Consider the following 56,214-nt stretch of genomic DNA (forward strand, 5'->3'; position numbering starts at 1 on the left):
CGTACAGTTCACGCGTTGGATCGTACGATACGTTAAGTAACTGAATGTCCTTTGCCAGAACGCTGGTCGATGCCAGCAATAATGTTAACCCTACGCCCCATTTGTTCATCGCCCAGCTCTCTTATGTGGTGTTGTGATGAGCAAAGCGTGCCAGAAAGCGATCCAAACATTAAAGAATAAAAAAAGATTTGCTATAACTTCGAGGAATAAATCTGAGGGATTGCCGGATGGCGGCTAGCGCCTAATCCGGCCTGCAAGTCTCAGCAACCTGAAGGCCGGATAAGCGTAGCGCCATCAGGCGCGCAAAAAACAATCAGTACAGTTTTTTCGCGCAGTCCAGCCAGTCACCTTTGAACGGACGCTTCATGTTTTCGATAGCGTCGATGATGTCATGGTGAACCAGTTTTTCGTTCTGAATACCTACGCAACGGCCACCGTGACCTTCGAGCAGCAATTCAATGGCATACGCGCCCATACGGGACGCCAGAATACGGTCATAAGGAACCGGAGAACCACCACGCTGGATGTGACCCAGTACGGTTGAACGCGTTTCACGGCCCGTTTCTTTCTCGATGTAATGCGCCAGTTCGTCAACATCACACATGTGCTCAGTGATCGCTACAATCGCGTGCTTTTTACCTTTCGCGATACCGGCTTTGATTTCAGCAACCAGATCATCACGGCTGAATTCTACTTCCGGAACCACTACGAACTCACAACCGCCGGCAATCGCTGCCGCCAGGGTCAGATCGCCACAGTAGCGGCCCATCACTTCAACGATAGAGATACGCTGGTGAGAAGAAGAGGTATCACGCAGACGGTCAATCGCTTCGACGACAGTACCCAGCGCGGTGAAATAACCGATGGTGTAGTCGGTGCCCTTGATATCGTTGTCGATAGTACCCGGCAGACCGATGCACGGGAAGCCCATTTCAGTCAGGCGTTTCGCACCCATGTAAGAACCGTCACCGCCGATAACAACCAGGGCGTCGATGCCACGCTTCTTCAGGTTTTCGATAGCCACCGCACGCACGTTTTCGTCGCGGAATTCCGGGAAGCGGGCAGAACCGAGGAAGGTACCGCCACGGTTGATCATGTCGGACACGCTATAGCGGTCAAGCTGGACCATACGGTCTTCATACAAACCCAGGTAGCCATCATGGATCCCCATGACTTCCAGCCCTTCCGTCAACGCTGCACGCACAACACCACGGATTGCTGCGTTCATGCCCGGCGCATCACCGCCGCTTGTCAACACACCGATTTTCTTAATCATGACTACCTCTGAACTTTGGAATGCAAAATGAAATCTGCTGCCGGAAGTCGATTCCGCATATCGAAACGATCCAACGAATATGCAGATAGTATAACAATCACTTCCTGCTGAATTGATTCAGGTCAGGCCAAATGGTGGTAATTTATACACAAAATGCTGGCCTGGTTCACTTTTTTTACAACGAATTATGAAAGCTCAAACATCTTGCCTTCCTTGGGTACGACCGAACAGGGATCCTGATGAATGATGACATCCGATCCCGGGAAACGTCGCAAAATTGCCTGCTCGACCTGCTCAGCCACTACATGCGCCTGAACGAGCGGCAGATTATCTTCCATTTCCAAATGAATCTGAATAAAGCGGGTCGGCCCTGACTGCCGCGTACGAAGATCGTGAGCGCCGCTGACTCCCGGCCATGACGTCACGATATCAATAATTTCCTGACGTTCTTCATCGGGTAAGGCGCGATCCAACAATGACTGTACCGCCTCATACCCCATGCGTAATGCGCTATATAAAATATAGATGCCAATCCCGAGCGCAAACAAGGCATCTGCGCGATGCCAGCCGTACCATGCCAGCCCAAGCGCAATGAGAATCGCACCGTTCATCATAACATCAGACTGATAATGAAGCATATCCGCCCGAACTGCCTGACTTTGCGTACGCTTTACCACCCAGCGCTGAAACGAGACCAGTATGATTGTGCACACTAACGCAATGATGGTGACAATCACCCCGACACCGGGATCTTTCATCGGCGTGGGTTGGATAAGATGCTGAATCCCGGTCAGGAATAAAAACAGCGCCGAACCGGAAATAAACATGCTTTGCGCCAGCGCCGCCAGCGATTCCGCTTTACCATGTCCGAAGGTATGTTCATCATCGGCCGGCTGCAAAGAATAGCGCACCACCAACAGGTTGGTTAACGACGCCGCGATATCCACCAAAGAATCCACCAGTGCAGCCAGAATACTGACCGATCCGGTGTACCACCACGCAAAAATTTTGATCAAAAGTAACAGCGATGCCATCACGGTCGCCGCGATTGCCGCCCGACTAACCAGCCGCCCATAGGTTTGATTCATAAACACTCCTGCCATCATCTTGGCGTAGTATAACTCATAGCGATGATCGTCTGACGACAGCGAAGTGTAGAAAATGAGATATAACCGTTTAGCACCAGCCTGAGTAAACAATTATCAACAAAGTGAATAATAGAAAACATTTTATATATATATCATTTAGCATCAATTAAAAATCAAACGACCTAAATAATAATAAAAATCGGCACAGCCTCTGAATTACTCATAATTAATATTGCCTTTACTACTCTTTTTTAATTATATTTTCCTTGCAGGTCACTTATTCACTCTGTAATAGATAAGTCAAGCGAATATAAAGGAAAAAATAATGAAACATAGTATATGTACTGCGCTTACGCTCGCCCTGCTTTCAGGCTCTGCGGCAGCCGCGACGCAAAGCATGCAATGCCCAGCGCCAGAAAACATCACTTATGAAAACCATATTTATACCTCTCCCGTTACCTTATCCGGATGGGAAGGGAGCTGGAATTCTCAAGTACACCAACAGAAGGACATTAAACGCTTCGTCACTGCACTTTATTTTGCAAAAAATAAACTGGCTGAAGGCGTATTAGTCAACTGCACTTACGAACTGGCAAACGGCCAGGAAATTGACCTGACGTATAGCCGTAAAGGGAAAGAGAATATACTCAGCAATCTGATTGTGTCGATTGAAGGAAACGATAACTGGTATCCTGAATCGGCCGCGAAAACCGAACGTTTTTATGATTGCGACAAGTCAGCAGACGCCTGCGGATTCGAACCACTGCAGACAGTCTATAACTGATCCCTTCTCCCTTCGCCTGCCACCCAAGCACGCCCCATCAGAGACCGTTTTTTGGGCAAAAAAAACCCCCACATCATGTGGGGGAAGACAGGGATGGTGTCTATGGCAAGGAAAACAGGGTTACTACTGGGAACGTGAGTTGCTACTACTCAATAAATTCAACGATGAGCTTTTTTGCCAGTGCGCGACGTCGCGCAGTTGCTCCATTCGTTGTTCATGTTTCTCATTTAAAACCGCTTGCTGCTCGGGCGTTAACAGGCGATACATCTGGTTGCGAATCCTGGCTATTTCAACCTGGCGGGCAACCTGTTCTTGCGCCATTCTTTCTGCCTGAGCGCGCACAGCGCCTTCATCAAATTTCTCTGCGGTGACAAGGCGATGCATTGTCTCCATTTCGCTAACATTAACAGGAGGCTGTTCGTGTCTTGCCTGCTGCATTAAATCTCGCATCTGTTGACGTTGATGTTCGGTTAAACTGATACCGTCAAACATGTGGCTCTGTACGCTGCGTTGCGCGGAGCCTTCACCCAGGTGCCAGTGATCGCCTGTGACGACTTCAGCTGCATGGCTTAAGGTACTGAATGCCAGCGTTGAGGCCATGACGGCAGCGGTAACTTTGCCCATCACTTGCTCCCAAAATCTTTTCTGTCGCGATTCAACGAGAGACAGTTTACGATTCGGGCTGCAAACATGCGTCAGGGGGTGTAAAACAACGTAAAGTCATAGATTAGCGACGCCTGATGACGTAATTTCTGCCTCGGAGGTACGTAAACAATGAATAAAATCCTGTTAGTTGATGATGACCGAGAGCTGACTTCCCTGTTAAAGGAGTTGCTCGAAATGGAAGGTTTCGATGTGCTGGTTGCCCATGATGGGGAACAGGCGCTCGAGCTTCTGGATGACAGCATCGATTTACTTTTGCTCGACGTCATGATGCCGAAGAAAAACGGCATCGATACACTGAAAGCGCTTCGCCAGACACACCAGACCCCCGTAATCATGCTGACCGCTCGCGGCAGCGAATTGGATCGCGTTCTCGGCCTTGAACTGGGCGCGGACGACTATTTACCGAAACCGTTTAACGACCGCGAACTGGTCGCGCGCATCCGCGCTATTCTGCGTCGCTCGCACTGGAGCGAACAGCAGCAGAGCAGCGACAACGGTTCGCCGACTCTGGAAGTGGATGCGTTAAGCCTCAACCCTGGTCGCCAGGAAGCCAGCTTCGACGGGCAAACTCTGGAGCTAACCGGCACCGAATTCACCCTGCTCTATTTGCTGGCGCAGCATCTCGGCCAGGTGGTTTCGCGTGAACATCTAAGCCAGGAAGTGCTGGGCAAACGCCTGACGCCTTTCGATCGCGCGATCGACATGCATATCTCGAACCTGCGTCGTAAGCTGCCAGAGCGTAAAGATGGGCATCCGTGGTTTAAAACGCTGCGTGGTCGCGGCTACCTGATGGTCTCCGCTTCATGATAGGGAGTTTAACCGCACGCATCTTTGCCATCTTCTGGTTGACGCTGGCACTGGTGTTGATGTTGGTACTGATGCTACCCAAGCTCGACTCACGTCAGATGACCGAGCTACTGGACAGCGAGCAGCGCCAGGGGTTGATGATTGAGCAACACGTTGAAGCTGAACTGGCGAACGATCCACCCAACGATTTGATGTGGTGGCGTCGCTTGTTTCGGGCGATAGACAAGTGGGCGCCGCCAGGACAGCGGTTATTACTTGTTACCACGGAAGGACGCGTGATCGGCGCAGAACGCAACGAAATGCAGATCATTCGTAACTTTATTGGTCAGGCCGATAACGCCGACCATCCGCAAAAGAAAAAATACGGTCGCGTTGAGATGGTCGGGCCTTTTTCCGTCAGAGACGGTGAAGATAACTACCAGTTGTATCTCATTCGACCTGCCAGCAGCTCGCAATCTGACTTTATCAACCTGCTGTTCGACCGACCGCTGTTGTTGCTGATCGTCACCATGTTAGTCAGCTCTCCGTTATTGCTCTGGCTTGCCTGGAGTCTGGCGAAACCGGCGCGTAAGTTGAAAAACGCGGCAGATGAAGTGGCCCAGGGCAACCTGCGCCAGCATCCGGAACTGGAAGCCGGTCCGCAGGAGTTTCTGGCGGCGGGCGCCAGCTTTAACCAGATGGTGACGGCGCTGGAGCGGATGATGACCACGCAGCAACGCCTGCTGTCGGACATCTCTCACGAGTTGAGAACGCCGTTGACGCGTCTGCAACTGGGCACTGCCCTGCTGCGTCGTCGTAGTGGCGAGAGCAAGGAGCTGGAGCGCATTGAAACAGAAGCGCATCGGCTGGACAGCATGATCAACGACCTGCTGGTGATGTCACGTAATCAGCAGAAAAACGCGCTGGTCAGTGAAACGGTGAAAGCCAATCAGCTATGGGGCGAAGTGCTGGATAACGCCGCCTTTGAAGCCGAGCAAATGGGTAAATCGCTCACGGTGAATTTCCCGCCGGGTCCGTGGCCGCTGTACGGTAACCCAAATGCGCTGGAAAGCGCGCTGGAAAATATTGTGCGCAACGCCCTACGCTATTCACACACGCAGATTGAAGTGGGCTTCGCGGTGGATAAAGACGGGATCACCATCACCGTGGACGACGATGGTCCGGGCGTCAGCCCTGAGGACCGGGAGCAGATTTTCCGTCCGTTCTATCGTACCGATGAGGCGCGCGATCGCGAGTCTGGCGGAACGGGTCTGGGTCTGGCGATTGTGGAAACCGCGATCCAGCAGCATCGTGGCTGGGTGAAGGCCGAAGACAGCCCGCTGGGTGGTTTACGGCTGGTGATTTGGTTACCGCTGTACAAACGCGCTTAACAGGCTTCCCCGGTCACGTATTGCCGGGGAAGCACTCACATTATGCAGTTGCGGTCGCAGCCGCTAGCTTTTGCTTTTTAATCCGCTTCACCAGGATTGTCGAACAGATAAAGCCCATTAAGCTGAACGCAATCATCACGCTAAAGACATAGTTGTAGCCCGTGATGCCGCTATTGGTGTCCAGCAAATAGCCGTATAACGTGTACGCAAACATGGCTGGCATATAACCGATGATGCAACCAAACGCCATTGCCGAACCGGCATACTCACGTGGCGTACCAATCTCATCCATTGGCGCGAAGAAAATCGCACGCTGTGAGAAGATAATCGCCCCGAATCCTAATGTTGCGGCCATACCGATATACACGTTCATTGTTTGATGCGGCAACTGCATGAAAACAAGCATCGCAACGGCAGAGATCAGAAAGGTCCATTTCAGGTACACCGTCGGCGATTTAGCAACCTTATCCGCCAGCAGCCCACCAATCGGCCCTCCTACCATTTTTAACGCATACTGGTTGATGATGCCGTACGCGCCGACCAGTGCTACCGGCAACATGTAGATGTCTTTTAAGAAGGGGATAAAGTAAGTCAGCCCACAATATGCGGCGTAAACGAAGAAAATCCCTAAAGAAGCCAACCAGACGTTAGGGCAGGACAAAACATGTTTAATACCCTTTAACACTTCCATATTGGCACTGGTATTCTCGCCGCCTTTCACTTTGTCGTCATCGACAATAAAGTACGTCACAATACCTGCCGCAAGCGTAATGACCGTATAAAACAACAGACCCGCCTGCATTCCCGCTTTGCCTTCACCAAACTGAACAAAAACAAACAGGGCGCCAGAAGCGACGATGACATCCACCACGCCGCGTCCGGCTTCTAAAAAGCCAAACATGCGACCTTGTTCTTCTTTCGTACCCAGCAGACGTACGGCTTTCAGCAATACCGGCCAATACACCACATCGGCAAAGAACGCCATTGCGGCAAAGCAAATGAGATAACCGGTAAATGACGGTAGCGTTGCCAGATATAAACCGCAAAGCCCTACGCCGATCAGACCAAAGGGTAATAATATTTTCTTAGAATAACGGTCTGCAATATAGAGCGAAAGAAACAGTCCGGTTGTCTGAACAATCGTATAAACCGTAAAGCTTAAGCCAATCTGCGTATTGGTTAAACCCCAGTCATTTTGCATTGGCACATAGAAAACATCTTTCATACTTGAAAGTTTGAATATTGTGCCGCCGCCTAAAATCAAAAAACAAAGCCTTGCCCATTTATTCATGAACATGAGTAAACCCTCATTGCTTGTTGAGAGAAATATCCAGATTAAATTATATAATTAATAAAATTGTAGAGTTATTTTCATAACCCTTTTCGCATTTAGTAAAATTTTAAAAAGTTATTGATTACCTATAAATTTATTACACAAGTCACGAATATATTTTATTTGAGCCAGAGCATGTTCTTTTTCCTGCGCCAGTCGCGCATCAATCATGTCAGCATCAGGTAGCGGCGTATAACTTGCATCGCGCCATGGGATCCAGGGATTATCACCTTCATCATCGAAACGAAATGCCGGTGCATAATATTCAACCTCTTCTTCCAGACCAAAAGCATGTACTTGCGGTTTATCTTCACCTAAGAGTAATAATGCTTTGAGCATCTCTTCCATGGGTAAGTCGCCGTATCCAGAACGACAAGCCTCATGCCCCCAGCCTTTACCTTCTTTAATAATTTTAGCGTCTTTGATATGTACCTGAGTGATCAGAGGAGACATAACCTCTAACGCAGAAAGCGGCTGCTCATTGGCATTAATCATGTTGCCAAAATCAAACAGAATAGAGAGATTCTTCATTCCACTATTCTTAACCAGCGTCACCAGCTCATGGCCTTGCAGATCTTCATGCTGTTCGATGGTAAAGCTTAGGCCGCAATCATCATACTGAGACAACCACGCAATATCATTGGCGATCTTCGCCATAACATCGTTGAGATGCCCTTCATAGCGCGGGTAGAAACGAACTGACGTTGCGCCAGTTGCCACGGCAATACGGATCGCATCCGTCAACGTCGCCTTGTCCGATGCGCTCGTTTCGATATGCACATCCAAATTATATTTTTTGGCCTTTTCTTTAAAATCGTGTAACTGTCGATCGTTTAGTTTCTGCAGTGACTGGGATTCACCATCCTCAACATGTATTTTTACACCTTTTAATTTTTGCTGATATGCAATATCCAGAAGATCGCCAGGAAGGACTCTCTCATAGCGCATATTCAGATGAAAGGCATAAGCATGTAGGTACAGCGGTATATTTCTCGCGCGTTCAGCGAGAAGTTCCTGGTTATATTTTCCCATAGTTTTCTCATTCATCACGAATAACAAGTTCCACTGATTCAAGTCGCCAGTATTCAAAATCAACCTGAACCACTTTTTTATCTCGGGTTGCCCGATGTTTTTCTACTAAAATTCCATAAGTATTTGGCGCAACACCCAGTTCTTTACAGGCCACTTCCGGCATGTTGACCGGTTTAAAAATCATTTCTTTGATATTTAATACATGACCAAACGCATCTTCCCAAACGCTGGCAAAAGACTGATTGCCAAGTTTGTTTATGAATCCTGGCGCAACATCGGCATCAATATAGGATTCATGATAAAACACTTTATGCGAATCAAGACCACACCAGCCGGTAACTAAATAGCGATCGCCGGAGGAGAGAAAAACATCCTCAACATGGTGCGGAACCGTCTCAATCGTTTCCTTGGTCAAATAATCCCAAAAAGGTTTACGCCCCTGGGCACAGGCCTCGGCATTGAAGCTGGAAAGTGATTTCGGGTTATAAATGAATCGCTTCGATGAAATAAACCACCCGCTACGGTTCTTGCGGAAAATACGTGCATCAATCTCCAGCTCGATCAGAACCTGACGTAAGGTCATGCGCTTTGCATCCAGCAGCTCACATAGCTCTCTCTCCGAAGGCAATTTGGAGCCCGCTGGCAAATTATTCTCGTTTAACCAGCTTTCAAAGCGCTCTCTGAGCACATCAACATTGTTTTTCTTTTTCATCTCACTCAATCTGGTTTAAACCAATTTGAAGCTAAGATATTTGAGTGCACGAAATACTCAAGTTTTTTTTCAACGCATCGTTTCTTTTTGTGGGCCAGGTATCAAGAATGGCCTGGACACATGGCGCGACAGGCAGGTTTTAGTACGTGAGGAGATGAACCATGAGGACGATAAATCAGGTGTCGCCACCTGATTTAATGGCAAGCTAAAGGTGAGCGTTATTTCCCCCACAAACGGCGGGAATTATCTTCGATCTTGCCGCTTAAACGGCGCTTTTGCATCGTTCTGGTCCAGCTCTTCGATAACCCGGCAGCCGACAGTAAACGGTGATACTGCGAGTCATCAAACGGCATATGCCAGGCAATGGCAATCGCCTCGCGCACGCTGACGTCGCTGACGCGTGACGCCAGGATCAACGGCGCGTCCGTCGAAACCTGACCGGGAGCGATGACGCTGCATAGCCAGCCCGTCTTGCCCGCACTCTGCATCTGGCTGGCCATATCACTAATACCAAAATGGAAATTCAGCTTAAAGCACGGCGAGCGCGGCTGTGTGACCTGAATCAGCGCGTCTCCCCACTGGAAAATGTCGCCAATATACACATTCTCTTCCGTCAGCCCCTCAGTGGAGAGGTTTTCGCCAAAAGCGGGCGCGACAAATAACTCCGCCTGCTCCGGAAACTCTTGTCTCCAGTGCTGATAGTGTTCACGCGGATAGTGGCACAGCGCGCGATCCGGCCCGCCGTGAATTTTCGTTTCCGCCTGTTCATCCCCCGTCAGGCCCAGTTCGGTCAGCATCAGCTCACCATCGACCTGAACTTTAGCAATCGCGCTGGGACGGCTTCCCGTGTAGTCCCGAATCTTGCCTGTAAAAACATCGACCGGATATCGCATCTGTTCCCTCTCCCGATAAATTTCCCCCATTACACCATATTTATTTTATCCCAGTCGCTCAAAATGAGAGCACGGTTCACATGAAGCTTAGGGACACATGCTATCAATGTAAGCTGGTTTTGAAACATCATTTCAAATAAGGAGTCGACTACGTGACTGGTCAATCGCAATTTGCTGGCGTCTGGTGCCCTTCCATTACGCCAATGGATAATGACGGCAAGATCGATCTCAACGGTCTGAGCCAGCATCTCAAACGTTTAACCGAGGCCAAAATCGACGTGATTTTGCTGATGGGCAGCATCGGGGAGTTTGCTTCTTTTACGCTCGAAGAACGACTGCTGCTGATCCGTGAAGCCCGGGCTATGAGCTCGCTGAAGATGGTCGCCAACGTCTCATCCACCTGCCAGAATGATGTTCTGTTGATGGCGCAGGAAGCGTATCGCGCAGGTTATGATGCCGTGATGATCCTGCCGCCTTACTACTACGGACAAACGGCGAAACAGCTGCTGAGCTACTTCCGCCAGTTGGGACAGAAACTCAGCGGTAAATGGTTTGCCTATAATTTCCCGGCGCGTACCGGCTGTGATTTAACGCCGGAGCTGGTTGCCACTCTCGCTGCCGAGTTCCCAAATTTCGCCGGCATCAAAGATACCGTCGACTGTCAGTCACATACCCGCAGTATGATTCAGACAACGCGCGCCGTGCGGGAAGATTTTGCCGTACTGTCCGGTTATGACGAATACTACATTCCTAACCTGCTGGCAGGCGGGGCGGGGATTATTTCAGGGTTGAACAACGTTATGCCGGAACTGTTTGTCAGCGCGCGGGAGGCGTTTAAGCAGGGCGACCTGGCGACGCTTCGCGATATTCAGGACCAGATTGGCACCTATATGTCCATCTACGCCATTGGCGAAGATTTTGTCACCACCATCAAAACCGTGGTATCGCGTAAGTTTGGCTACTGCACCGGCGTGTCACGTAATGCTGGCGGAGAGTTGAATGAGGGGGAATGTCGGACTATTGATGAGGTGTTCGTCGTCAAAGGTTAACTGACTAAGCCGGATGGCGCAAACCATCCGGCAAAAGAGGCTTACTTCACGGTACCACGAAGATCAATTTCCGCCGCCTTGGCTTTGACCTTTTTCGACCAGATGGACGTGATAATCGGTACCAGAATGGAGGTCACAATCACCGAGGTCGCCACCAGAGAGGTTGCCGCTGGCGCCATCGGTTTAAATGCCGGAACCATTTCAGCAATCAGTACCGGCGTGGCAACCGCCGCACCCGCTGAGCTGGAAGCGGCAATCCCCGCCGTTCCATCGCCGCCGCCAATCAGTTTATCGGCGATAATCAATGGGATCCCGGTGATGATAATCACCGCCACGCCCAGCAGAATCCCCAGCACGCCGGTCTGAGCAATCACGCTCAAATCAATGGTGTTACCCAGCGCGAAGGCGAAGAACGGGATCAGCGTCTGCACCGCTTTGCTGAAGAACTCCCGCAGTTCAGGGTCCAGATTACCCAGCGCAAAGCCAATCAGGAATGGTAATACAGCCCCTACAAACACGTGCGGTTCAAACGAAGCAATCCCGGCGGTTCCCAGAATCACCATGGTCATCAGCGGGCCTGATTCCAGAGACATCAGGACAAATGCCCCGGCCTCTTCTTTGGTGCCATACTGCTGCATAATCGAGGCGTACAGCCCACCGTTGGTCATATCCATGGCGGCCACCAGCGCCAACGTGGACAACCCGGCGAAGAACCCGACTTCCACACCGTGTTCCGGCAGGATGCGTGAGGCAATTGCCGCCACCACCCACGCCACCAAAATTTTGGTGATGACCAGCGTGCCGGATTTACGCAGCACGGTGCCGGTTGCACTTAGCTTAATCGACGCGCCCATACAAAAAAACCAGACCGCCAGAATAGGCACCGTACCGGTGATCATACCGTTGGTAAATGAGCCGAAATATTTCCCGGCGCCGGGTGAAAAGGTGTGACATAACGCGCCGAGGAAAAGCGGCACCAGCATCATCCCGCCAGGGATTCTCTCTATCGTTCGTTTGATCTGCATTTCCATCACCTGTAGACATAAAAATGGGGCAATTTTTATGGGCGATTGCATCTTGCTTTTGAGATGCGCCCGTCTTGATGAACAGAAGATAGACATTCAGAGGAATTATAAAAGTGATCCCACCCGCACAATAAAACATTGTTTCAATTTAAATGGATCATCGTCCCCATTTTGATTTTGATCACAAAAAAGCCCCCACAAGCAGTGCTTGCAGGGGCATTATTTAAGCGTAGAACTTATTTTTTAGCGGCGAAACGCGCTGCTGCTTCGTCCCAGTTCACCACGTTCCAGAACTCTTTAATGTAGTCCGGACGACGGTTCTGGAATTTCAGGTAGTAAGCGTGTTCCCAAACGTCCAGACCGACGATAGGGAAGCCAGAAGCGCCAGAAATTGCTTCACCCATCAGCGGGGAATCCTGGTTAGCGGTGGAAACAACAGCCAGTTTGTCACCTTGCAGAACCAGCCACGCCCAGCCGGAGCCGAAACGGGTGGCCGCTGCTTTTTCAAATTCAGCTTTGAAGTTGTCAACAGAGCCGAAGTCACGTTCGATAGCCGCTTTCAGGTCGCCCTGCAGCGTAGTGCCGGTTTTCAGGCCTTTCCAGAACAGGCTGTGGTTAGCGTGGCCGCCGGCGTTGTTACGCAGTACGGTTTTCTTGTCCGCTGGCAGTTGATCCAGTTTGGTGATCAGCTCTTCAGCCGACAGGCTGGCGAATTCAGGCAGACTTTCCAGCGCAGCGTTTGCGTTGTTTACGTAAGTCTGGTGGTGTTTGGTATGGTGAATTTCCATCGTCTGCTTATCGAAGTGCGGTTCAAGGGCATCATAAGCGTACGGCAGGGATGGCAGTGTATAACTCATAATCATCTCCAGTGTTGTCGGGCGGCCAGTGTTAACGCCGCGTAAGCAGTTGGGTCATTATAGTTAATTAAATGATATTGAAAATGATTATCAATGCCGTACTTTTTACAAGGTTTTAATCGATCAGTTTATTGTAAAAGATGTGAACCGAATCACCCACTTAACGTGATGATTGCCAACATGCGCAAAATGGCGGCAAGCGTTAAAAGGTTAATACCCTGCGTAATTTTTAAACTCGTCAGGTCGGAGGGGTCATTACCGACGATAAAAAATAACGAGGATTAAGTCATGAGTAACGCGATTACGATGGGTATCTTTTGGCATTTGATAGGCGCAGCCAGTGCAGCTTGTTTCTATGCCCCGTTCAAGCAGGTCAAACATTGGTCATGGGAAACGATGTGGTCGGTAGGCGGGATCGTCTCCTGGCTTATCCTTCCGTGGACTATCAGCGCTATGTTACTTCCCAATTTCTGGGCCTACTTCAGCTCCTTCAGCCTTTCCACACTGGCCCCGGTATTTCTTTTCGGGGCGATGTGGGGGATTGGCAACATTAACTATGGCCTGACCATGCGCTATCTCGGTATGTCGATGGGTATCGGCATTGCGATAGGTATTACGCTGATTGTCGGCACGCTGATGACCCCGATTATCAACGGCAACTTTGATGTGCTGATCAACACCTCCGGCGGACGCATGACGCTGCTTGGCGTGTTGGTCGCACTGATTGGCGTGGGCATTGTTACCCGTGCGGGTCAATTAAAAGAACGCAAAATGGGCATCAAAGCCGAAGAGTTCAACCTGAAAAAAGGGTTGGTTCTGGCGGTCATGTGCGGCATTTTCTCCGCGGGGATGTCATTTGCGATGAACGCCGCGAAACCGATGCACGATGCCGCCGCCGCATTGGGTGTGGACCCGCTGTATGTCGCTCTGCCCAGCTATGTGGTTATCATGGGCGGTGGTGCGCTGGTTAACCTGGGTTTTTGCTTTATTCGTCTGGCAAAAGTGAAAAACTTGTCGATAAAAGCCGACTTCTCGCTGGCAAAACCGCTGATCATCAGCAACGTGCTACTCTCCGCGCTCGGTGGCTTGATGTGGTATCTGCAATTTTTCTTCTACGCCTGGGGTCACGCGCGTATTCCGGCACAGTATGACTATGTAAGCTGGATGCTGCACATGAGTTTCTATGTCCTGTGCGGCGGGATTGTTGGTCTGGTATTGAAAGAGTGGAAAAACGCGGGTCGACGTCCGGTCAGCGTACTGAGTCTTGGCTGCGTGGTAATTATTGTCGCGGCAAACATTGTTGGTCTGGGAATGGCCAGCTAAGCATGCTGGGTACTGAGATGACGCCACTGGCTCGGCGTCATCTATCGTTAGTTTGATACACACAAATTTTTATTTGCCAGATTAATTTTTTAATAGGTAGTACGGTGATTCCATTCATCGGTATAGATGATATTACCATCGCAATGCTTCCAGGTGATTTTCTCGTAGCGAAGCAGTACCGTTTCAAGATGTGTACCTGTTGATGAGCCGGGATACAAATCAGGCGTGATGGACGTAAGCTTTACGTTGTGAAGAATGATGTTGAAATATTCCTTTTCAATCCCTGCTTCATTAATTGAGTACATTTTGATCGTCGCTGATTTGAGCGTAGCTCCGGTACTTAATGCTCTGTACAAAAAAGGTGTAACCTGGTCGAATTCTTTTTGAAACATGATGGGTGCATGAATTCGCGTACCCGTTAGGCGCCCTGTATTACTATCAACCGGGATATTGATATTGTGAGTCAGTGACTTTATTTCAATAGCTCCGACACGTCCGACAACCAGAGATGAGCCTGACATAGGAGAACCATTTTCATCTGTTAGCCACAAATAAGCTGGGTTAGACATTTAAACTCCTTTTATTTAAACTTGGTGAACCGTGAAGTCAATCGGGGAAACAACCACATCAGAATAATAAGTGTAATTAATGTTAGCAATAAACAATATTTAGGGAACAGATGAAGCCATAATAAACCAAAGCCTATTACCAGAACTGGAAACACTACACCTTCTAATAAAAGTGTTATCAAACTCTTAAACACTAAAATCCCCCTGTAAAAAATCAGCTAAGTCATCAAGATTTGAGAAGAGTTGAGACTTTGCTCTGCTAATCATTTTGGAAATTGCTGGTTCGACAAAATAATAAAGCATTTCAAGTTTTGCCTGATATAAAATCCAATAATAATCTGAATCCACTGCTTTTAGATGACGGGCAGCAAGCGCACACTTTTGTTGAACGCCGAAAAACTGAAGCACGAATACTGCTTGTGGTAGCTTTGCAGATAGACGTTCAACAATGATTTTAGACATGAAACCAGACTGAGACAACGCAAGAGAAGCCGCGGAAGCAAAAGCGTACCTGGTCCCTCCTGCAATATTCATATGAGAGGCTATTGCTGACATTTTTCTGATTAACTGACGCGCCGAACCTTCTGGATTACCTTCATCAACATCATCACTTATCATTTTGAAGTACAAATAGAGCATATATGCAATTACATCACGATATCTATATATAGACTCTATGGAATAGAGTGTTCTTATTTCTTCAGTCTTTAACTCCTGACAAACATCATTGTATTGCGGTATAAAGCATGATGAATATCAACTAGCTCGCTCCATACCCGAATATATATCTGAAGCAACTCCCCGGGCTGACTGCAAAACTCCACCAACCGCATTCTGAGTGGTTAGCGCCAGCCGCCTGTCATTTTGAAATTTCATTCTTAAATAGTCAGAAGCCTGCATTGTTTAACGCCCAATAATTTCTGGTAAATTATTTCAACATACGCTCATCATTCTCTCCTGATAATGGTCGTTATTCCTATTTTAGGCTTTATTTACAGAAGTGAGCCATCGCGAAATTTTCAATTTTTGGAGGGATCGCTGTCAGATTTTATCATCTTGATATCCGACGTAATCATGGTTACTCACTCAGCCAGATGACGCCACTGGCTCGGCGTCATCCCGGTTTCCCGCGTAAACACCACCGAAAAGTAGTTACTGTCCTCAAAGCCACAGCGCATGGAAATCTCACTAATCATTAACCGGCTGTGCTTGAGCAGATACTGAGCATGGCAAACCCGCACCTGGCGGAGATACTGGTTGATGGTCATCCCGGTCTGGCTGCGAAACTGCTGGCGCAAAACGCGTTCGCTGCACTGTTCGCGCTCGCAAAATTTATCCAGTTCGAAAGCATGCTCATGACTCCCGGCTAATGCGGTAATGAGTTTATCCAACAGCGTTTCACTCGACGTTGCCGGGAGCGTATCTGTCGCATAACGATGGCGTTTAAGGAGGGTCACCAGTTGCCCGAACAGCAGTTCCGCCATGTTAAAAGCCTGCGCATCGCGTTGATTGCTTTCATGCTCAAGCTGGCTTATCACCTGCCTGGCCTGAGTCATGCCAACGCTGCCGAGTCGCCAGTGCGGCTGCCGTGGCGTACCGTTAAATCCGGGGATCGCCCCTTCCCAGTCAACATTCAGCGTTAACCGCTCCGGGCAGTAGATGATATTTTGCAAAACAAGGTCATTTACGGAAGTGTAGGAATGTTTGTCTTCAGCGCGAATGTAAAACAGATCGCCACGGGTTATCCGGTACGGACGATCGTTAAGAACATGCAGACCATTGCCGCGCCAGACCAGGACCAGCTCGCAAAATTCATGGGTATGTTCCGCAAAGACATCCTGCGGATAACGGTCAGCCACGGCGACAGCCTGCTGCTCATGCGCGAAAAAGTCTGATGTCAGAAGGATTAGCTGATTCGCCATCACAATATTCCCTGCCATCCGGCGTTAAGGAACATGATTATCTGAGATTCGGCGGTAAAAAACGTTGATAGCTTTCGCGTTACTGCAGGCTGCTTCCCGCAATGAGATCGCGCCCCTGACGAATATCGCGTGGCGACCAATTAAACTCCCGGCGAAAAAGCGTCGAAAAGTGATTACTGTCGCCGAAACCGCAGAGATACGCGATATCCGTCACGCTGTCCTCACTATGACGAAGCAGATGTCTCGCTTTAATAAGCCTCAGGCGGTTAAGGTAGCGCTGGGGCGTCAATCCCGTTTGTTGTTTAAGCTGGCGATGCAGTGTGCGCAAAGAGAGCGAAAACTTTTCGGCCAACGCCTCCCAGCACACCTCATCAGCAAAGTTATCTTCCAGCCACGCCATCAGAAGGTTAAGCCGCGCGTCGTTATCGGTTGCCGCTGCCATCAGGCTGCTTTTACGCAACACGACCAGTAGCTGCATAAACAGAATTTCACGATTTGCCGCCGTCGGCGTATCCATTCCTTCACCGAGCGCTTCCATTTGCCCCACCAACTGTCGGACCTGCTGTAATACCCCCTGGTTTACCCGCCAATGGGATGGATACTGCCCATTCTGTTCCTGAGGTAAAAGCTGATTCAGCCCGGCTAAAAATTGAAACGCATCCGGAGAGCGATACAGGACATTGGTCAGACACAAATTGTCAGTATGTTCATATAAATGCCGGTCATGATCGCGGACGAAACACACCGTACCACCGCTGATGGCATACGGTTGCCCGTTGAACACGTGGATCCCCGTACCATGCTCGACCACCACAATTTCATGAAAATCATGATGATGTTCAGGAAACGCGGGTTGAGGAAGCCGCGGTTCAATAGCCACTGGCGCTTTACCTGTCGGAAAAAAGTCTACGCAATGCAGTACAGTCATGACGGCTCCCCCTGTTTAGCGAATATGGCTGAATAGTAATTAAGGGTTACTACCCTCACCTTAAATTTTTGACGCCAAAGTGCGTAAACACGGTCAATTCTTCAAGATACGGCGGGAAAGATCGGGAATTGCGGAAGGCGTCACATCTGCCCGAATCCGCCCCATGCGTAGAAACTGTGAACATCATCACGTTCACCTTTGCCATGTTGCCAGCCGCTAATTGTGCCTGTCACTGTTAAGAAGGTACGTCTTATCGGGGGTTCTTAGACTGAGTGCAATAAAACTCAGAAGGACCTCGCTATGACTTTTCGCCATTGTGTCGCTGTCGATCTCGGCGCATCCAGCGGGCGCGTAATGCTGGCGCGTTACGACAGAGAACACCGCACCCTGACGCTGCGTGAAATCCACCGCTTCGTTAACTGCCTACAAAAAACGGACGGTTTTGACACCTGGGACATCGACAGCCTGGAAAACGACATTCGTCTGGGTCTGAAGAAAGTCTGCGATGAAGGCATTCGGATAGACAGCATCGGCATTGATACCTGGGGTGTGGATTACGTGCTGGTCGATAACGCCGGTCAGCGCGTCGGTCTGCCGATCTCTTACCGTGATAATCGCACGACAGGCATTATGTCGCAGGCGATGGTGCAACCGGGTAAAAACGAGATTTACCGGCGTAGCGGTATTCAATTTCTCCCCTTTAACACCCTGTATCAGTTGCGCGCGCTGGTTGAACAGCAACCAGAATTGCTCCCGCAGGTGGCGCATGCCCTGCTGATCCCCGACTACTTCAGTTTTCGCCTGACCGGTGAAATGAACTGGGAATACACCAATGCCACCACCACCCAGTTAGTCAATATCAATACCGACGACTGGGACGACACGCTGCTGGCGTGGACCGGGGCAGACAAAGCCTGGTTTGGTCGCCCGACGCATCCGGGGAACGTCATTGGCCACTGGATTTGCCCGCAGAAAAATCAAATTCCGGTCGTGGCGGTTGCCAGTCACGACACGGCCAGCGCGGTCATTGCTTCGCCGCTCGCCGATAAAAACAGCGCGTATCTCTCTTCCGGCACCTGGTCGCTGATGGGGTTTGAGAGCAGAACGCCGTATACCAACGATGCGGCGTTGATGGCGAATATTACCAACGAAGGCGGCGCGGAAGGGCGCTACCGGGTACTGAAAAATATTATGGGGCTGTGGCTGCTCCAGCGCGTATTAAAAGAGCGTCAGATCGACGACCTGCCAACGCTTATCGCCGAAACGCAAGCGCTGCCGGCTTGCCAGTTCCTGATAAACCCGAACGACGATCGCTTTATCAACCCCGACGATATGAGTGCGGAAATTCAGGCGGCCTGTCGTGAATCGGGCCAACCTGTTCCTCTGCAAAACGCCGAACTGGCGCGCTGTATCTTCGACAGCCTGGCGCTGCTGTATGCCGACATTCTGCAAGAGCTGGCGGACCTGCGTGGTGCAGCGTTTAGCCAATTACACATTGTTGGTGGCGGTTGCCAGAACGCGTTACTGAATCAGCTGTGCGCGGATGCCTGCGGTATTCGCGTTATGTCCGGGCCGATTGAGGCCTCCACGCTCGGCAACATCGGCATCCAGTTGATGACGCTGGACGAGCTTAACAACGTCGATGATTTCCGTCAGGTAGTGCGTGCCAACTACGACCTGACCACCTTCATTCCCAATCCGGAAAGTGAAATTGCCCACTACCAGGCGCAGTTTCAATCACTACGACAGACAAAGGAGCTTTGCGCATGACCACTCAACTTGAACAAGCCTGGGAACTGGCAAAACTGCGTTTCGCCGCGGTAGGTATTGATGTCGAGGCGGCCTTACGCCAGCTCGATCGTCTGCCGGTCTCCATGCACTGCTGGCAGGGCGATGACGTCGCCGGTTTCGAAAACCCGGAAGGCTCGCTCACTGGCGGAATTCAGGCTACCGGCAATTATCCTGGCAAAGCGCGCAACGCGACCGAACTGCGTGCCGATCTGGAGCAGGCGCTGAGCCTGATACCGGGTCCAAAACGCCTGAATCTGCATGCGATCTATCTGGAATCCGATACGCCGGTTGCCCGCGACCAAATCAAACCGGAACACTTCAAAAACTGGGTTGAGTGGGCGAAAGCAAACCAGTTAGGGCTGGATTTCAACCCGTCCTGCTTTTCTCACCCGCTGAGCGCCGACGGCTTCACGCTGGCCCATGCCGATAACCACATTCGCCAGTTCTGGATTGACCACTGCAAAGCCAGCCGTCGCGTCTCGGCGTATTTTGGCGAACAGTTGGGTACGCCGTCGATAATGAACATCTGGATCCCGGACGGTATGAAAGATATCACCGTTGACCGTTTAGCGCCGCGCCAGCGCCTGCTGGAAGCACTGGACGAAGTGATCAGCGAGAAACTCGACCCGGCGCACCATATTGACGCCGTTGAGAGCAAGCTGTTTGGCATCGGCGCCGAAAGCTACACCGTCGGCTCCAACGAGTTCTATATGGGCTACGCCACCAGCCGCCAGACCGCGCTGTGCCTGGATGCGGGACACTTCCATCCGACTGAAGTGATTTCCGACAAAATCTCTGCCGCCATGCTGTATGTACCGCGCCTGCTGCTGCACGTCAGTCGTCCGGTGCGCTGGGACAGCGATCACGTGGTGCTGCTGGATGATGAAACTCAGGCGATTGCCAGCGAAATCGTCCGCCACAACCTGTTTGATCGCGTACACATCGGTCTCGACTTCTTCGACGCTTCCATTAACCGCATCGCGGCATGGGTTATCGGCACCCGCAATATGAAAAAAGCCCTGCTGCGCGCGCTGTTAGAACCAACCGAGCAACTGCGTCAGCTCGAAACCAGCGGCGACTACACCGCACGTCTGGCCCTGCTGGAAGAACAAAAATCACTGCCGTGGCAGGCCGTCTGGGAAATGTATTGCCAGCGCCACGACACGCCAGCGGGCAGCCAGTGGCTGGATAGCGTTCGCGCCTATGAAAAAGAGATCCTGAGCAAACGTAGCTAATAGCGACACCTGATCTGTAGGCCGGATAAGACGCCCCGCGTCGCCATCCGGCAATAAATAAAACACGATTGCCGGATGGCGCTGCGCTTATCCGGCCTACGTAAGACCCGATAACCTTCGGGCAATAAATGGGAGCACCGAACATGCAGAACATTACTCATTCCTGGTTTGTCCAGGGAATGATCAAAGCCACATCCGATGCGTGGCTGAAAGGCTGGGATGAACGTAACGGCGGCAACCTGACGCTGCGCCTGGATGAAGCAGACATCGCGCCATTTAGCGGCGATTTCCACGACAAACCGCGCTATATTGCGCTGAGTCAACCCATGCCATTGCTGGCGAATACGCCATTTATCGTCACCGGCTCGGGTAAATTTTTCCGTAACGTTCAGCTCGATCCGGCGGCAAATTTAGGCGTAGTGAAAGTGGACAGCGACGGTGCGGGCTATCACATCCTTTGGGGCCTGACCCACGAAGCGGTGCCAACCTCCGAATTGCCAGCCCACTTCCTCTCTCACTGCGAACGCATTAAAGCGACGAACGGCAAAGATCGCGTGATCATGCACTGCCACGCCACCAACCTGATCGCCCTGACCTATGTGCTGGAAAACAACACCGCGCTGATCACCCGCAAACTGTGGGAAGGCAGCACCGAGTGCCTGGTGGTGTTCCCGGATGGCGTCGGCATTTTGCCGTGGATGGTGCCGGGTACGGATGAAATCGGCCAGGCGACCGCGCAGGAAATGCAGAAGCATTCGCTTGTTCTGTGGCCGTTCCATGGCGTGTTCGGCAGCGGCCCCTCCCTCGATGAAGCATTCGGTTTGATCGATACCGCTGAGAAATCCGCTGAGGTTTTAGTCAAAATCTATTCGATGGGCGGTATGAAGCAGACCATCACGCGTGAAGAACTGGTCGCACTCGGCAAACGTTTTGGCGTGACTCCGCTGGCAAGCGCACTAGCATTATAAGGAGAATAGTAATGAGCTTTATGTTGGCACTACCCAAAATTAGCCTGCATGGCGCTGGAGCGATTGCCGATATGGTGAACCTCGTGGCGAATAAGCAATGGGGCAAAGCGCTGATTGTTACCGATGGTCAATTGGTGAAACTGGGCCTGCTGGATAGCCTGTTTAGCGCGCTGGATGAACATCAAATGTCTTACCACCTGTTTGATGAGGTGTTCCCAAACCCGACAGAAGAGCTGGTGCAGAAAGGTTTTGCGACGTATCAGAGCGCAGAATGTGACTACATTATCGCCTTCGGCGGCGGCAGTCCGATCGATACCGCTAAAGCGGTGAAAATCCTGACCGCCAACCCAGGTCCTTCTACCGCATACTCCGGCGTGGGCAAAGTGAAAAACGCCGGTGTTCCGTTGGTCGCCATCAATACCACCGCTGGTACAGCTGCAGAAATGACCAGCAATGCGGTGATTATCGACTCTGCTCGCAAGGTTAAAGAGGTGATCATCGACCCGAACATCATCCCGGATATCGCCGTGGATGATGCCAGCGTGATGCTGGAAATCCCGGCTTCCGTCACCGCCGCAACCGGCATGGACGCCCTGACCCACGCGGTGGAAGCCTATGTTTCCGTCGGTGCACACCCACTCACCGACGCCAACGCGCTGGAAGCGATTCGCTTAATCAATCTGTGGCTACCGAAAGCAGTTGACGATGGTCATAACCTCGAAGCCCGTGAGCAAATGGCATTTGGTCAGTATCTGGCGGGTATGGCATTTAACAGCGCCGGTCTTGGTCTGGTGCATGCGCTGGCGCACCAGCCGGGCGCAACCCACAACCTGCCGCACGGCGTCTGCAACGCCATCCTGCTGCCGATAATCGAAAATTTTAACCGACCGAACGCCGAGGCTCGCTTTGCCCGCGTGGCGCAGGCGATGGGCGTCGATACCCGCGGCATGAGCGATAAAGCGGCAAGCATGGAAGCCATCAACGCCATTCGCGCCCTGAGCAAGCGGGTAGGTATTCCAGCCGGTTTCAGCCAGCTTGGCGTGACCAAAGAGGATATTGAAGGCTGGTTAGATAAAGCGTTGGCCGATCCATGCGCGCCGTGTAACCCGCGCATCGCCAGCCGCGATGAAGTCCGCGAGTTGTATCTGGAGGCGTTATGATCCGCAAAGCGTTTGTGATGCAGGTAAACGCCGACGCGCACGTTGAGTACCAACGTCGGCACAATCCCATCTGGCCAGAACTGGAATCAGTACTGAAAGAACACGGCGCGCATCACTACGCGATTTATCTTGATCAGGAGCGTAATCTGCTGTTCGCCACCGTTGAGATAGAGTCCGAGGAGCGCTGGAATGCCGTTGCCAACACCGACGTTTGCCAGCGTTGGTGGAAACATATGCGCGACGTTATGCCAGCCAACCCAGACAACAGCCCGGTCAGCACAGAGCTAAAAGAAGTGTTTTATCTGCAATAATCTTGTAGGCCGGATAAGGCGCTAACGCGCCGCATCCGGCACAACGCAACATAGCAGTTAGTTCTGCTCAGAAACCAGAATAGCCTGAGTATCCGGCTCCAGCGCTTTAAAGATATGCGCCCGATCGGCGGGGTAACAAATGTAGTCGCCCTCACCTAACTCTTCCGGCGCTTCCGTCAATCCCACCATCGCCTTACCTTGCGTCACGATAATATGTTCAACCGATCCCGGTGGATGCGGCTGTGAAATACGATCCGCGCCCGGCTGCGTCAGCAGCAAATAGATATCCCGCCGCGCGCCCGGTGGGCAGGCGGCCAGTAAAATAGCCTGGTAGTGGGCCTGTTCCGCCACCACTTTTGTCCCTTCGCCGCGGCGAATCACCTGCGTTTTTTGCTCCTGCGGCTCCAGCAGGCGCGCAAAAGGGATATCCAACGCAACACACAGCGACCACAGCGTTTCCAGGCTAGGGTTGCCATTTCCTGCTTCCAACTGTGAGAGCGTCGATTTTGCAATCCCCGCGCGGCGGGCAATCTCTGCCAGTGACAAACCGGTGCGCTGACGTTCACGCACCAGGCTTTTCGCGATCATACTGATGGGCTGGGTCATTCATGACTCCATGTTTTTTATATCGAACAAATCGTTCGACTTGTAAAGCTAAATGGTTGCGTTCATTATAATGGAAATTCGTTCGATATGGCTAAAATGGTATGAAACATTATTTTTCCTGTCTCAAAGGCGACACGCTGAAAGCAATATTTCTCGTCTGTCTGGCCGTCGGCGTTGTCGGCATGTCATATGGCTCGCTGGCGATGGCTTACGGTTTCCCGCTGTGGGTACCGTTTGTGCTTTCTATTACGGTACTGGCCGGCGCGTCCGAGTTTATGTTTATCGGCATCGTCGCCAGCGGCGGTAACCCCCTGGCGGCTGCGGCTGCCGGTTTACTGGTGAACGCCCGGCACGTGCCGTTTGGCGTCACGGTGCGTGACCTGGTGGGCTCCCGGGCCGCCAGTTTCCTCGGCTGCCATATCATGAACGACGAAAGCGTAGTGTTCGGCCTGTCGCAAAAAACGCCGGAACAGCGTAAAGCCGCCTACTGGCTATGCGGCCTGGGCGTCGCCATTTTCTGGCCAATTGGCACGCTGATTGGCGCAGGTGTCGGCAAACTGCTCCCGGCCCCGGAAACCATCGGTCTGGATGCCGTTTTCCCGGCTATTTTGCTGGCGTTAGTGGTTCCAGCCTTTAAAAATCGGACCACGCTGATCCGCGCCTGTAGCGGTGCCGCGCTGTCGCTCGCATCTATACCTTTCGCGCCGGTGGGCCTGCCGGTACTGCTCTCACTGTTTGGTTTACTGACGAGGAAAAAATAATGGGCAACATGACGCTGTTTATCGTTGGTATCGCCATATTATCTCTGGGAACGTATTTAATGCGTTTAGGCGGAGCAAAACTGGGGAGTCGTTTAGCGTTCTCGGAACGCTCGCAGGCCCTGCTTTCTGATGCCGCAACGGTATTGCTGTTTTCCGTCGCGCTGGCAACCACCTTTTATGAAGGTGAACACTTTGCTGGAATGGCGCGTGTTCTTGGGGTTGGCTTCGCGGTCTTTCTCGCCTGGCGCAAAATGCCGCTGATCGTGGTGATCGTTGCCGCCGCTGTGGTGACCGCGCTGTTGAGGATGGCGGGCATAAACTAAAAAAGCGCCTCAAAGGCGCTCTTTCTACAGTACTGAGGTATCTTATTTCAGCAGTTCAGCGGTCATGTGCACGCGGTTACCGGTGTAAGCCTGGGTGATTTTATAATCGCTGGCGCCTGCACGTTCAGCCTGAGCGGCAATGCTTGCTTCAGCACTTTCCAGCGTAGAACCCGTTGCGGTAACAGTCTGAGCAGCGAATGAACCGAAAGAAGTAGCCAGAGCGATAACTGCGACAAAAGTTTTGATGCTTTTCATGATATAAACCCTTTAACTTAGTTGTTTGAGTAAGGCACCGTGCCTTGATGTGATAAATAATAGCCATCTCATCACACAACTAAAAGCGGAAGGATTTGCCTGTCTTATTCAAATTATTTGAGTGATAAAATGTCAATTGAACGCAAGCAAACATTGTTGCCAGGCCATCGAAAAAAGCGACAACCTGCGGGTGCCTGGTTGCATCGCCAGGGTGAGCCTCAAAACAAGATATACTTTTTACATCAAGGCGTTGCTCGCGCGGTTTACCACTCTCCACATGGCTCAGAACGGGTTAAAGAGTTCTACTTTGCCGGGGAGTACTGCTTTCTGTACCTGAACTGGCTGACCAAAACGCCTGCTGATTACAGTCTGCAAATGATTACCGCAGGAGAAACCAGTGAAATTTCTTTGGCTTTGCTGGATGCGCCGGAAAATCAGGATATTAAGACCCAGCTACTGATTCAGCAATTGATCTACAAAGAGAAAAAAGAGCAAATGCTGCTGCTCAATACCCCAGAGCAGCGCTACCGGTATGTACAAACACACTTCCCGGACTGGGAGTCGCAGCTCACTCAGCGCGATCTCGCCAACTATATCGGTATTAATCCCGTTAGCCTGTCTCGTATTCGCCAGCGTCTTAACAAAAGCTAACGCCTTATGTGAATGCGTCGAGTATTGTCCCGCCACTCTGCAACGGTTGGCGCACATTATGAACGCATTTCTTCTCTCTCAGATTCTGGCCGGTATCAGCTTCTTGCTGGATATTTCCGCTTTTCATTTTCAACGCCGGGCCATCACCTTATCTCTGCTCACCACCTCCACTTCCCTGCTCGCTATCCATTTCTCCCTTTTGGATCAAGATGCTGCGGCTGGGTTAATGGTCATCGCCGCATGCCGCTACGCGACGGCCATCGTCACGTTTCACCGCTGGGCTATGTGGGGATTTATGCTGGGGTCGCTGCTGTGTAGCGTTTATCTTTGGCAAAACCTGTCGAGCATTTTGCCGCTGATGGGAAGCCTGCTGATGACCTTTGCGTCGTTTCAAAAACGCAGTGGGAAACTACGCGGATACACATTGTGCGGCAGTCTGTGTTGGCTACTGAACAATGTGATTGTCGGCTCGCCCGTTGCCGTAATAATGGAACTGGCATTTTCAGGCAGTATCCTGGCCGCCTGGTGGCGTCACTTCGCGATCAGACGCTCCGGATGCGTATAGATCGTCGCCCTGCCTGGTTTGCAAAAACCCACCAGCGTCAGGTTACAGCGTTCGGCAACTTCCACCGCGAGCGTTGTCGCCGCAGAAACGGCAAACAAAATCTCCACGCCGCACATTGCCGACTTCTGCACCATCTCGTAGCTGGCGCGGCTGGAAACTAATACCGCGCCCTGTTGCCAGGTTTCCCCTTCGAGCGCCCGACGCCCCAGCAGTTTATCCAGCGCGACATGACGCCCAACGTCTTCATGTCCACCTGCCAGATGACCTGAAAGCTGTACCCATGCCGCCGCGTGCGTGCAGCCGGTCAGTTGCCCCACGGGCTGGTAATCATGGAGATGCCTTAAGGCGTTATCGAGGAGCGTCAGATCAAATGTCTGGGTAAATGCCAGAGGCTGGACCGGTTTGCCGATGTCATTGAGCTGCTCCACGCCGCAAACGCCACAACCGGTGCGACCAGCCAGTGCGCGACGACGCTCCTTCAACCCCATAAAACGGCGGCTGGATAGCTCAATCTGAACTTCTAATCCGTTGCAGGAAGGAACCACGTCCATCCCGTAAATATCTTGCGGGGACTCAATAATGCCTTCAGAAAGTGAAAAACCCATCGCGAAATGCTCAAGATCTTTCGGTGACGCCATCATCACCACATGTGAAATTCCGTTATAGACCAGCGCAACAGGCACTTCTTCAGCGACTTCATCAGGCTGAGGATGTTGCAAATCCTCGCGCTTCCAGAGCGTCAATTGGCGCGATCCTGTCGGAGATGTCACATTCTTAATGTTTTCTTGAATAATCTTATTCACTTTCTTTTAACCATATTGGAACACGCATACCAACATTGTGGTATTCTTTACAAATCCCTCCTGGACGGAGGGAAATTCACCCAATTCTGGACCTTTGCGGTCCCGTCCGCAAAGAAAAATAACAACCACTTCCCACGCGTTGGCATGGCAGAAATGCGAAGGGAACGTGACAATGTCGAAACAAGGAGCAAACCATGCAGGTCAGCAGAAGGCAGTTCTTTAAGATCTGCGCTGGCGGTATGGCAGGCACCACGGCAGCGGCACTGGGCTTTGCACCCGGTGTAGCGCTCGCGGAAACACGGCAATATAAACTGCTGCGCACCCGCGAAACCCGTAACACCTGCACCTACTGTTCCGTTGGCTGTGGGCTGTTAATGTACAGCCTCGGTGACGGAGCAAAAAACGCCAAAGCATCCATCTTCCATATTGAAGGGGACCCGGATCACCCGGTGAACCGCGGCGCGCTGTGCCCGAAAGGCGCAGGTCTTGTGGACTTCATCCACTCTGAAAGCCGTTTGAAATTCCCGGAATACCGCGCACCAGGCTCAGATAAGTGGCAGCAAATTAGCTGGGATGAGGCATTCGACCGCATCGCTAAGCTGATGAAAGAAGACCGCGACACTAACTACGTTGCACAAAACGCCGAAGGCGTAACCGTTAACCGCTGGCTTTCCACCGGGATGCTGTGTGCATCCGCTTCCAGTAACGAAACCGGCTATTTGACGCAAAAATTCTCCCGCGCGCTGGGTATGCTCGCGGTCGACAACCAGGCGCGTGTCTGACACGGACCAACGGTAGCAAGTCTTGCTCCAACATTTGGTCGCGGTGCGATGACCAACCACTGGGTCGACATTAAAAACGCCAACCTCGTTGTGGTGATGGGCGGTAACGCCGCTGAAGCTCACCCGGTCGGGTTCCGCTGGGCGATGGAAGCGAAAATTCACAACGGCGCCAAGCTGATTGTCATTGACCCTCGCTTTACGCGCACCGCAGCGGTGGCTGATTTCTATGCCCCAATTCGTTCCGGTACTGACATTGCCTTCCTGTCAGGCGTCATGCTGTACCTGCTGAATAACGAAAAATTCAACCGCGAATATACCGAGGCCTATACCAACGCCAGCCTGATCGTGCGTGAGGATTATGGCTTCGAAGATGGCCTGTTTACCGGCTACGACGCGGACAAACGCAAGTATGACAAAACCAGTTGGAACTATGAGCTGGATGAAAACGGCTTCGCCAAACGCGATGTGACTCTGCAACATCCTCGCTGTGTATGGAACCTGCTCAAACAGCACGTCTCCCGCTATACGCCGGACGTCGTAGAGAATATCTGCGGTACGCCGAAGGCCGATTTCCTGAAGGTCTGTGAATACATTGCAGAAACCAGCGCCAAAGACAAAACCGCATCGTTCCTGTACGCGCTGGGCTGGACGCAACACTCCGTGGGTGCGCAAAACATCCGTACGATGGCGATGATCCAGTTGCTCCTCGGCAACATGGGCATGGCCGGCGGCGGCGTTAACGCCCTGCGTGGTCACTCCAACATTCAGGGACTGACCGACCTTGGTCTGCTGTCACAGAGCCTGCCGGGTTATCTGACGCTGCCAAGCGAAAAACAGACCGACCTGCAAACCTACCTTGCCGCCAACACGCCAAAACCGCTGCTGGAAGGCCAGGTAAACTATTGGGGCAATTACCCGAAATTCTTCGTTTCGATGATGAAAGCCTTCTTTGGCGATAAAGCGACAGCGGAAAACAGCTGGGGCTTCGACTGGCTGCCGAAGTGGGATAAAGGGTACGACGTCCTGCAGTACTTCGAGATGATGAACCAGGGCAAAGTGAATGGCTATATCTGCCAGGGCTTTAACCCGGTCGCCTCATTCCCGAACAAAAACAAGGTCGTGGCTTCACTGTCCAAACTGAAGTATCTGATCACTATCGACCCGCTCAACACGGAAACCTCCACCTTCTGGCAGAACCATGGTGAGTCGAACGATGTTGATCCGTCGAAAATCCAGACCGAAGTATTCCGTCTGCCGTCCACCTGCTTTGCCGAAGAGAACGGTTCGATCGTCAACTCTGGTCGCTGGCTGCAGTGGCACTGGAAAGGCGCGGATGCCCCAGGGATTGCCGCAACCGATGGCGAAATCCTCGCCGGTATCTTCCTGCGTCTGCGCAAGATGTATGCCGAACAAGGTGGCGCGAACCCGGAACAGGTGCTGAGCATGACCTGGAACTACTCCACACCGCATGAACCGGCTTCGGAAGAAGTGGCGATGGAGAGCAACGGGAAAGCGCTGGCTGATATTATCGACCCGGCAACCGGCGCGGTAATCGTCAAGAAAGGCCAACAGCTCAGCTCGTTCGCCCAACTGCGCGATGACGGCACGACCTCCAGCGGCTGCTGGATTTTTGCCGGTAGCTGGACGCCGGAAGGTAATATGATGGCGCGACGCGATAACGCCGACCCGTCGGGCCTTGGCAATACGCTGGGTTGGGCCTGGGCATGGCCGCTTAACCGCCGCATTCTTTATAACCGTGCTTCCGCAGACCCGCAGGGGAATCCGTGGGATCCAAAACGTCAGATCCTGAAATGGGATGGCGCGAAATGGAGCGGGATGGATATTCCAGACTATAGCGCCGCCGCACCGGGTACTGACGTCGGGCCGTTCATCATGCAGCCGGAAGGGATGGGACGCCTGTTTGCTATTGATAAGATGGCGGAAGGACCGTTCCCGGAACACTACGAGCCGTTTGAAACGCCGCTCGGCACTAACCCGCTGCACCCGAACGTTATCTCTAACCCTGCCGCGCGTATCTTTAAGGGTGACGCGGAAGCGCTGGGTAAAGCGGATAAGTTCCCGTATGTCGGTACAACCTATCGTCTGACCGAGCACTTCCACTACTGGACCAAGCATGCGTTGCTAAACGCCATCGCCCAGCCGGAGCAGTTTGTGGAAATTGGCGAGAAGCTGGCGAATAAGCTCGGCATCTCCCATGGCGATACCGTTAAAGTTTCCTCTAACCGCGGCTACATCAAGGCCAAAGCAGTGGTGACCAAACGTATTCGTACGCTACAGGCCAACGGTAAGGATATTGATACCATCGGTATTCCGATTCACTGGGGCTACGAAGGTGTGGCGAAAAAAGGCTTTATCGCTAACACGTTAACGCCATTCGTCGGTGATGCGAACACGCAGACGCCGGAATTTAAGTCCTTCCTCGTGAACGTGGAAAAGGTGTAACGGAGACGACCTATGGCTTATCAATCGCAAGACATCATTCGTCGATCCGCCACTAACGGTTTCACCCCCGCGCCTCAGGCGCGGGATCACCAGGAAGAGGTGGCGAAACTTATCGACGTCACGACCTGTATCGGCTGTAAAGCCTGTCAGGTTGCGTGTTCCGAGTGGAACGACATCCGTGATGAAGTGGGCAACAACGTTGGGGTGTACGATAACCCGGCTGATTTGACCGCCAAATCCTGGACGGTGATGCGCTTCTCGGAAGTGGAACAGAACGACAAACTTGAGTGGCTGATCCGCAAGGATGGCTGTATGCACTGCGCCGATCCAGGCTGCCTGAAGGCATGCCCGGCTGAAGGCGCAATCATTCAGTATGCCAACGGCATCGTCGACTTCCAGTCCGAGCAGTGCATCGGCTGCGGCTACTGCATTGCTGGCTGTCCGTTCGATGTGCCGCGCCTCAACCCGGAAGACAACCGCGTCTACAAATGTACGCTGTGCGTCGACCGTGTGGTGGTCGGGCAAGAACCGGCCTGCGTGAAAACTTGCCCAACCGGGGCGATTCATTTCGGCACCAAAGAGTCGATGAAAACGCTGGCTGGTGAGCGCGTGGCGGAACTGAAAACGCGTGGCTACGAAAACGCGGGCCTGTACGATCCGGCAGGCGTTGGCGGTACGCATGTGATGTACGTATTGCACCATGCCGACAAGCCGAATCTGTACCACGGTCTGCCGGAGAACCCGGAAATCAGCGCCACCGTGAAGTTCTGGAAAGGCATCTGGAAACCGTTGGCAGCGGTCGGCTTCGCAGCGACGTTTGCGGCCAGTATCTTCCACTACGTCGGTGTGGGTCCAAACCGTGCGGAAGAGGAAGAAGACAATCTGCATGAAGAGAAAGACGAGGTGCGCAAATGAAACGACGTGACACCATCGTGCGCTACACGGCGCCGGAACGCATCAACCACTGGGTAACCGCCTTCTGCTTTATTCTGGCGGCAGTGAGCGGGATGGGTTTTCTCTTCCCGTCTTTTAACTGGCTGATGCACATCATGGGCACGCCGCAACTGGCGCGAATTGTGCACCCGTTTGTCGGCGTGATCATGTTTGCCTCGTTTATCATCATGTTTTTCCGTTACTGGCACCACAATCTAATCAATCGGGATGATATCTTTTGGGCGAAGAATATTCGTAAGATTGTCGTCAACGAGGAAGTAGGTGACACGGGACGTTATAACTTCGGCCAGAAATGCGTATTCTGGGCGGCGATTATCTTCCTGGTGCTGTTACTGGTGAGCGGAGTGATCATCTGGCGTCCGTATTTTGCGCCTGCTTTCTCAATCCCGGTGATCCGATTCGCGTTAATGCTGCATTCATTTGCCGCAGTAGCGTTAATTGTGGTTATCATGGTGCACATTTACGCCGCCCTTTGGGTGAAAGGCACCATTACCGCGATGGTGGAGGGATGGGTTACTAAATCGTGGGCGAAGAAACATCATCCGCGCTGGTACCGTGAAGTCCGCCAGAAACAGGAAAAATCATCTGAATGAGTATTCGCATAATCCCGCAAGATGAGCTGGGTTCGAGCGAGAAACGCACGGCGGATATGATTCCGCCGTTATTGTTCCCCAGACTCAAAAATTTGTATAACCGCCGTGCTGAACGTCTGCGCGAGCTGGCCGAAAACAACCCGCTGGGCGATTATCTGCGCTTTGCCGCGCTGATCGCCCACGCACAAGAAGTGGTGCTGTACGATCATCCGCTGCAGATGGATCTGACCGCTCGTATCAAAGAAGCGAACGATCAGGGCAAGCCGCCGCTGGATATCCACGTCCTGCCACGCGACAAACATTGGCAAAAACTGCTGCAATCGCTAATTGCTGAGCTGAAGCCGGAGATGAGCGGCCCTGCACTGGCCGTAATCGAGAATCTGGAAAAAGCCTCTGAGCAGGAACTGGAGCTGATGGCCAGCGCGCTGTTTGCCTCAGATTTTGCCTCCGTCAGCAGCGACAAAGCCCCGTTTATTTGGGCTGCGCTGTCGCTCTATTGGGCACAGATGGCAAGCCTGATCCCCGGCAAAGCGCGCGCTGAGTACGGCGAACAACGCCAGTTCTGTCCGGTATGCGGTTCGATGCCGGTCTCCAGCGTGGTGCAAATCGGCACAACGCAGGGACTACGTTATTTGCACTGCAACCTGTGCGAAACCGAATGGCACGTGGTGCGCGTGAAGTGCAGCAACTGCGAACAGAGCCGCGATTTGAACTACTGGTCGCTGGATAACGAGCAGGCGGCAATTAAAGCGGAAAGCTGCGGCGACTGCGGGACTTACCTGAAGATTCTCTACCAGGAAAAAGACCCGAAAGTCGAGGCCGTGGCCGACGACCTCGCTTCCCTGATGTTGGATGCACACATGGAGCAAGAAGGCTTTGCCCGCAGCTCCATCAACCCGTTCCTGTTCCCGGGTGAAGGGGAGTAAAACCCCAGTACTGCCGGGCGACGCTGGTCGCCCGGACTATAACGTATACGGTGTGACCACACCGGATATGCTTGCAAAATCTTTGGTATTACGCGTAACCAGTGTCAGATGATGAATCTGCGCAGTAGCCAGGATAATGGCATCCGGCAATTTCATCCCGTATTCTTGCCTGATATTCACGCTTCGCTCAGCAATATCCTGTGAAACACCAATAATGTTAAAAGCGCCTAGCGCAATGCGAGTACGGGCCTCCTGATGGTATTTTTTTGCGCCTACCATCACCTCCATCCATGTAATGAGACTGATTGCGTTCTGTGGCGGCCATGTTTCTATCGCCACTTTTGCTTCACTTCGCCCGCTAAACAGGTCGATGAGGATATTGGTATCAAAAAGCGCAGCCCCTTTGACCATTACCATTCCTCACGAAGTTTACGTTGATATTCAACACCATCTTCCTCACAGCCTTGCCAGAGCCCCAATGCTTTCGAAATTGTGGTTTCAGCCCGATCCTGTCTTTCCAGATACTGCTCAACGGCCTCCCGCAAGAGTTCTGCACGAGGTAGGTTGCGTTGCACCTTGAGATCGTCAAGCCGTTTAATCACGTCGTCTGATAAATCGAGTAAAATTCTGCCCATATCCATCCCAGCCATCATACTCACATATACCTCCAGTATATCATTCGCGCTTATTTTTCAAACAACATACACCTGAGACTGACGAGAAAATAGTTATTACGCGAACGATTTCTATTTTTGCGAGCCGCTTTCCAGAATCGTACTCAGCCCACTTTTCCCATTTCCATTCGTACCAAACCAGGCTATAACACTGTATATCCATACAGAGAAAGGGAATAAAAATGACACTGGAAAGCGGGATTGCGCAGTTAGTGGAGGAATTTATCGCGGTGGGGCGCCCCTCTTCTCGCGAGCAGAATATTGATGACCGGAGAGCAGGCTACATCGCCAGTACGATGCTGGCAGGGGAAACAGAAACCCGCGTCCAGGTTGAAGATATTGAACTTGATGCCATGACGTTTCGCGTGGTTTCGCCACGGGACACCATGGGGAAGCTACCCTGTGTTATCTATTATCACGGCGGCTGCTTTGTCAGCGGTGGTTTTGCTACTCACGATAACCAGCTAAGGCAGTTAGCTTTTTACAGCGGCTGTCGCGTAATTGCGGTGCAGTACCGCCTTGCGCCAGAGCACACCTTCCCGGCAGCACATAACGATGCCGAAGCCGGAGCCAATACTATCTGGAAATATGCCCATAAACTGGGGATAGACCGCGCGAACATTACGCTTGCCGGTGACAGCGCGGGCGGGCATCTGGCGCTGGTCACCGCGCTACGCCTGAAAGCCGCCCGTCAATGGCAACCTGCACAGCTGATGCTGATCTATCCCATGCTGGACGCCACCGCCAGATTTGAGAGCTACGCCCGTAACGGGCAGGATTACATTATCACGCGTGACACGCTGCTTTCAGGCTACGAGATGTATATGCCGCGAACCGATCCACTGCATCCTGAAGCCAGTCCGCTCTGGCGTGAAGACTTCACCGGTCTGCCACCCACGCACATCATTACTGCCGAATTCGACCCACTGCGCGATGAAGGCGAGGCCCTGTATCAACGGTTCCTGGAACAGGGAGTGGAATGTACTTGCCAGCGCTATCTCGGTGTCATTCATGGCTTTTTCCAGCTCGCAGGTGTGAGCCAGGCGGCACGAAGCGCCATGCGAGATGTGGCCTGGCGGCTTGGTCAGTAAGTTTGTTCATATTTTCGTCCACGGGTGCTATCTTGTGTGAATAGATAACACAGAGGACAAACCTATGCCCAGAACTACCAGCATTACAATTGGCGAGCATCTCGATCGTTTTGTTAACGAAATGATTGAAAGTGGGCGCTATGGTTCCACCAGCGAAGTTGTCCGTTCGGCATTACGTTTACTGGAGGAACAAGAATTGCGAAATAGCGCATTACGCGACGCGCTGGAGGATGGGATACACAGCGGCACAAGCGACCTGACTCTACAGGAGGTCGCGCAAAGGAAAAAGCGCAGTCTGAATGTATAAACTCTCTAATCAGGCAGTCGAAGACTTTGAATCTATCTATGAATACACCTGGAGAAAATTCGGTTATCAACAGGCAGATAAATACACTACTGAGATGGAACAGCTTTTTTTACTGCTAGAGAAAAACGCTTTGATGGGGCGCAACCGTTCTGAGATTAAGGAAGGTACCCGTCAATACAATCATCGACAACATGCGATTTTTTATCAAAATGCGGATTATGGCATTCTCATAATCCGCATTTTACATCAGCAAATGAACCCAATATTACATTTCAGCTAGAGGAGCTACTCTTCCTCATTCCCGCCCTCTTCATATGCGCCAAACGGTTTCGCGGGTAGCACAATATACGTGCCTTCAAACACGACGCCTGGCGAGTCATCGCCAAATACCTCGACCTGCATCTTCACACGCGCCTTACGCCCTCTCGCCAGACGGTCGAGATCGCCACTCAGCGAGCCCAGGTCGGCGATGGCGGTAGGCTTCCCGGTGATCGGCCTGCTGTAGCGGATATGTGCATCGGCAAGGATAATGGTTCCCCCCAGATGACGTTCGCGCAGCATCAGCCAGATCAGCCCCCACCCCGTTAACGTGGCCAGAGAAAACAGGCTACCGGCAAACAGAGTATGGTGCGGATTCTGATTCCCCGTCTCGGGCATCGTCGTAATAAATTTCTGCCCGGTATACTGTTGAATACGCACGCCCATTTTCTCACTCAAGGGAATATGTTCGTACCAGGCTTGCTGTAACTGTCCGCACCAGTCGCCGCGATGGAGAATATCGTCCAATGTAGCGATGGGCTTAATCATCAAAAAGTGGCGCACCGGCGTGGTTTGCGGTGTGGTGATCTCTCCCTGGCTCACAAACCCCAGTTTGGCGAAAAATTCGACCGCATCTTCACGGGCGCTACAGGTTACGCGCTTTACCCCTTCCTGACGCGCTACAGATTCCAGGGTCATCGCCATCAGCGTACCCAGTCCTTTCTCCTGCACGGAAGGGTCAACGGCCATAAAGCGTATAGAGGCTTCGTTATCCGCATTGATATACAGACGTCCTACCGCGACCAGATTCCCCTCTTCGTCCACCACCATCTGGTGATGCGCCATTGCGTCCCAGGCATCCCGTTCGGAGCCTTTTGGCTGGTGCAACGGTTTACGCAGCATCTCCCAGCGAAACTGGTAGTAACGCTCCAACTCTTCTTCTGTTTGCGGTACTCGAAGGTGATACATAGCTGTACTCTCTCTTGTTGCCCGCGGCCACACCGGTAGCTGGTTCATACTTGTAACCAGAACGTCACGGGGCCATCATTAACCAGCGAAACCTGCATATCCGCAGCGAATCGACCGGTTTGCGTATTCATTTCCTGTTGACGGCAACGCTCAACAAAGTACTCATACAGCGCTTCTGCCCGATCGGGCGCGGCGCCTTTTGAAAAGCCCGGGCGCATACCGCGCTCAGTATCTGCCGCCAACGTAAATTGCGAGACCACCAGCACGCTGCCGCCTGACTGCTGCACATTCAGGTTCATTTTGCCTTCGGCATCGCTAAAGATTCGATAGCCGAGTACGCGTTCGCACAGGCGGTTCGCTTTTTGTTCGTCATCATCCCTTTCGACACCTAACAGGACCAAAAGTCCTGGGCCAATTTCACCCGTCACCTCGCCCTCCACGGTGACGCTGGCACGGGTTACGCGCTGAATTAATGCAATCATGGTTGCTCTGCTTCTTCTTGTTCTGCGGCTTGTTTAAGTTTGCGGTATTCCCCGAGAGTGACAGTTATTTCCGCGCCTAGCAAGACGATACACCACGTCCAGTACACCCAGACAAATAAAATGGGGATCACCGCAAGGACACCGTAAATGAGCTGATAAGACGGGAACATCGTGATATAGAGCGCAAATCCTTTCTTTCCGGCCTCGAACAATACGGCGGCTACAAAGGCGCCAATAACCGCATCCCGGTTAGCGACGCGCGTGGTCGGTACGATGCTATAAAGCAGCCAGAATGAAAGCCAGGAAAGCACCAGCGGGAAAATACGCAGAATGTTATCAATCACCGTGTTGAGATCGCTGGCCCAGCGCAATGACAACAGATAAGAGCTGATCGCCAGGCTGGCCCCCGCCAGTAGAGGTCCCAGCGTTAAAATCATCCAGTAAACGGCAAAAGAGTAAACTTTGGGCCGAGTGCGCTTACTACGCCAGATAGTATTCAGCGCATTATCAATGGAATACATCAGTAATAACGCCGTCACAATCAGCCCACATGCCCCGACGGCGGTCATTTTGTTCGAGTTGGCGACAAACTGTTCGATATAACGTTGGATGACGTCTCCCGTCGCCGGGATAAAGTTCGCAAAAATAAAATGGCGTAACTGAATACTGACGTCGGAAAACATCGGAAATGCGGCGAAAAGCGCAAAAACGACGGCAATAAGCGGTACTAATGAAAGCAATGAAACGTAGGCAAGATTTCCTGCCAACGTCGTCATATTGTCCTCATCAATGCGCTGCCATAGCAGCTTCAGCCAGGCTCGTACGGGCCGCGTATGATGCCTGGCTTGTTGCTGAACATTTTTTAGCATAACAACTTCGCGAAATAGTCTGGAATGGTCGCTTTATCGATGACCTGGATACTGGTAATACCTAACCGGTTAGCCCCTTCAATATTATCGGCGTTATCGTCAAAAAAGACCGCATCATGCGCAGAAAAACCTTCAGCCTGCAGGACATGCTGGTAAATCCGCGCTTCCGGTTTACGCATGCCCAGATCCTGGGAAAGATAAATATGGTCAGCAGCCTGACGGATCTCGGGGTATTCATCCGGCCAAAACGTTGTGTGCAGACGGTTGGTATTCGACAAGACGACTACCCGATGCCCCTGCTCACGCAGTTTGTGCATGATATCGATAACCTCTGGGCGTAACGCGACAAAAACCGCCTGCCAGCCGTGGGAAAATTGCTCGTAGCTTAGCGGCAGCGCCATCTCGTGGCATAGTGCCTCAGCAAACGCTTCATCGGTTATTTCACCTCGCTCATGCTGGTGAAAAGCCTCGCCCATACTGAAACTTTGCTTTAGCGAAGCTAGCGGTACACGGCTCAGATCGCTCCATGTGCCTAACACGCGATTGAAGTCGATATCGACAATCACATTACCCAAATCAAAGATATAGAGCATGCCCTTCTCCTTATTCGCCGTGGATGAATAACTGTAGCGGGAAAGGAGAAGTTTGACTATGCGCGAATGATGGCTGCGAATTTATCGAGCCATCATTGGAGAGAATTACCCGACCTGAGCATCATCCTGTGACGGACTCACCTGCACAATTTCCACCTGCTGAGACTGGAGTAAATTATGCAATGCGGGACCAGGGTATTCATCGGTAAACAACGCGGTCACCTGAGACACATTGCCAATCTCTACCGCGGCAGAAGCCGTGTATTTCGTATGATCCGCAGCCAGCAGAATATGCCTTGAATGGGCCATCATCGTTTTCACGACGCTGGCCTCGTTGACATCAAACTCCAGCAGCGCACCATCGCTTTCGATCGCCCCCACGCTGGTTACCAGGTAATCAGCGCGAAAATCAGCGACAAATGCCGTGGCGGAAGGACCGATAATGCCACTGTTATGCGGGCGTAACGTTCCACCTGGCACCATAACTTCAAAACGTGGATTGTTATACAGAATGTGTGCCACCCGCAGGCTGTTGGTGATAATGCGCAAATGATTATGGTTTAACAGCGCCCGCGCCACCTGCTCAACGGTGGTGCCAATAGTAATAAACACCGTTGACCCATCAGGAATGTAGTCGGCCACCGCTTCGGCGATGGCCTTTTTCTCTTCCGTCCACGAGACTTCACGCTGCTCGAACGCCGTATTCACCACGCTGGAGGCTCTGCCCGCGCCACCATGATGACGCGTAATTAATCCCTGCTCGCTGAGTTTACGAATATCTCGACGCACGGTCTGCGTGGACACATCCAGCAGGCTGGCCAGCTCATCAATATTCATATAACCGCGCTCGCTAATCAGCATCAGTAGCTGATCGTGTCGCGGATTACCGGTCAGTTCGGTAAGACTCATGAAATTTCCTCGAAAAACCATTGCCCTGGCATTTTATACAAAAAGCGACAGAAAAGATCGGGTTTGATCACAGTCAGGGATTCCGGCTCGTCCTCCCGGGCGCGTGCATTTAAGCGCCGCAACACCACTGGCGAACCTGACAGCGTCTTCCGGAGTATTTCCGTTGGCCAGACTGAATGCGAGCGCACCGTGAAAAACATCTCCGGCCCCGGTGGTGTCAACAACGTCAACGGTAAAACCTGATTGATGCTGCAATGTATTATTTTCTATCCAGTCGCAACCGTCACTGCCCCTTGTCACATAGACATGTCCATTTGTGAGCGTTTTTGCTTTTTTCAGTCCTACCAGTGGATCGTTTATCCCGGTCATACGCGCCAGACCTGGTTCAGAGAACGCAGCATGATCGCTTAACGTCACCAGCTCACGGATATCCTGCGGCGTTACATCGCCATCCAGTACCGTCATGACTCCCGCCCGGCGTGCCAGCGTGAACGCCTGTTTAGTCCCCTCGTGCCAGCGAACATCCGCCAACACCACATCCCACTGGGAAAAATCAATCTCATTGAGCCAGTCAGCGTCATGCAGTAAATCTGGGCTGGGATAGTTAACGATAATTCGTTCCCCTTGTGCATCAACCAGAATTGCCGATTGGGAGGATTGCGCCCCCACGTAGCGTCGGGTGTAGCGGGTATTCACCCCCAGGGATTCCAGCTCCGCCAGCAGGCTATTTCCGGTGTCATCGTCGCCCACACGGCCAATAAAATCCACCTGCGCCCCCAGTTTCGCTGCAGCCACAGCGGCCGTTGCCGCAGGCCCGCCGCCCACTTCCGTATAACGCTTCGCCACATATTTCCCCCCTTCAGTCGGTAACCCCTCTACGTAATAGATGCGATCCATTACGGCAATCCCTACACAAGCAATACGAATCATGGTCATTCCTTAGGCGTTTCAAGATGGGATCATTTTAATTTCACAAAATGTTTAAAAAGTGACGGCTGTCAATTTTTTGACCATAAATTACAAATACGATCAAAAACAGACAAAAACAAACGACCTTAAATGACAAAAAATGACATCCACGTCTCAGGAGAACGTTATGGCAGTTATAGCATTTATCGGATTAGGTCAGATGGGTTCCCCCATGGCGAGCAACTTGCTGAAGCAGGGCCATCAACTCAGCGTCTTTGACGTTAACCCGGATGCCGTTCAGCGCCTGGTGGAAAAAGGTGCACAGCCTGCCAGCAGCCCGGCTCAGGCAGCAAAAGGGGCGGAATTTGTCATCACTATGCTCCCCAACGGCGATCTGGTACGCAGCGTACTGTTCGGCGAACAGGGCATCTGCGAAAGCCTCTCCCCGCAGGCGTTGGTGATTGATATGTCCACCATTCACCCGCTGCAAACCGACAAACTGATTACCGATATGCGTGCCAAAGGCTTTGACATGATGGATTGCCCGGTTGGACGCACCTCCGATCACGCCATCGCGGGAACGCTGCTGCTGCTGGCGGGCGGAACACCAGAACAGGTGGAACGCGCCACACCGGTGCTGATGGCGATGGGGAATGAGCTGATCAACGCAGGGGGGCCCGGCATGGGGATCCGCGTGAAGCTCATCAACAATTACATGAGTATCGCGCTGAACGCCCTCTCAGCCGAAGCAGCCGTGTTGTGCGAAGCGCTCGGTCTCTCCTTCGATGTGGCTCTGAAGGTAATGAGCGGCACCCCTGCCGGAAAAGGCCATTTCACTACCTCCTGGCCGAACAAAGTGCTGAAAGGCGATCTTTCTCCCGCCTTCATGATCGATTTAGCTCACAAAGATCTTGGCATCGCGCTGGATGTCGCAAACCTTCTGCATGTGCCGATGCCGCTCGGCGCCGCCTCCCGCGAAGTCTATAACCAGGCACGCGCCGCTGGCCGTGGACGGGAAGACTGGACCGCAATTCTTGAACAGGTTCGCGCATCCGCCGGGCTAAATAAACACACAGATAAGTAAGGACTGAACAATGACGAAGTACACCCTGAAAGATATCACCCGCGCTTCCGGCGGTTTTGCCATGCTGGCGGTCGATCAGCGCGAAGCCATGCGCTTAATGTTTGCCGCAGCGGGTGCAAAATCCCCGATCAATGACAGCGTGCTGACCGACTTTAAAGTCAATGCGGCGAAGATCCTTTCTCCCTATGCATCCGCCATTCTGGTCGATCAGCAGTTCTGCTACCGCCAGGTCGTAGAGCAAAATGCGGTCGCCAAAAGCTGCGCCATGATTGTTGCCGCTGATGACTTTATTCCGGGTAATGGCATTCCGGTCGATAGCGTGGTGATTGATAAAAAAATTAATCCACAGGCCGTGAAGCAAGATGGCGCCAAGGCTCTCAAACTGCTGGTGCTGTGGCGTAGTGATGAAGATGCCCAGCAGCGTCTGGATATGGTCAAAGAATTCAATGAGCTATGCCATTCCAATGGTCTGCTGAGCATCATTGAGCCGGTTGTTCGTCCACCGCGTCGTGGCGATAAGTTCGATCGCGAACAGGCCATTATCGATGCCGCGAAAGAGCTGGGCGATAGCGGTGCCGATCTCTACAAGGTCGAGATGCCGCTGTACGGCAAAGGGCCCCAACAGGAATTGCTCAGCGCCTCTCAGCGTCTGCATGAAAACATCAACATGCCGTGGGTCATCCTCTCCTCTGGTGTGGATGAAAAACTGTTCCCACGCGCGGTCAGTGTGGCGATGACCGCTGGCGCATCCGGCTTCCTGGCCGGGCGTGCTGTCTGGTCATCAGTTATTGGCCTGCCGGACACCGAACTGATGCTGCGCGACGTTTCCGCACCTAAGTTGCAGCGTCTGGGCGATATCGTCGACGAAATGATGGCCCGCCGTTAATCGAGGATCAAAACATGAAATGGTTTAACACCTTAAGCCACAATCGCTGGCTGGAGCAGGAAACTGACCGCATCTTTAACTTTGGTAAAAATGCTGCTGTTCCTACCGGTTTTGGCTGGCTGGGAAATAGTGGTCAGGTCAGAGCGGATATGGGAACACATCTGTGGATCACCGCCCGCATGCTGCACGTTTACTCCGTTGCCGCATCCATGGGTCGCCCCGGCGCATATCAGCTAGTCGATCACGGAATTAAAGCGCTGAATGGCGCGCTACGCGACACACGTTACGGAGGCTGGTACGCCTGCGTAAATGACGAAGGCGTGATGGATGCCTCCAAACAGGGCTATCAGCATTTCTTCGTCTTGCTTGGTGCAGCCAGCGCGGTCACTACCGGGCATCCACAGGCCAGACAATTGCTGGATGACGCTATCGAAGTGATTGAGAAGTACTTCTGGAGCGAAGATGAGCAGATGTGTCTGGAGTCCTGGGACGAAGCCTTCAGCCAGACGGAAGATTACCGCGGCGGCAACGCCAACATGCACGCGGTTGAAGCCTTCCTGATCGTTTATGACGTTACCCATGACCGCAAATGGCTTGATCGCGCGCTACGTATCGCATCGGTAATTATTCACGATGTGGCTCGCAGGGGTGAGTATCGCGTCAACGAACACTTCGATTCACAGTGGAACCCAATCCGCGATTACAACAAAGATAATCCAGCGCATCGTTTCCGCGCCTACGGCGGCACGCCGGGCCACTGGATCGAATGGGGCCGCCTGATGTTGCATCTGCATGCCGCGCTGGAGGCCCGCTTTGAAACGCCTCCCACCTGGTTGCTGGAAGATGCCAAGGGTCTGTTCCACGCCACTATCCGCGATGCCTGGGCGCCGGACGGCGCAGACGGCTTTGTCTACTCGGTGGACTGGGACGGAAAACCCATCGTGCGTGAAAGAGTGCGTTGGCCGATAGTCGAGGCCATGGGCACCGCTTACGCCCTCTACACCCTCACCGGCGACAGCCAGTACGAAGCCTGGTATCAGAAGTGGTGGGATTACTGCATCACGTATCTGATGGACTACGAGACCGGTTCATGGTGGCAGGAGCTGGATACCGATAACAAGGTAACTACCAAAGTCTGGGACGGTAAGCAGGATATTTACCATCTGCTGCACTGCCTCGTGATCCCACGTTTGCCGCTGGCTCCGGGTCTTGCTCCGGCGGTGGCAGCCGGTCTGCTGGACATCAACGCCAAATAAGTCACGAGGTGAGCAGTCATGCATAGCGGTGGAAAAACCCTTCATCTTCAGGCTGGCCATTACCAGGCGAAAATCGTCACGGTTGGCGCTGGGTTAGCAGAATTGACGCACCGTGGGCGTCACGTCGTTATTCCACATAAGCCGGAAGAGATGCCGCTGGCGCATTTGGGAAAAGTGTTAATTCCCTGGCCAAACCGCGTTGCAGACGGCTGCTATCAACATAACGGCAAGACCTATCAGCTTGCCGTTAACGACCCTGTTTCGCATACCGCCATTCATGGATTACTGGCCTGGCGCGACTGGCAGATTAACCAACTGTCGAACACGGAAGTGTCGCTGACGATTTTTCTACCGCCTTCTTATGGTTATCCCTTTGCGCTGTATTCAGAGGTGAATTACCGGCTGGATGCTCCCCGCGGACTGCACGTTTTTATTCGTACCCAGAATGTGGGCGATGAAACTGCACCGTATGGCGCGGGAGCACATCCCTACCTGACCTGCAATTTGCAACCCATCGATAGCTGCGAATTAATGCTCCCGATGAGTACAGAAATGTGTGATGAACGCAATTTCACAACGCCGCGCTTAATCGCGCAAACCACTCTCGATCATACATTCAGGAGCTTGCAGCCTGACGCTGGGTGGGAGGTCAGGATGACCAGCCCCGCTCAAAACATGTCGACGTATTTACGCAGCCACCAGCCCTGGCTGCAGGTGTATACCGGCGAAAAATTAGCACGCCGCGGCCTGGCGGTAGAACCGATGACCTGCCCGCCCGACGCCTTTAACTCCGGGATTAGCCTGATTCATCTCGCGCCCGGAGAAACGCATCAAATGCATTTTTTAATCGGCAGTGAATAACAGATTTCCGACAAATTACCGAAATACCCTATTTTTACGGAGACGAAAATGAATTCGCTACAACAACGGTCCACCGCATTAGAACTGACGACGTTACAAAATGGATTTACACTGACGTACCACCAGCGCCCGATCTTATGTCACAGCGCAGAGACCCCTTGCCTGTGGATTGGCGCTGGCGTTGCCGACATTGATATGTTCCGCGGTAACTTCAGCATTAAAGACAAGCTCAATGAGAAGATTGCCCTGACCGACGCCACGGTAAGCGAGTCTCCTGAAGGCTGGCGGGTAGATTTCAGCCGCGGTAATACTATCAACGCCACGCTGCACATCTCTACCGATGAACAGGGTCGTTTGAAGCTCGACCTTCATAACGAGGAACGCAGCCATAACCGTATCTGGCTGCGTCTGGCCGCTAACCCAGACGACCATATTTACGGCTGCGGCGAACAGTTCTCTTATTTCGATTTGCGCGGTAAGCCATTCCCACTGTGGACCAGCGAACAGGGCGTGGGCCGCAACAAAAAAAGCTATGTCACCTGGCAGGCCGACTGCAAAGAAAATGCTGGCGGTGACTACTACTGGACCTTCTTCCCACAACCAACCTTTGTCAGTACGCAGAAGTATTATTGCCACGTTGATAACAGCTGCTATATGAATTTCGACTTCAGCGCGCCGGAGTATCACGAACTGGCGTTGTGGGAGGATAAAACCACCCTGCGCTTTGAGTGCGCTGACACTTACATCTCCCTGCTGGAGAAATTAACCGCATTGTTAGGCCGCCAGCCGGAGCTGCCGGACTGGATTTACGACGGCGTCACGCTGGGCATTCAGGGCGGGACTGAGATTTGCCAGAACAAACTGGACACCATGCGTAACGCTGGCGTGAAAGTTAACGGCATCTGGGCACAGGACTGGTCCGGGATCCGCATGACCTCCTTTGGTAAGCGCGTGATGTGGAACTGGAAATGGAACAGCGACAACTACCCGCAACTGGACAGTCGTATTAAGCAGTGGAAAGAAGAAGGCGTGCAGTTCCTCTCCTATATCAACCCGTACGTCGCCAGCGACAAAGATCTCTGCGCTGAAGCAGCCAAACACGGTTATCTGGCGAAAGATGCTTCTGGCGATGACTATCTGGTTGAGTTCGGCGAGTTTTACGGCGGCGTAGTCGATCTGACCAACCCCGAAGCTTACGGCTGGTTCAAAGAAGTGATCAAAAAGAACATGATCGCGCTGGGCTGCGGCGGCTGGATGGCCGACTTTGGCGAATACCTGCCAACCGACACTTACCTGCACAACGGCGTCAGCGCCGAAATTATGCATAACGCGTGGCCCGCACTGTGGGCGAAATGTAACTACGAAGCGCTACAGGAGACCGGCAAGCTCGGCGAGATCCTGTTCTTTATGCGTGCGGGCTACACCGGCAGCCAGAAATACTCCACCATGATGTGGGCGGGCGATCAGAACGTTGACTGGAGCCTCGACGATGGTCTGGCCTCGGTCGTTCCTGCCGCGCTGTCGCTGGCGATGACCGGCCACGGTCTGCACCATAGCGATATCGGTGGTTACACCACGTTGTTTGACATGAAACGCAGCAAAGAGCTGTTGCTACGCTGGTGTGATTTCAGCGCCTTCACCCCGATGATGCGCACCCATGAAGGTAACCGCCCGGGCGATAACTGGCAGTTTGATGGCGATGTAGAAACCATTGCCCACTTTGCCCGCATGACCACCGTCTTCACCACCCTGAAGCCGTATCTCAAACAGGCCGTCGCGCAAAACAGCGCCACCGGTCTGCCGGTGATGCGCCCGCTGTTCCTGCATTACGAAGACGATGCGCGTACTTACACCCTGAAGTATCAGTACCTGCTGGGACAAGATTTGCTGGTAGCGCCAGTTCACGAACAGGGACGCAGCGACTGGACGCTGTATCTGCCAGAGGATAGCTGGATCAACGTCTGGACCGGGGAAACTTACCAGGGGGGTGAAATTACCGTGGATGCGCCTATTGGCCAGCCTCCGGTGTTTTATCGCGCGAAGAGTGAATGGGCGTCACTGTTTGCCACTTTACGCAACATCTAACACGGCTCGCCTGCGGGGCAACTCGCGGGCACATGGAGAATAATAATGAGTCAGACTTCCTCTAATCCGGCAACCCTACGCTTGCCGTTCAAAGAAAAACTCGCCTATGGGATGGGTGATTTAGGCTCCAATATCCTGCTGGACATTGGTACGCTCTATTTACTCAAGTTTTATACTGATGTCCTTGGTTTACCGGGAACTTATGGCGGTATCATTTTCCTTATCGCCAAGTTTTTTACCGCGTTTACCGATATGGGCACCGGGATTATGCTCGATTCGCGCCGCAAAATCGGCCCGAAAGGAAAATTCCGTCCATTCGTCCTTTATGCCGCATTTCCGGTTACCTTGCTGGCGATTGCCAATTTTGTCGGTACACCGTTTGAAGTCACCGGTAAAACGGTCATGGCAACGGTGCTGTTTATGCTGTACGGGCTGTTCTTCAGCATGATGAACTGCTCTTACGGCGCGATGGTGCCTGCAATCACGAAAAACCCGGACGAACGCGCGTCGCTGGCCGCATGGCGACAAGGAGGCGCAACTCTCGGGCTGCTGCTGTGCACCGTCGGCTTTGTACCGGTAATGAACCTGATCGAAGGCAATTCACAGCTGGCTTATATTTTCGCAGCCACGTTGTTTTCGCTGTTTGGCCTGTTATTCATGTGGTTGTGCTATGCCGGTGTAAAAGAACGCTACGTGGAAGTGAAACCCGTGGATGCCGCGCAAAAACCGGGATTGCTGCAATCCTTCCGCGCCATCGCCGGTAACCGCCCGCTATTTATTCTGTGCATTGCCAACCTTTGCACGCTGGGCGCATTCAACGTCAAGCTGGCGATTCAGGTCTATTACACCCAGTACGTACTGAACGATCCGATCCTCCTTTCCTGGATGGGTTTTTTCAGCATGGGCTGTATCTTCATTGGCGTCTTCCTGATGCCTGGGATGGTCAGACGTTTTGGTAAGAAGAAGGTTTATATTGGCGGACTGCTGATTTGGGTCGCGGGCGATCTGCTTAACTACTTCCTTGGCGGTGGCTCAGTCAGTTTTGTCGCCTTCTCTTGTCTGGCGTTCTTCGGCTCAGCCTTCGTTAATAGTCTGAACTGGGCGCTGGTCTCCGATACGGTGGAATATGGCGAATGGCGTACCGGCGTACGCTCTGAAGGCACGGTATACACTGGCTTCACCTTCTTCCGTAAAGTTTCACAGGCGCTGGCAGGCTTCTTCCCTGGCTGGATGCTGACGCAAATCGGCTACGTCCCCAACGTGGTGCAATCTGCGAGCACGGTCGAAGGTTTGCGGCAGCTTATCTTTATTTATCCGTGTGCCCTGGCAGTTATCACCATCGTGGCAATGGGCTGTTTCTACAATCTCAACGAAAAGATGTATGTCCGCATCGTTGAAGAGATAGAAGCACGTAAACAACCCGTTTGATAATAATGAATAGCGCTCTACGGGGCGCTATTGAGGAGCGATTATGTCTTTTCATGATCCGCTAACGCTAAAACTGAGCCTGCGTGAAAAATTCGCCTACGGAGTGGGTGACTTCGGCTCAAATTTGATGCTGTGTATCGGCACGCTGTATCTGCTTAAATTTTATACCGATGAACTAGGGATGCCTGCATATTACGGTGGGATTATCTTTCTGGTGGCGAAGTTCTTCACCGCCTTTACCGATATGCTGACCGGTGTATTGCTGGACTCAAGGCGAAATATTGGCACAAAAGGAAAATTCAGACCCTTTATTTTATATGCGTCATTCCCTGTCGCAATCGTTGCCAGCGCGCAGTTTTTAGCGACAGATTTTACGCTCACGGTGAAAACCGGGCTGGCGACGGTGCTGTTTATGCTGTTTGGTCTGTTCTATAGCCTGATGAACTGCTCCTACGGCGCGATGGTGCCAGCTATCACGAAAAACCCACATGAACGCGCTCAGCTCGCCGCCTGGCGTCAGGGCGGCGCAACCATGGGTCTGCTATTGTGTACCGTTGGCTTTATGCCGATTCAGGCGCTGTTTGTCAGTTCCCCCTCATTGGGTTATCTGATTGCCGCATTGATCTTTTCAGTCTGCGGGCTGTTCAGCATGTGGTGGTGCTTTAGCGGTGTGAAAGAACGTTATATCGAAATCGTGCCGGATCACCATAAGCCCAGCATTCTCAAATCATTCTGTGCCATTTTCCGTAATCCCCCGCTGCTGGTGCTGTGTGTCGCCAACCTGTGTACACTGGCCGCATTCAACATCAAACTGGCAATCCAAGTGTATTACACCCAGTACGTGCTCAATGATATTCATCTGCTGTCGTGGATGGGTTTTTTCAGCATGGGATGCATTCTGGTCGGCGTGTTGCTGGTTCCCGCGACCGTGAAACGCTTCGGTAAAAAGCAGGTTTATCTCGGCGGTTTGGCATTATGGGCTGTCGGTGATGTTTTGAACTTTTTCTGGGGCAGTACGTCATTTTTGTTCGTAACATTCTCCTGTATGGCCTTCTTCGGGACAGCATTCGTCAACAGCCTGAACTGGGCGTTGGTTCCGGATACGGTCGATTATGGCGAATGGAAAACGGGGATCCGCGCGGAAGGTTCGGTGTATACGGGTTATACCTTTTCTCGCAAAATTTCCGCTGCGCTCGCGGGCTTCCTGCCAGGCATCATGCTGACGCAAATCGGTTATATTCCCAACATAACCCAGAGCGATGCCACCCTGCTTGGCCTGCGTCAGCTTATTTTTCTGTGGCCTTGCGGGCTGGCTATTATCGCTGCATTCACGATGGGTTTATTTTATAAACTCAATGAAACGCGTTTTGCTTTTATTATTGAGGAAATCAGCCAACGGAAGAAAAACAACACTCAAGCGGATCCTGTTACCACTAAAAATAATACCTCTGCTGTAAACGTATAAAAATAATTGCCGCTTATTCCATCTTAATGGATGGCGGCCTCCCTACGCTTAAAAAATGGATTTATTATGAAAAAGTTAACAACAATAATTCTCTTATCCTCTGTTATGTCTACTTCTGTTTTTGCAGGCGCCTATGTCGAGAACCGCGAGGCATATAATCTGGCATCCGATCAGATAGAAGTGATGATGCGCGTTGGCTATAACTCCGATATGGGCGCAGGTATCATGCTCACCAACACCTACACCATGCAACGCAAGGATGAGTTAAAACACGGCTATAACGAAATAGAAGGTTGGTATCCTTTATTTAAACCAACGGATAAATTAACTATCCAGCCCGGTGGGTTGATCAATGATAAGAGTACGGGTTCCGGTGGCGCTGCCTACCTGGATGTTAATTATAAATTTACCCCGTGGTTTAATCTTACCGTGCGTAATCGTTATAACCATAATAACTACAGTTCAACCGACCTAAACGGTGATCAGGATAATAACGATACCTATGAAATAGGTAACTACTGGAATTTTACTATCACCGATAAGTTTTCCTATACCTTTGAGCCGCACTATTTTATACGAGTTAATGACTTCAACAGCAGTAACGGAAAAGATCATCACTGGGAAATTACAAATACCTTTAAGTATCGTATCAATGAACACTGGCTACCCTATCTGGAGTTACGCTGGTTAGATCGCAATGTGGAACCTTATCATCGCGAGCAAAATCAGATTCGTATTGGGGCAAAGTATTTCTTCTGATACTCCCGAGATAATAAAAAGCCGCTGATAACCAGCGGCTTTTTTATGCTTACCTGAGAAAGAGCGTTAATTACTCTTCTTTCGCGCCACGCATTGCACGGCGACGATCGTTTTCAGTCAGGTGACGCTTACGGATACGGATAGAGGTTGGAGTCACTTCTACCAGTTCGTCGTCATCGATGAATTCCAGAGCCTGCTCCAGAGTCATCTTAACCGGCGGAACCAGAACCGTTGCTTCGTCAGTACCGGACGCACGCATGTTGGTCAGTTTCTTACCGGTCAGGCAGTTTACGGTCAGGTCGTTAGAGCGGCTGTGAATACCGATGATCTGGCCTTCGTAAACTTCAGCACCGTGACCCAGGAACAGCTTACCGCGGTCCTGCAGGCTGAACAGTGCGAACGCAACTGCTTTACCTTGGCCGTTGGAGATCAGTACGCCGTTCTGACGCTGACCCACATCACCCGCACGAACGTCGTCGTAGTGGCTGAAGGTGGAATACAGCAGACCGGTACCGGAGGTCATGGTCATGAATTCTGAACGGAAGCCGATCAGACCACGGCTTGGGATCACGTAGTCAAGACGTACGCGGCCTTTGCCATCTGGATTCATGTTTTTCAGATCGCCTTTACGCTCACCCAGAGCCTGCATCACAGAACCCTGATGCTGCTCTTCAACGTCCAGCGTTACGTTTTCGAACGGCTCTTGTTTACGGCCATCGATTTCGCGGAAGATAACTTTCGGACGGGAAACCGCCATTTCGAAACCTTCACGACGCATGTTTTCGATCAGAACAGACAGGTGCAGCTCACCACGACCGGAAACACGGAACGCATCCGCATCTTCGGTTTCTTCAACGCGCAGCGCAACGTTGTGCACCAGCTCTTTGTTCAGGCGGTCAAGGATCTGACGAGAGGTAACATATTTACCTTCTTTACCACAGAACGGAGAGGTGTTTACGCAGAAGAACATGGTTACGGTCGGTTCATCAACGGACAGAGCCGGCAGCGCTTCGACATTCTGCGGGTCGCAGATGGTGTCGGAGATGTTCAGTTCGCCCAGACCGGTGATCGCGATGATATCGCCTGCTTCGGCAATATCACTCTCGATACGTTCCAGACCCAGGTGGGTCAGAACTTTACCGACTTTACCGTTGCGGGTTTTGCCTTCGCTATCAATGATAGTGATCTGCTGGTTCGGTTTAACTTTACCGCGTTTGATGCGGCCGATACCGATAACGCCAACGTAGTTGTTGTAGTCCAGCTGAGAGATCTGCATCTGCAGCGGGCCGTCAAGGTCTACGTTCGGAGCCGGTACGCGATCAACGATGGTCTGATACAGCGGAGTCATGTCTTCCGCCATATCTTCGTGATCCAGACCTGCGATACCGTTCAGCGCGGAAGCGTAAACGATCGGGAAGTCCAGTTGTTCGTCGGTAGCGTCGAGGTTAACGAACAGGTCGAATACCTGATCAACAACCCAGTCAGGGCGCGCGCCAGGACGGTCAACTTTGTTGATAACAACAATTGGCTTCAGGCCATGGGCAAAGGCTTTTTTGGTCACGAAGCGCGTCTGCGGCATCGGACCATCCATTGCATCCACCACCAGCAGCACGGAGTCGACCATGGACATTACACGTTCAACTTCACCACCGAAGTCGGCGTGCCCCGGGGTGTCAACGATGTTGATACGGTAGTCATTCCATTTGATAGCGGTGTTTTTAGCGAGGATGGTAATCCCACGCTCTTTCTCCAAATCGTTGGAGTCCATCACGCGCTCTTGGGTTTCAGCACGTGCATCGAACGTACCGGATTGTTGGAGCAGCTTGTCTACCAGGGTCGTTTTACCATGGTCTACGTGCGCGATGATGGCGATGTTACGCAAATTTTCGATCACAACTTTGCCTCAGGCATTTTAGAAATAGCGCGTTATTGTACACGGATTAATCGCAGTACAAAACAGGATCACAAACATCCTCCGCAAACAAGTATTGCAGAGTTTCTTTGTGATCACATTCACGGAGCGTTAAAAGGGGTAATCTGGGGTGCGTTGCACCAATATGGTGCTTAATGTTCACATTAAAGCACTATAATGGTGCAATACATCCTTCATGGTGCAGCCCCTTTGCACGATAGTGCGCATGATAACGCCTTTTAGGGGCAATTTAAAAGTTGGCACAGATTTCGCTTTATCTTTTTTACGGCGACACGGCCAATTTTTTGCAGAATTGAAGACTTCGTTACCACGACGACCATGACCAATCCGGGAGAGTAAGTATGTCCGCTGAACACGTTTTGACGATGCTGAACGAACACGAAGTGAAGTTTGTTGATTTGCGCTTCACTGATACTAAAGGTAAAGAACAGCACGTCACTATTCCTGCTCATCAGGTAAATGCCGAATTCTTTGAAGAAGGCAAAATGTTTGACGGCTCCTCAATCGGTGGCTGGAAAGGCATTAACGAATCAGACATGGTTCTGATGCCAGATGCGTCTACTGCACTCATTGACCCGTTTTATGAAGAGTCCACCCTGATCATCCGTTGTGATATCCTGGAACCCGGTACGCTGCAGGGCTACGACCGCGACCCGCGCTCCATCGCTAAACGCGCTGAAGAGTACCTGCGTTCTACCGGCATCGCAGACACCGTTCTGTTCGGGCCAGAGCCAGAGTTCTTCCTGTTTGACGACATCCGTTTCGGCGCGTCCATTTCCGGTTCCCACGTGGCTATCGATGATATCGAGGGCGCATGGAACTCCTCCACCAAATACGAAGGTGGTAACAAAGGTCACCGTCCGGGCGTGAAAGGCGGTTACTTCCCGGTTCCTCCGGTAGATTCTTCTCAGGACATCCGTTCTACCATGTGTCTGATCATGGAAGAAATGGGCCTGGTCGTTGAAGCGCATCACCACGAAGTAGCGACTGCTGGTCAGAACGAAATCGCGACCCGCTTCAACACCATGACCAAAAAAGCGGACGAAATTCAGATCTACAAATATGTGGTTCACAACGTCGCTCACCGTTTCGGTAAAACCGCGACCTTTATGCCAAAACCAATGTTTGGCGATAACGGTTCCGGCATGCACTGCCACATGTCCCTGTCCAAGAACGGCGTAAACCTGTTCTCCGGTGACAAATATGCGGGTCTGTCTGAGCAGGCGCTGTACTACATCGGCGGCGTTATCAAACACGCTAAAGCGATCAACGCCCTGGCGAACCCGACCACCAACTCCTACAAGCGTCTGGTCCCGGGTTACGAAGCGCCGGTAATGCTGGCTTACTCTGCCCGTAACCGTTCTGCTTCTATCCGTATTCCGGTAGTGGCTTCTCCGAAAGCGCGTCGTATCGAAGTGCGCTTCCCGGACCCGGCTGCTAACCCGTACCTGTGCTTCGCCGCGCTGCTGATGGCGGGTCTTGACGGTATTAAGAACAAGATCCACCCGGGTGAAGCGATGGACAAAAACCTGTACGACCTGCCGCCTGAAGAAGCGAAGGAGATCCCACAGGTTGCAGGTTCTCTGGAAGAAGCACTGAAAGAACTGGATCTGGACCGCGAGTTCCTGACTGCAGGCGGCGTGTTCACCAATGAAGCGATCGATGCGTACATTGCGCTGCGTCGTGAAGAAGATGACCGTGTGCGCATGACGCCGCACCCGGTAGAGTTTGAGCTGTACTACAGCGTTTAATTTAACTTTTACACTCTCACATAAAAACGTGCAGAGGGTGTAATAACCAATGGATTTCTTGCTACAGCAAGACGGCAATTGAGTGAATCCCCGGGAGCTTACATAAGTAAGTGACTGGGGTGAGCAAAAGCAGCCAACACAGCTGTAGGGAGAAAGACGAAGGTTTTAGTTGCCGTGGAACTTTTAGCCCATCTCTGGATGGGCTTTTTTCTCCACTAACAACCTGCTTTCTCGCGCTTTTTATCCATAAAAAAGCTATAATGCACTAAAATGGTGCAACACTTTTCAGGAGACTGCTGAATGGCAACCGGCACGCTGCCCGATGCTGGGCAGATCCTCAATTCTTTAATCAATAGCATCTTACTCGTCGACGATGAGCTGTCGATACATTACGCCAACCCGGCGGCGCAACAACTGCTCGCCCAAAGCTCCCGCAAACTGTTTGGTACACCGCTGCCCGATCTGTTGAGTTATTTTTCGTTAAACATCGGACTGATGCGTGAGAGCCTGGAAGCTGGTCAGGGCTTTACGGATAACGAAGTGACGCTGGTGATAGACAGCCACTCGCATATCCTCTCTGTGACCGCCCAGAGGCTGCCTGATGGGCTTATCCTGCTGGAGATGGCGCCAATGGATAACCAGCGCCGTCTGAGTCAGGAACAGCTCCAGCATGCCCAGCAAATTGCCGCCCGCGATCTGGTACGCGGTCTGGCGCATGAAATTAAAAACCCGTTGGGCGGTTTACGCGGCGCGGCGCAGCTTCTCAGTAAAGCGCTCCCGGACCCGGCGCTGACCGAATATACCAAAGTTATTATTGAGCAGGCCGATCGCCTGCGTAATCTGGTCGACCGTCTGTTAGGACCGCAACAACCGGGCATGCATATCACGGAAAGTATTCACAAAGTGGCGGAGCGTGTGGTGGCGCTGGTTTCGATGGAAGTGCCAGAAAACGTTACGCTAATTCGTGATTACGATCCGAGCCTGCCTGAGTTATTGCACGACCCGGACCAGATAGAACAGGTTCTGCTGAATATCGTGCGCAATGCCCTGCAAGCGTTAGGGCCGGAAGGCGGCGAGATCGTACTGCGTACCCGCACTGCGTTTCAGCTCACGCTGCACGGCGTGCGTTACCGTCTGGCGGCGCGGATCGATGTTGAGGATAACGGCCCGGGTATTCCCCCTCATTTGCAGGACACGCTGTTCTACCCAATGGTCAGCGGTCGCGAGGGCGGTACCGGCCTTGGGTTATCCATCGCCCGTAATTTAATTGATCAGCATTCCGGCAAAATTGAATTTACCAGTTGGCCGGGTCATACCGAGTTCTCGGTTTACCTGCCTATCAGGAAATAAAGGTGACGTTTATGCAACGAGGAATAGTCTGGGTCGTTGATGACGATAGTTCCATCCGTTGGGTGCTAGAACGTGCGCTCGCAGGAGCTGGTCTGAGCTGTACCGCATTTGAAAGCGGTAAAGAGGTACTGGATGCACTGGCCAGCAAAACACCGGACGTGCTGTTGTCAGACATTCGCATGCCGGGTATGGATGGCCTGACCCTGTTAAAACAGATCAAACAGCGTCATCCGATGCTTCCGGTCATCATAATGACGGCGCATTCCGATCTGGATGCCGCCGTCAGCGCCTACCAGCAAGGGGCGTTTGATTATCTGCCCAAACCTTTTGATATTGACGAAGCTGTGGCGCTGGTCGAACGCGCCATCAGTCATTATCAGGAACAGCAGCAGCCGCGTAATGTACAAATCCACGGTCCAACGACCGACATCATTGGCGAAGCGCCGGCGATGCAGGATGTTTTTCGCATTATTGGCCGGCTTTCACGTTCTTCAATCAGCGTATTGATTAATGGAGAGTCCGGGACCGGTAAAGAGCTGGTCGCTCATGCCCTACACCGCCACAGCCCACGCGTCAAAGCGCCGTTTATCGCGCTGAACATGGCGGCTATCCCGAAAGATTTGATCGAGTCTGAACTGTTCGGTCATGAGAAAGGGGCGTTTACCGGGGCAAATACCATTCGTCAGGGGCGTTTTGAGCAGGCTGACGGTGGTACGCTGTTCCTCGACGAAATCGGCGATATGCCGCTGGACGTGCAAACGCGTTTACTGCGCGTATTAGCCGATGGACAGTTCTACCGTGTGGGTGGTTATGCGCCGGTGAAAGTGGATGTTCGCATCATCGCCGCCACGCATCAGAATCTGGAACTGCGCGTACAGGAAGGCAAATTCCGTGAGGATTTATTCCACCGTCTGAATGTCATTCGCGTTCATTTGCCCCCGCTGCGTGAACGTCGGGAAGACATCCCTCGCCTGGCACGTCATTTCCTGCAGGAAGCGGCCCGCGAGCTGGGGGTGGAAGCCAAGCAATTACATCCCGAAACCGAGGCAGCGCTTACGCGTCTGGCCTGGCCGGGCAACGTACGCCAGCTTGAAAACACCTGCCGCTGGTTAACCGTCATGGCTGCCGGACAGGAAGTATTGATTCAGGACTTGCCGACCGAGCTTTTTGAAACCAGCGTGCCAGACGCGCCGTCCACTATGCAGCCGGACAGTTGGGCAACGCTGTTAGCGCAGTGGGCAGACCGGGCATTACGTTCCGGTCATCAAAACTTGCTTTCTGAAGCTCAACCAGAGATGGAGCGCACGCTGTTGACCACCGCGCTGCGTCATACCCAGGGGCATAAACAGGAAGCAGCGCGTTTGCTCGGCTGGGGCCGTAATACCTTGACGCGTAAGTTAAAAGAACTCGGAATGGAGTGACGATCTGTCGCTGTGTAAAGATTGATAATTGAGCGCAAATTGCTGCTATTTTGCGCTTTACTGTTCCGATGAGTTAAGTATGATCGTGCCCGG

The 56,214-nt window shown here is 52.1% G+C and carries 58 protein-coding genes (1 of these 58 cut by a window edge); 32 read left to right on the top strand and 26 right to left on the bottom strand.

Features of this window, described 5'->3' with window-relative positions:
* The 3 genes from sbp to fieF form a co-directional block, all read right to left on the bottom strand.
* Nucleotides 1-109, bottom strand: the 5' portion of a protein-coding gene (gene sbp / locus OOJ59_RS20725) for a sulfate/thiosulfate ABC transporter substrate-binding protein Sbp (protein ID WP_038635971.1). It extends 881 nt beyond the left edge of the window; 109 of the gene's 990 nt are visible here — the first part of the coding sequence; the start codon lies at nt 107-109; the stop codon falls past the left edge of the window.
* Between the two features lie 204 nt (nt 110-313).
* The gene (pfkA, locus tag OOJ59_RS20730; RefSeq protein ID WP_006686196.1) at nt 314-1,276 is read right to left on the bottom strand and encodes a 6-phosphofructokinase; all 963 of its coding nucleotides are present in this window, start codon (nt 1,274-1,276) and stop codon (nt 314-316) included.
* 185 nt (nt 1,277-1,461) lie between these two features.
* On the bottom strand, nt 1,462-2,364 hold the full coding sequence (gene fieF / locus OOJ59_RS20735; protein WP_038635968.1) for a CDF family cation-efflux transporter FieF: 903 nt from the start codon (nt 2,362-2,364) through the stop codon (nt 1,462-1,464).
* Nucleotides 2,365-2,689: 325 nt separating this feature from the next.
* On the opposite strand from fieF, the gene OOJ59_RS20740 reads away from it, so the two are divergent.
* A complete protein-coding gene (locus OOJ59_RS20740; RefSeq protein ID WP_160956430.1) occupies nt 2,690-3,148 on the top strand; it encodes a DUF3757 domain-containing protein in 459 nt (152 codons plus the stop codon).
* A gap of 123 nt (nt 3,149-3,271) precedes the next feature.
* Here the strand turns inward: OOJ59_RS20740 and cpxP are convergent, their stop codons facing one another.
* Nucleotides 3,272-3,772, bottom strand: coding sequence for a cell-envelope stress modulator CpxP (cpxP, locus tag OOJ59_RS20745; protein ID WP_160956431.1), 501 nt, complete (start codon nt 3,770-3,772; stop codon nt 3,272-3,274).
* A gap of 150 nt (nt 3,773-3,922) precedes the next feature.
* Between cpxP and cpxR the strand changes: the two genes are divergently transcribed.
* Complete coding sequence (gene cpxR / locus OOJ59_RS20750; protein WP_038635960.1) at nt 3,923-4,621, top strand: envelope stress response regulator transcription factor CpxR; 699 nt, start codon at nt 3,923-3,925, stop codon at nt 4,619-4,621.
* On the top strand, nt 4,618-5,991 hold the full coding sequence (cpxA, locus tag OOJ59_RS20755; protein ID WP_042313425.1) for an envelope stress sensor histidine kinase CpxA: 1,374 nt from the start codon (nt 4,618-4,620) through the stop codon (nt 5,989-5,991). The genes cpxR and cpxA overlap by 4 nt, the downstream gene beginning before the upstream one ends.
* 40 nt (nt 5,992-6,031) lie before the next feature.
* Here the strand turns inward: cpxA and OOJ59_RS20760 are convergent, their stop codons facing one another.
* The 4 genes from OOJ59_RS20760 to yiiM form a co-directional block, all read right to left on the bottom strand.
* A complete protein-coding gene (locus tag OOJ59_RS20760) occupies nt 6,032-7,282 on the bottom strand; it encodes an MFS transporter (protein WP_087856673.1) in 1,251 nt (416 codons plus the stop codon).
* Between the two features lie 117 nt (nt 7,283-7,399).
* The gene (locus tag OOJ59_RS20765; protein ID WP_060683767.1) at nt 7,400-8,356 is read right to left on the bottom strand and encodes a sugar phosphate isomerase/epimerase family protein; all 957 of its coding nucleotides are present in this window, start codon (nt 8,354-8,356) and stop codon (nt 7,400-7,402) included.
* Between the two features lie 7 nt (nt 8,357-8,363).
* Nucleotides 8,364-9,068, bottom strand: coding sequence for a GntR family transcriptional regulator (locus OOJ59_RS20770; protein ID WP_060683053.1), 705 nt, complete (start codon nt 9,066-9,068; stop codon nt 8,364-8,366).
* A gap of 218 nt (nt 9,069-9,286) precedes the next feature.
* Nucleotides 9,287-9,961, bottom strand: a complete 675-nt coding sequence (gene yiiM / locus OOJ59_RS20775; RefSeq protein WP_085049719.1) for a 6-hydroxyaminopurine reductase — start codon at nt 9,959-9,961, stop codon at nt 9,287-9,289.
* 152 nt (nt 9,962-10,113) lie between these two features.
* Here yiiM and OOJ59_RS20780 point away from each other — a divergent pair, with 152 nt between their 5' ends.
* The gene (locus tag OOJ59_RS20780) at nt 10,114-11,010 is read left to right on the top strand and encodes a dihydrodipicolinate synthase family protein (protein WP_042313435.1); all 897 of its coding nucleotides are present in this window, start codon (nt 10,114-10,116) and stop codon (nt 11,008-11,010) included.
* 41 nt (nt 11,011-11,051) lie between these two features.
* Here OOJ59_RS20780 and kdgT read toward each other — a convergent pair whose 3' ends face one another.
* Both kdgT and sodA read right to left on the bottom strand, forming a co-directional pair.
* On the bottom strand, nt 11,052-12,035 hold the full coding sequence (gene kdgT / locus OOJ59_RS20785) for a 2-keto-3-deoxygluconate transporter (protein ID WP_160955939.1): 984 nt from the start codon (nt 12,033-12,035) through the stop codon (nt 11,052-11,054).
* A 236-nt stretch (nt 12,036-12,271) separates the two neighbouring features.
* On the bottom strand, nt 12,272-12,892 hold the full coding sequence (gene sodA, locus OOJ59_RS20790) for a superoxide dismutase [Mn] (protein ID WP_038635943.1): 621 nt from the start codon (nt 12,890-12,892) through the stop codon (nt 12,272-12,274).
* Nucleotides 12,893-13,180: 288 nt separating this feature from the next.
* Here sodA and rhaT point away from each other — a divergent pair, with 288 nt between their 5' ends.
* On the top strand, nt 13,181-14,215 hold the full coding sequence (rhaT, locus tag OOJ59_RS20795) for an L-rhamnose/proton symporter RhaT (protein WP_042313441.1): 1,035 nt from the start codon (nt 13,181-13,183) through the stop codon (nt 14,213-14,215).
* Nucleotides 14,216-14,304: 89 nt separating this feature from the next.
* Here the strand turns inward: rhaT and OOJ59_RS20800 are convergent, their stop codons facing one another.
* From OOJ59_RS20800 to rhaS, 4 genes are all read right to left on the bottom strand, one after another.
* Nucleotides 14,305-14,784, bottom strand: coding sequence for an Hcp family type VI secretion system effector (locus tag OOJ59_RS20800; RefSeq protein ID WP_160955940.1), 480 nt, complete (start codon nt 14,782-14,784; stop codon nt 14,305-14,307).
* 186 nt (nt 14,785-14,970) lie between these two features.
* Nucleotides 14,971-15,423: a hypothetical protein gene (locus tag OOJ59_RS20805; RefSeq protein WP_226809240.1), complete on the bottom strand. Its 453-nt coding sequence runs from the start codon at nt 15,421-15,423 to the stop codon at nt 14,971-14,973.
* A 443-nt stretch (nt 15,424-15,866) separates the two neighbouring features.
* Nucleotides 15,867-16,706: an HTH-type transcriptional activator RhaR gene (gene rhaR / locus OOJ59_RS20810; protein WP_110496321.1), complete on the bottom strand. Its 840-nt coding sequence runs from the start codon at nt 16,704-16,706 to the stop codon at nt 15,867-15,869.
* A gap of 79 nt (nt 16,707-16,785) precedes the next feature.
* On the bottom strand, nt 16,786-17,634 hold the full coding sequence (gene rhaS, locus OOJ59_RS20815) for an HTH-type transcriptional activator RhaS (protein WP_038635932.1): 849 nt from the start codon (nt 17,632-17,634) through the stop codon (nt 16,786-16,788).
* Between the two features lie 300 nt (nt 17,635-17,934).
* Between rhaS and rhaB the strand changes: the two genes are divergently transcribed.
* The 5 genes from rhaB (at nt 17,935) to rhaM (ending at nt 23,099) form a co-directional block, all read left to right on the top strand.
* Nucleotides 17,935-19,404 (top strand): rhamnulokinase, encoded by a 1,470-nt coding sequence (rhaB, locus tag OOJ59_RS20820; protein ID WP_160955941.1) that lies wholly within the window; start codon nt 17,935-17,937, stop codon nt 19,402-19,404.
* A complete protein-coding gene (rhaA, locus tag OOJ59_RS20825; protein ID WP_137347091.1) occupies nt 19,401-20,660 on the top strand; it encodes an L-rhamnose isomerase in 1,260 nt (419 codons plus the stop codon). Before rhaB ends, rhaA begins: the two co-directional genes overlap by 4 nt.
* 143 nt (nt 20,661-20,803) lie before the next feature.
* On the top strand, nt 20,804-21,628 hold the full coding sequence (gene rhaD, locus OOJ59_RS20830; protein ID WP_137347092.1) for a rhamnulose-1-phosphate aldolase: 825 nt from the start codon (nt 20,804-20,806) through the stop codon (nt 21,626-21,628).
* An 11-nt stretch (nt 21,629-21,639) separates the two neighbouring features.
* Nucleotides 21,640-22,788: a lactaldehyde reductase gene (fucO, locus tag OOJ59_RS20835; protein WP_038635920.1), complete on the top strand. Its 1,149-nt coding sequence runs from the start codon at nt 21,640-21,642 to the stop codon at nt 22,786-22,788.
* Nucleotides 22,785-23,099, top strand: coding sequence for an L-rhamnose mutarotase (gene rhaM, locus OOJ59_RS20840; RefSeq protein WP_087856650.1), 315 nt, complete (start codon nt 22,785-22,787; stop codon nt 23,097-23,099). Before fucO ends, rhaM begins: the two co-directional genes overlap by 4 nt.
* Nucleotides 23,100-23,156: 57 nt before the next feature.
* Here rhaM and OOJ59_RS20845 read toward each other — a convergent pair whose 3' ends face one another.
* A complete protein-coding gene (locus OOJ59_RS20845; RefSeq protein ID WP_003825255.1) occupies nt 23,157-23,705 on the bottom strand; it encodes a helix-turn-helix domain-containing protein in 549 nt (182 codons plus the stop codon).
* Nucleotides 23,706-23,806: 101 nt separating this feature from the next.
* On the opposite strand from OOJ59_RS20845, the gene OOJ59_RS20850 reads away from it, so the two are divergent.
* On the top strand, nt 23,807-24,466 hold the full coding sequence (locus OOJ59_RS20850) for an AzlC family ABC transporter permease (protein WP_038635911.1): 660 nt from the start codon (nt 23,807-23,809) through the stop codon (nt 24,464-24,466).
* Nucleotides 24,466-24,789 carry an AzlD domain-containing protein gene (locus OOJ59_RS20855; protein WP_038635909.1) on the top strand — a complete coding sequence of 108 codons (324 nt, stop codon included), beginning with the start codon at nt 24,466-24,468 and terminating at the stop codon, nt 24,787-24,789. Before OOJ59_RS20850 ends, OOJ59_RS20855 begins: the two co-directional genes overlap by 1 nt.
* Nucleotides 24,790-24,831: 42 nt before the next feature.
* On the opposite strand, the gene OOJ59_RS20860 is transcribed toward OOJ59_RS20855, so the two are convergent.
* On the bottom strand, nt 24,832-25,044 hold the full coding sequence (locus OOJ59_RS20860) for a DUF1471 domain-containing protein (protein ID WP_038635907.1): 213 nt from the start codon (nt 25,042-25,044) through the stop codon (nt 24,832-24,834).
* Between the two features lie 129 nt (nt 25,045-25,173).
* On the opposite strand from OOJ59_RS20860, the gene OOJ59_RS20865 reads away from it, so the two are divergent.
* Both OOJ59_RS20865 and OOJ59_RS20870 read left to right on the top strand, forming a co-directional pair.
* Nucleotides 25,174-25,695 (top strand): Crp/Fnr family transcriptional regulator, encoded by a 522-nt coding sequence (locus OOJ59_RS20865; protein ID WP_160955942.1) that lies wholly within the window; start codon nt 25,174-25,176, stop codon nt 25,693-25,695.
* Nucleotides 25,696-25,753: 58 nt separating this feature from the next.
* Nucleotides 25,754-26,260: a YgjV family protein gene (locus tag OOJ59_RS20870; protein WP_085049713.1), complete on the top strand. Its 507-nt coding sequence runs from the start codon at nt 25,754-25,756 to the stop codon at nt 26,258-26,260.
* Here OOJ59_RS20870 and fdhD read toward each other — a convergent pair.
* Nucleotides 26,227-27,063, bottom strand: a complete 837-nt coding sequence (gene fdhD, locus OOJ59_RS20875; RefSeq protein WP_110496328.1) for a formate dehydrogenase accessory sulfurtransferase FdhD — start codon at nt 27,061-27,063, stop codon at nt 26,227-26,229. The genes OOJ59_RS20870 and fdhD overlap by 34 nt on opposite strands.
* A 194-nt stretch (nt 27,064-27,257) precedes the next feature.
* Between fdhD and fdnG the strand changes: the two genes are divergently transcribed.
* Genes fdnG through fdhE form a run of 4 tightly spaced genes read left to right on the top strand, consistent with a single transcriptional unit; the run spans nt 27,258 to nt 32,781 of the window.
* The gene (gene fdnG / locus OOJ59_RS20880; protein ID WP_160955943.1) at nt 27,258-30,308 is read left to right on the top strand and encodes a formate dehydrogenase-N subunit alpha; all 3,051 of its coding nucleotides are present in this window, start codon (nt 27,258-27,260) and stop codon (nt 30,306-30,308) included.
* A 12-nt stretch (nt 30,309-30,320) separates the two neighbouring features.
* Nucleotides 30,321-31,223: a formate dehydrogenase O subunit beta gene (gene fdoH, locus OOJ59_RS20885; protein WP_003028691.1), complete on the top strand. Its 903-nt coding sequence runs from the start codon at nt 30,321-30,323 to the stop codon at nt 31,221-31,223.
* Nucleotides 31,220-31,855 carry a formate dehydrogenase cytochrome b556 subunit gene (gene fdoI, locus OOJ59_RS20890; RefSeq protein WP_038635897.1) on the top strand — a complete coding sequence of 212 codons (636 nt, stop codon included), beginning with the start codon at nt 31,220-31,222 and terminating at the stop codon, nt 31,853-31,855. The genes fdoH and fdoI overlap by 4 nt, the downstream gene beginning before the upstream one ends.
* Nucleotides 31,852-32,781, top strand: a complete 930-nt coding sequence (gene fdhE / locus OOJ59_RS20895; protein ID WP_006686145.1) for a formate dehydrogenase accessory protein FdhE — start codon at nt 31,852-31,854, stop codon at nt 32,779-32,781. The genes fdoI and fdhE overlap by 4 nt, the downstream gene beginning before the upstream one ends.
* Before the next feature lie 36 nt (nt 32,782-32,817).
* Here the strand turns inward: fdhE and OOJ59_RS20900 are convergent, their stop codons facing one another.
* Nucleotides 32,818-33,192, bottom strand: a complete 375-nt coding sequence (locus OOJ59_RS20900) for a type II toxin-antitoxin system VapC family toxin (protein WP_159121985.1) — start codon at nt 33,190-33,192, stop codon at nt 32,818-32,820.
* Nucleotides 33,192-33,434: a CopG family transcriptional regulator gene (locus OOJ59_RS20905; protein ID WP_001523745.1), complete on the bottom strand. Its 243-nt coding sequence runs from the start codon at nt 33,432-33,434 to the stop codon at nt 33,192-33,194. Before OOJ59_RS20905 ends, OOJ59_RS20900 begins: the two co-directional genes overlap by 1 nt.
* Nucleotides 33,435-33,637: 203 nt before the next feature.
* Here OOJ59_RS20905 and OOJ59_RS20910 point away from each other — a divergent pair, with 203 nt between their 5' ends.
* From OOJ59_RS20910 to OOJ59_RS20920, 3 genes are all read left to right on the top strand, one after another.
* Entirely contained in the window at nt 33,638-34,546 is a 909-nt protein-coding gene (locus OOJ59_RS20910; RefSeq protein ID WP_159121986.1) for an alpha/beta hydrolase, read from the top strand.
* Between the two features lie 64 nt (nt 34,547-34,610).
* Nucleotides 34,611-34,853: a type II toxin-antitoxin system ParD family antitoxin gene (locus tag OOJ59_RS20915; RefSeq protein ID WP_069324888.1), complete on the top strand. Its 243-nt coding sequence runs from the start codon at nt 34,611-34,613 to the stop codon at nt 34,851-34,853.
* Nucleotides 34,846-35,133 carry a type II toxin-antitoxin system RelE/ParE family toxin gene (locus OOJ59_RS20920; RefSeq protein WP_085049709.1) on the top strand — a complete coding sequence of 96 codons (288 nt, stop codon included), beginning with the start codon at nt 34,846-34,848 and terminating at the stop codon, nt 35,131-35,133. Before OOJ59_RS20915 ends, OOJ59_RS20920 begins: the two co-directional genes overlap by 8 nt.
* Nucleotides 35,134-35,138: 5 nt before the next feature.
* On the opposite strand, the gene fabY is transcribed toward OOJ59_RS20920, so the two are convergent.
* The 6 genes from fabY to OOJ59_RS20950 form a co-directional block, all read right to left on the bottom strand.
* The gene (fabY, locus tag OOJ59_RS20925) at nt 35,139-36,080 is read right to left on the bottom strand and encodes a fatty acid biosynthesis protein FabY (RefSeq protein ID WP_032940213.1); all 942 of its coding nucleotides are present in this window, start codon (nt 36,078-36,080) and stop codon (nt 35,139-35,141) included.
* 44 nt (nt 36,081-36,124) lie between these two features.
* Complete coding sequence (gene dtd, locus OOJ59_RS20930) at nt 36,125-36,562, bottom strand: D-aminoacyl-tRNA deacylase (RefSeq protein ID WP_003825289.1); 438 nt, start codon at nt 36,560-36,562, stop codon at nt 36,125-36,127.
* Nucleotides 36,559-37,431, bottom strand: a complete 873-nt coding sequence (locus OOJ59_RS20935) for a virulence factor BrkB family protein (RefSeq protein ID WP_085049708.1) — start codon at nt 37,429-37,431, stop codon at nt 36,559-36,561. Before OOJ59_RS20935 ends, dtd begins: the two co-directional genes overlap by 4 nt.
* On the bottom strand, nt 37,425-38,024 hold the full coding sequence (gene yihX, locus OOJ59_RS20940; protein WP_038635879.1) for a glucose-1-phosphatase: 600 nt from the start codon (nt 38,022-38,024) through the stop codon (nt 37,425-37,427). Before yihX ends, OOJ59_RS20935 begins: the two co-directional genes overlap by 7 nt.
* Nucleotides 38,025-38,129: 105 nt before the next feature.
* The gene (locus OOJ59_RS20945; protein WP_038635877.1) at nt 38,130-38,933 is read right to left on the bottom strand and encodes a DeoR/GlpR family DNA-binding transcription regulator; all 804 of its coding nucleotides are present in this window, start codon (nt 38,931-38,933) and stop codon (nt 38,130-38,132) included.
* A gap of 33 nt (nt 38,934-38,966) precedes the next feature.
* On the bottom strand, nt 38,967-39,863 hold the full coding sequence (locus OOJ59_RS20950) for a sugar kinase (RefSeq protein WP_069324891.1): 897 nt from the start codon (nt 39,861-39,863) through the stop codon (nt 38,967-38,969).
* 166 nt (nt 39,864-40,029) lie between these two features.
* Here OOJ59_RS20950 and yihU point away from each other — a divergent pair, with 166 nt between their 5' ends.
* From yihU to ompL, 8 genes are all read left to right on the top strand, one after another.
* On the top strand, nt 40,030-40,926 hold the full coding sequence (gene yihU, locus OOJ59_RS20955; protein WP_085049707.1) for a sulfolactaldehyde 3-reductase: 897 nt from the start codon (nt 40,030-40,032) through the stop codon (nt 40,924-40,926).
* 10 nt (nt 40,927-40,936) lie between these two features.
* On the top strand, nt 40,937-41,812 hold the full coding sequence (gene yihT / locus OOJ59_RS20960; RefSeq protein ID WP_087856642.1) for a sulfofructosephosphate aldolase: 876 nt from the start codon (nt 40,937-40,939) through the stop codon (nt 41,810-41,812).
* 14 nt (nt 41,813-41,826) lie between these two features.
* Complete coding sequence (gene yihS, locus OOJ59_RS20965; RefSeq protein ID WP_038635866.1) at nt 41,827-43,068, top strand: sulfoquinovose isomerase; 1,242 nt, start codon at nt 41,827-41,829, stop codon at nt 43,066-43,068.
* Nucleotides 43,069-43,086: 18 nt separating this feature from the next.
* The gene (locus tag OOJ59_RS20970; protein ID WP_150344465.1) at nt 43,087-43,929 is read left to right on the top strand and encodes an aldose-1-epimerase; all 843 of its coding nucleotides are present in this window, start codon (nt 43,087-43,089) and stop codon (nt 43,927-43,929) included.
* A 48-nt stretch (nt 43,930-43,977) separates the two neighbouring features.
* A complete protein-coding gene (locus tag OOJ59_RS20975) occupies nt 43,978-46,014 on the top strand; it encodes an alpha-glucosidase (protein WP_137347105.1) in 2,037 nt (678 codons plus the stop codon).
* A gap of 45 nt (nt 46,015-46,059) precedes the next feature.
* Complete coding sequence (locus tag OOJ59_RS20980; protein ID WP_038635856.1) at nt 46,060-47,442, top strand: MFS transporter; 1,383 nt, start codon at nt 46,060-46,062, stop codon at nt 47,440-47,442.
* 43 nt (nt 47,443-47,485) lie between these two features.
* Entirely contained in the window at nt 47,486-48,907 is a 1,422-nt protein-coding gene (locus OOJ59_RS20985) for an MFS transporter (protein WP_085049702.1), read from the top strand.
* Nucleotides 48,908-48,973: 66 nt separating this feature from the next.
* Nucleotides 48,974-49,666 carry a porin OmpL gene (gene ompL, locus OOJ59_RS20990; RefSeq protein WP_085049701.1) on the top strand — a complete coding sequence of 231 codons (693 nt, stop codon included), beginning with the start codon at nt 48,974-48,976 and terminating at the stop codon, nt 49,664-49,666.
* 70 nt (nt 49,667-49,736) lie between these two features.
* Here the strand turns inward: ompL and typA are convergent, their stop codons facing one another.
* Nucleotides 49,737-51,560: a ribosome-dependent GTPase TypA gene (gene typA, locus OOJ59_RS20995; RefSeq protein WP_003028641.1), complete on the bottom strand. Its 1,824-nt coding sequence runs from the start codon at nt 51,558-51,560 to the stop codon at nt 49,737-49,739.
* Between the two features lie 380 nt (nt 51,561-51,940).
* On the opposite strand from typA, the gene glnA reads away from it, so the two are divergent.
* From glnA to glnG, 3 genes are all read left to right on the top strand, one after another.
* Nucleotides 51,941-53,350: a glutamate--ammonia ligase gene (gene glnA / locus OOJ59_RS21000; protein ID WP_038635848.1), complete on the top strand. Its 1,410-nt coding sequence runs from the start codon at nt 51,941-51,943 to the stop codon at nt 53,348-53,350.
* Between the two features lie 300 nt (nt 53,351-53,650).
* Nucleotides 53,651-54,700 (top strand): nitrogen regulation protein NR(II), encoded by a 1,050-nt coding sequence (gene glnL, locus OOJ59_RS21005; protein WP_038635845.1) that lies wholly within the window; start codon nt 53,651-53,653, stop codon nt 54,698-54,700.
* 11 nt (nt 54,701-54,711) lie between these two features.
* Nucleotides 54,712-56,121, top strand: a complete 1,410-nt coding sequence (glnG, locus tag OOJ59_RS21010) for a nitrogen regulation protein NR(I) (protein WP_038642954.1) — start codon at nt 54,712-54,714, stop codon at nt 56,119-56,121.
* The last annotated feature ends 93 nt before the right edge of the window (nt 56,122-56,214 follow it).

Source organism: Citrobacter sp. W9, assembly GCF_026719375.1.
GTDB lineage: Bacteria > Pseudomonadota > Gammaproteobacteria > Enterobacterales > Enterobacteriaceae > Citrobacter > Citrobacter werkmanii.

Excerpts from the sequence above, each read along its gene's own strand:
- cpxP (WP_160956431.1), bottom strand. The coding sequence starts at position 3,772 with ATGGGCAAAGTTACCGCTGCCGTCATGGCCTCAACGCTGGCATTCAGT.
- OOJ59_RS20770 (WP_060683053.1), bottom strand. The coding sequence starts at position 9,068 with ATGAAAAAGAAAAACAATGTTGATGTGCTCAGAGAGCGCTTTGAAAGC.
- fdoH (WP_003028691.1), top strand. The coding sequence starts at position 30,321 with ATGGCTTATCAATCGCAAGACATCATTCGTCGATCCGCCACTAACGGT.
- fdoI (WP_038635897.1), top strand. The coding sequence starts at position 31,220 with ATGAAACGACGTGACACCATCGTGCGCTACACGGCGCCGGAACGCATC.
- OOJ59_RS20850 (WP_038635911.1), top strand. The coding sequence starts at position 23,807 with ATGAAACATTATTTTTCCTGTCTCAAAGGCGACACGCTGAAAGCAATA.
- rhaR (WP_110496321.1), bottom strand. The coding sequence starts at position 16,706 with ATGGCGAATCAGCTAATCCTTCTGACATCAGACTTTTTCGCGCATGAG.
- fabY (WP_032940213.1), bottom strand. The coding sequence starts at position 36,080 with ATGTATCACCTTCGAGTACCGCAAACAGAAGAAGAGTTGGAGCGTTAC.
- kdgT (WP_160955939.1), bottom strand. The coding sequence starts at position 12,035 with ATGCAGATCAAACGAACGATAGAGAGAATCCCTGGCGGGATGATGCTG.
- dtd (WP_003825289.1), bottom strand. The coding sequence starts at position 36,562 with ATGATTGCATTAATTCAGCGCGTAACCCGTGCCAGCGTCACCGTGGAG.
- OOJ59_RS20855 (WP_038635909.1), top strand. The coding sequence starts at position 24,466 with ATGGGCAACATGACGCTGTTTATCGTTGGTATCGCCATATTATCTCTG.
- rhaA (WP_137347091.1), top strand. The coding sequence starts at position 19,401 with ATGACCACTCAACTTGAACAAGCCTGGGAACTGGCAAAACTGCGTTTC.
- cpxA (WP_042313425.1), top strand. The coding sequence starts at position 4,618 with ATGATAGGGAGTTTAACCGCACGCATCTTTGCCATCTTCTGGTTGACG.
- OOJ59_RS20870 (WP_085049713.1), top strand. The coding sequence starts at position 25,754 with ATGAACGCATTTCTTCTCTCTCAGATTCTGGCCGGTATCAGCTTCTTG.
- glnG (WP_038642954.1), top strand. The coding sequence starts at position 54,712 with ATGCAACGAGGAATAGTCTGGGTCGTTGATGACGATAGTTCCATCCGT.
- OOJ59_RS20845 (WP_003825255.1), bottom strand. The coding sequence starts at position 23,705 with ATGACCCAGCCCATCAGTATGATCGCGAAAAGCCTGGTGCGTGAACGT.
- OOJ59_RS20920 (WP_085049709.1), top strand. The coding sequence starts at position 34,846 with ATGTATAAACTCTCTAATCAGGCAGTCGAAGACTTTGAATCTATCTAT.
- ompL (WP_085049701.1), top strand. The coding sequence starts at position 48,974 with ATGAAAAAGTTAACAACAATAATTCTCTTATCCTCTGTTATGTCTACT.
- yihU (WP_085049707.1), top strand. The coding sequence starts at position 40,030 with ATGGCAGTTATAGCATTTATCGGATTAGGTCAGATGGGTTCCCCCATG.
- sodA (WP_038635943.1), bottom strand. The coding sequence starts at position 12,892 with ATGAGTTATACACTGCCATCCCTGCCGTACGCTTATGATGCCCTTGAA.
- yihX (WP_038635879.1), bottom strand. The coding sequence starts at position 38,024 with ATGCTCTATATCTTTGATTTGGGTAATGTGATTGTCGATATCGACTTC.
- rhaB (WP_160955941.1), top strand. The coding sequence starts at position 17,935 with ATGACTTTTCGCCATTGTGTCGCTGTCGATCTCGGCGCATCCAGCGGG.
- OOJ59_RS20800 (WP_160955940.1), bottom strand. The coding sequence starts at position 14,784 with ATGTCTAACCCAGCTTATTTGTGGCTAACAGATGAAAATGGTTCTCCT.
- OOJ59_RS20760 (WP_087856673.1), bottom strand. The coding sequence starts at position 7,282 with ATGAATAAATGGGCAAGGCTTTGTTTTTTGATTTTAGGCGGCGGCACA.
- fieF (WP_038635968.1), bottom strand. The coding sequence starts at position 2,364 with ATGAATCAAACCTATGGGCGGCTGGTTAGTCGGGCGGCAATCGCGGCG.
- OOJ59_RS20975 (WP_137347105.1), top strand. The coding sequence starts at position 43,978 with ATGAATTCGCTACAACAACGGTCCACCGCATTAGAACTGACGACGTTA.
- OOJ59_RS20900 (WP_159121985.1), bottom strand. The coding sequence starts at position 33,192 with ATGGTCAAAGGGGCTGCGCTTTTTGATACCAATATCCTCATCGACCTG.
- OOJ59_RS20910 (WP_159121986.1), top strand. The coding sequence starts at position 33,638 with ATGACACTGGAAAGCGGGATTGCGCAGTTAGTGGAGGAATTTATCGCG.
- OOJ59_RS20915 (WP_069324888.1), top strand. The coding sequence starts at position 34,611 with ATGCCCAGAACTACCAGCATTACAATTGGCGAGCATCTCGATCGTTTT.
- OOJ59_RS20765 (WP_060683767.1), bottom strand. The coding sequence starts at position 8,356 with ATGGGAAAATATAACCAGGAACTTCTCGCTGAACGCGCGAGAAATATA.
- yihS (WP_038635866.1), top strand. The coding sequence starts at position 41,827 with ATGAAATGGTTTAACACCTTAAGCCACAATCGCTGGCTGGAGCAGGAA.
- OOJ59_RS20950 (WP_069324891.1), bottom strand. The coding sequence starts at position 39,863 with ATGATTCGTATTGCTTGTGTAGGGATTGCCGTAATGGATCGCATCTAT.
- yihT (WP_087856642.1), top strand. The coding sequence starts at position 40,937 with ATGACGAAGTACACCCTGAAAGATATCACCCGCGCTTCCGGCGGTTTT.
- OOJ59_RS20970 (WP_150344465.1), top strand. The coding sequence starts at position 43,087 with ATGCATAGCGGTGGAAAAACCCTTCATCTTCAGGCTGGCCATTACCAG.
- pfkA (WP_006686196.1), bottom strand. The coding sequence starts at position 1,276 with ATGATTAAGAAAATCGGTGTGTTGACAAGCGGCGGTGATGCGCCGGGC.
- OOJ59_RS20985 (WP_085049702.1), top strand. The coding sequence starts at position 47,486 with ATGTCTTTTCATGATCCGCTAACGCTAAAACTGAGCCTGCGTGAAAAA.
- cpxR (WP_038635960.1), top strand. The coding sequence starts at position 3,923 with ATGAATAAAATCCTGTTAGTTGATGATGACCGAGAGCTGACTTCCCTG.
- OOJ59_RS20860 (WP_038635907.1), bottom strand. The coding sequence starts at position 25,044 with ATGAAAAGCATCAAAACTTTTGTCGCAGTTATCGCTCTGGCTACTTCT.
- glnA (WP_038635848.1), top strand. The coding sequence starts at position 51,941 with ATGTCCGCTGAACACGTTTTGACGATGCTGAACGAACACGAAGTGAAG.
- OOJ59_RS20945 (WP_038635877.1), bottom strand. The coding sequence starts at position 38,933 with ATGAGTCTTACCGAACTGACCGGTAATCCGCGACACGATCAGCTACTG.
- fucO (WP_038635920.1), top strand. The coding sequence starts at position 21,640 with ATGAGCTTTATGTTGGCACTACCCAAAATTAGCCTGCATGGCGCTGGA.
- fdhE (WP_006686145.1), top strand. The coding sequence starts at position 31,852 with ATGAGTATTCGCATAATCCCGCAAGATGAGCTGGGTTCGAGCGAGAAA.
- OOJ59_RS20935 (WP_085049708.1), bottom strand. The coding sequence starts at position 37,431 with ATGCTAAAAAATGTTCAGCAACAAGCCAGGCATCATACGCGGCCCGTA.
- OOJ59_RS20905 (WP_001523745.1), bottom strand. The coding sequence starts at position 33,434 with ATGATGGCTGGGATGGATATGGGCAGAATTTTACTCGATTTATCAGAC.
- rhaD (WP_137347092.1), top strand. The coding sequence starts at position 20,804 with ATGCAGAACATTACTCATTCCTGGTTTGTCCAGGGAATGATCAAAGCC.
- OOJ59_RS20740 (WP_160956430.1), top strand. The coding sequence starts at position 2,690 with ATGAAACATAGTATATGTACTGCGCTTACGCTCGCCCTGCTTTCAGGC.
- rhaT (WP_042313441.1), top strand. The coding sequence starts at position 13,181 with ATGAGTAACGCGATTACGATGGGTATCTTTTGGCATTTGATAGGCGCA.
- rhaM (WP_087856650.1), top strand. The coding sequence starts at position 22,785 with ATGATCCGCAAAGCGTTTGTGATGCAGGTAAACGCCGACGCGCACGTT.
- yiiM (WP_085049719.1), bottom strand. The coding sequence starts at position 9,961 with ATGCGATATCCGGTCGATGTTTTTACAGGCAAGATTCGGGACTACACG.
- rhaS (WP_038635932.1), bottom strand. The coding sequence starts at position 17,634 with ATGACTGTACTGCATTGCGTAGACTTTTTTCCGACAGGTAAAGCGCCA.
- OOJ59_RS20980 (WP_038635856.1), top strand. The coding sequence starts at position 46,060 with ATGAGTCAGACTTCCTCTAATCCGGCAACCCTACGCTTGCCGTTCAAA.
- OOJ59_RS20805 (WP_226809240.1), bottom strand. The coding sequence starts at position 15,423 with ATGCTCTATTTGTACTTCAAAATGATAAGTGATGATGTTGATGAAGGT.
- glnL (WP_038635845.1), top strand. The coding sequence starts at position 53,651 with ATGGCAACCGGCACGCTGCCCGATGCTGGGCAGATCCTCAATTCTTTA.
- OOJ59_RS20865 (WP_160955942.1), top strand. The coding sequence starts at position 25,174 with ATGTCAATTGAACGCAAGCAAACATTGTTGCCAGGCCATCGAAAAAAG.